Origin of the sequence: Nonomuraea sp. NPDC052129, assembly GCF_040680095.1 — a bacterium.
Lineage (GTDB): Bacteria > Actinomycetota > Actinomycetes > Streptosporangiales > Streptosporangiaceae > Nonomuraea.
This window is the reverse complement of the sequence record NZ_JBFAVX010000043.1, coordinates 1-57671: the sequence shown is the minus strand read 5'-3', so window position 1 is coordinate 57671 and position 57671 is coordinate 1. Positions and strand designations below refer to the sequence as shown.

The following is a 57671-nucleotide window of genomic DNA, read 5'->3' as shown; positions in this document are numbered from 1 at the left end:
GGCCGGAATGGGCTGGCTCGGCTGCTGCCCGAGCTCGGCGAGCTGGAGGAGCACCCGGAGCTGGGGCGGGCCCGGCTGTTCGAGGAGGTGCTGTTGCTGGTCGAGCGGGCGGCCGAGCGGCGGCCCGTCGTCCTCGTACTGGAAGATCTGCACTGGGCCGACCAGGCCAGCCGCGACCTGCTGGTGTTCCTGCTGCGCAACCTGACGCGGCCCGGCGTGCTGGTGATCGCGACCTCGCGGGAGCCGCTGCGCCTGCCCATGGCCGAGGTGCTCAAGGTCCCGCCGCTGGGCCGTGACGAGGTGGCGCGCATGCTCGGCGGCACCGATGGTGAGCAGGACGCGCCGCTCGGGCGTACTGACGGCGAGCGGGTCGTGCCGCTTGGACGTGCCGACATCGACCGGATCGTGGCGCGTAGTGAGGGCAACCCGCTGTTCGTGGAGGCGCTGGCCGACGCGGGCACCGCCACCACGCCCGCGTCGCTGCGCGAGCTGCTGCTCGCCGGTGCCGAGCGGCTCGGCCGGGCCAGTCTGGACGTGCTGCGGATCGCCGCCGTGTCGTCGTCGGTGTCGCCCTCGTACGGGGGGAGCCGGACGCCGCACGAGGTGCTGCGGTCTGTGGCGGGACTGGACGACCTGGCGCTCGACGAGGCGCTGCGGCCGGTCGTCCGGGCTCGGCTGCTGCTGGTGGATGGGGACGGCTACGTGTTCAGGCACACGTTGATCCGGGACGCCGTTTACGACGACCTGCTGCCGGGGGAGCGCATCCGGCTGCATACCCGCTGCGCCGAGGCGCGGCCCGAGCCGGCCGCCGACCACTGGTACGCGGCGGGCGACCGGCGCCGCGCCTTCGAAGCGGCCTGGCGGGCGGGCCGGTGGGAGCGCGTACTGGAACTGTGGGATCAGTCCGACTCACCTGATGACGGTTCCGACGGCGGTATGGATCACGCGGCGGTGCTGGAGCTGGCCGCCAAGGACGCGCTGCACGCGGGCGACGCCGAGCGGGCCGAGGAGCTCGCGAGCCGGGCGCTGGACGAGGTTCGCGACCCGCTGCGGGCCGCCCACCTGCTGGAGCTGCGGGTGGCGATCCGCGACCTGCTCGGTGAGGAGGGGCTGGCGGACCTGCGTGAGGCGATCCGGCTGGCGCCGCGCGAGGCCCGGCTGATCGGCGCCCTGGCCAACACGCTGGCCTGGAACGGCCAGGACGCCGAGGCCCGTGCCCATGCCGAGGACGCGCTGGCGCTCGGCGACTCCAGATCCCTGGTCACGCTGGCCGCGCTCACCGCGCTCGAAGGCGACCTGGCGGCCGCGTCGCGACTGCACGCCGAGGCGCGTGCCGCCGCTCCCGATGACGACACGGTGCTGGCCGCGTACGCCGGCGAGGCCGACGTGCTGGAGGCGGCGGGCGAGCACGCCAAGGCGGAGGCGGTCGCGCGCCGGGGCATGGCGCAGGCCAGGCGCCTGGGCATGGCCCGCTCGCGCGGCGCCCACATCGCCGCGAACCTGGCCGAACCCCTGGCCTCCCTCGGCCGCTGGAAGGAGGCGCGCGAGGTCATCGACGCGGCCCTGGCGCTCGATCCGCCGCCGATCCACCGGGCCTGGCTGCTGATGGTGCTCGGCACGGTCGCGGTGTGGGAGGGGTCGCTGGGGGAAGCGGCCGACGTTCTGGATCGGGCCAGGCCGCTGATGCGCGGGCGCTCGCGCGGCTACGACTCGTGCCTGGAGCCCGACCTGCTCGAAGGCAGGCTCGCCGTCGCCGCCGGCGACGTGGAGCGGGCCGGGCGGCTGGCCGACCACGTGCTGTCCGCGCATGATCTGACGCTCAGCCGCCGCTACGCCTGGCCGTTGCTCGTGATCGCCGCGCGTACGGGCCGGGTGCGCCAGGCGCCCGCGGGCATGGAGACGACGGGGCGGGTCCAGGAGGCGTACCGGGCGACGTTCGAGGCCGAGTGCGGGGGCTCGTGGGCAGCCGCCGTGGCCGCCTGGCGGATGGTCGGCCAGCCGTACGCGCTGGGGCAGGCCCTGGTCAGGGCGGCCGAGCAGGATCCGGAGTCGGCACGCGAGCTGCTGCGTGAGGCCGCCGCCATCGCCGAGCGGCTGGGCTCGGCGCCGTTGCGGCAGGAGGTCGAGGCGGCCGCGGCCAGCGGCAGGGTGCGCCTGACGGCCGAGCCGGGGCTGTCGGCGCGGGAGCTGGAGGTGCTGGAGCTGGTGGCCGAGGGGCTGAGCAACAGGCAGATCGCCGAGCGGCTGTTCATCTCGGCCAGGACCTCGGGCGTCCATGTGTCCAACATCATGGCCAAGCTCGGCGTGGCCTCCCGGGTCGAGGCGGCGGCACTGGCCCGCCGTACCGGGCTCCTGTAAGGCGCTGTCGTCGGCGTCCGATCGTGGCTAGCCGCCGCGCTCCGGGCCACGTCACAGTGGGTCGGGTGATGGATGCGGACAATCTGTACGCGGTGCTCAGGAGCCGCGATCGGCGCTTCGACGGGCGGTTCTTCGTCGGGGTCGTCACCACGGGCGTCTACTGCCGGCCGAGCTGCCCGGCGGCCATGCCCAAGCCGGAGAACCTGCGGCTCTACCCCTCAGCCGCGGCCGCCCAGCAGGCGGGCCACCGGGCCTGCAAGCGCTGCCGGCCCGACGGGGCGCCCGGCTCGCCCGACTGGAACCTGCGGGCCGACGTGGCCGGCCGGGCGATACGGCTGATCGCCGACGGGCTGGTGGACCGGGAGGGCGTCTCTGGGCTGGCCGCCCGGCTCGGCTACAGCGAGCGGCAGCTGCACCGGCTCCTGCTGGCCGAGCTGGGCGCCGGGCCGCAGGCGCTGGCCAGAGCGCAGCGGGCGCAGACCGCGCGGGTCCTGCTGGAGTCGACGGGGTTGGGGGCGGGGGAGGTGGCGTTCGCGGCGGGGTTCGCGAGCATCAGGCAGTTCAACCAGACGATCAGGCAGCTGTACGGGCTGACGCCGACCGAGCTGCGGTCCCGCACTGTTGGGCACCCCGCGACCGAGCGCGGCTCCGGGGAAGGGTCGCGGGCTGTCCGGGTCGAGGTGCGGCTGGCCTACCGGCCGCCGCTGGACGCGGCGGCGCTGTTCGCCTACCTGGCAGCGCGGGCCGTGCCCGGCGTCGAGGAGGGCGGGGCCGGGTTCTACCGAAGATCGCTGCGCCTGCCGTACGGGACAGCAGTGGTGAGCGTGACGGACGGCGGCGATCACATGCGGTGCGAGCTGCTGCTGGAAGACGTCAGGGACCTGGCCGTCGCCGTGCGGCGGTGCCGGGTGCTGCTCGACCTCGACGCCGACCCGCGCGAGATCGAGGAGGTGCTCGGTGCGGACCCGGTGCTCGCCCCGCTGGTCACGGCCCGTCCAGGGCTGCGCGCGCCGGGCCACGTGGACCCGGCCGAGCTGGCCGTACGCGCGATGTGCGGGCAGGGGGAGGAGCTGGCGGAACTGGTCGAGCGCTTCGGCGAGCCGCTGGGCAGCCCGGCCGGAGCCGTGACCCACCTGTTCCCGCCGATGGCGGCGCTGGCCGAGGTCGTCCCGATCGCCGAGGCACTGGTCACCGGGCGGCTCACGCTCGATCCGGGCGCCGATCGGGACGAGGCCGAGCGGCAACTGCGCGCCGTACCCGGCGTGGACGAGCGGACCGCCGCCTACATCCGCATGCGCGCGCTCGCCGACCCCGACGTCTTCCTGCCCACCCAGCGGGTACGGCAGGCGCCCGCGAGCTGGCGCCCCTGGCGCTCCTACGCCCTGCATCACCTGTGGGCCGCGGCATGATGCTCACCGTTCTGGCCACGCGGGACTTCCGCCGGCTGTGGATCGGCTCGTCCATCTCGCTGGCCGGCGACGGCATGACGCTGGTGGCCCTGTCCTGGCTGGTGCTCAACGGCCCCGGCGGCGTCGCCGGGCTCAGCCTGCTGGCCGCCTGCTACACCGTTCCGGTGCTGGCCGGTGGGCTGGCGGTGGGCCCGCTGCTCGACCGCTTCGACAAGCGGCACGTGCTGGCCGCCGACAGCCTGATCAGGGGTGTCGCGGTGGCCACCGTGCCGCTGACGGCCGCGCTGGGCGGCGTGCCGGGCTGGCTGCCGTTCGTCGTGGCGGCCCTGCACGGCCTGCTCAAGATGGTGCCCATGGCCGGTGTGCCCGCCGCCATCCCGGACCTCGTCGAGCCGGACGCGCTCGACCAGGCCAACGCGCTCGAGTCCCTGGCGTACGCCGTGTCCGGAATCGTGGGCTACGCCCTGGCCGGAACGTTGATCGACGCCATCGGCGCGGTGAACGTCCTCGCCCTCGACGCGGTGAGCTATCTGTGCTTCACCGTGGCCGCACTGCTGGTCCGCACGCCGCTGCGGCCGCACGTGACGGCGGAGAGGGGCCGGCCGCGCCTCGGCCACCTGCTGCGGGATCGGGCGCTGGTACGCACGACGTTGGCGTTCATGGCGTTCAACATCGCCGAGGGTGCCCTGGTGCTGGTCGCCGGGCCTTGGCTGGCCAAGGACCAGGTGCCCGGCGGCCCGGCCACGCTGGCGCTGCTGCTGAGCGCCCTGTCGGTGGGCGAGCTGGTGGGCGGGTTCCTGGCCGGATCGTGGAAGCCGAACGTCAGCCGGATGCGGGCGATCGGGCTGGCGCAGCTCGTGGCGGCGGCCGGATTCCTGGCGCTGCTTGCCGTACCCGACCGGTGGGTGCTCGCGGCCGGGTTCCTGCTGATCGGGGCGGCGGGCGTGGTGATGACCATCTGGGCCCAGTCGCTGCGCATGGAGCTGATCCCGCCCGCCCTGCGCGGCCGCGCGTTCAGCGTGCTCCGTACGCTCATGCAGGCCACACCGCCGGTCGGCGCCGCCGCCGTCGCCCCGCTCCTGGCCGGCGGGAACCTCACGCTGACCGCCGTCCTCATGGCCGCTCTGGCCGGGCTGCCCGCCCTCCTCCTGCTCCTGCCGCGCGGCTGAGCCGGGGCACGCTGTCGAGGAGCTTGCGCGTGTACGGGTGGGCGGGGGAGCCGAGTACGGCCAGGGTGGGGCCCTGCTCGACGACGCGTCCGCGTTCGAGCACGGCCGTGTCCCGGCAGAGGGCCGCCACCACGGTCAGGTCGTGCGAGACCATCACCACTGCCATGCCCCGGCTCTCGCCCAGCTCGGCCAGCAGTTCGACGACACGTACCCGGGTCGAGACGTCGAGCGCGCTGACCGGCTCGTCGGCGAGCAGCACCTTCGGCTCGCAGACGATGGCCCTGGCGATCGCGATGCGCTGCCGCTGCCCGCCCGAGAACTCGTGCGGGTAGCGGCGCGCCGCGTCGGCGGGCAGCCCGACCGCCCGCAGCGCCTCGGCCACCCGATCCCCCGCCTCGTCGCGCGAGCCGAGCAGTCTCAGCGAGCGCAGCGGCTCGGAGACGATCCGGCCCACGCGCTGCCGGGGATCGAGGGAGGAGTACGGGTCCTGGAACACGGGCTGCACGTTCCGCCGGAACTCGCGGCCACTGGGCTCCCCGCCGTCGAACAGGATCCGGCCACTGCTCGGCCTGGCCAGGCCGAGCAGCAGCCGCAGCAGCGTCGTCTTGCCCGCGCCGGACTCGCCGACCAGGGCCAGGCTGCGCCCAGGGGAGACGGCGACCGACACGCCGGTGAGCACGGGGGCCGCCTTCCGGTAGGCGAATCCCACGTCGCGAGCCTCCAGCACCACGTTGCCCCCGGATCCTGCGCGGGCGGGGTTCGCGGCGTCATCCGGTCCGGCTCCAGCGGGGTTCATGGCGCCATCCGATCCAGCTCGCCTTCCAGCTCCCACGCGCTGTTCACCAGCGAGCGGGTGTACGCGTGGCGGGGCTCGTACACGATGTCGCGCACGCTGCCCGACTCGACCGCCACCCCCTCCTTCAGCACCACGATCCGGTCCGTGACCCCCGCCACGACGGCCAGGTCGTGACTGATGAACAACAACGCCATCCCCCTGCTCGCGACCAGCCCGTCGAGCAGCGTCAGCACCTCGGCCTGGACGGTGACGTCCAAGGCCGTGGTCGGCTCGTCGGCGATCAGCAGCTTCGGCCGGCAGGCCAGGGCCATGGCGATGGCCACCCGTTGCCGCTGGCCGCCGGAGATCTCGTGCGGGTACGCCCGCGCCACGCGCTCGTCGAGCCGCACCTCGGCCAAGGCCGCCATGACCGCGGCGCGCAGCGGGCCGCCGCGTAGCCGCTGGTGGCGGCGGAGCGGCTCGGCGAGCTGGTGGCCGACGCGCATCAGCGGGTCGAGCGCCGTGAGCGGCTCCTGGAAGACGACGGCCGCCGCCCGGCCGCGCACCCCGTCGAGCTTGCCGTCCCGCGCGCCGACGATCTCCGTGCCGTCCAGTACGGCACTGCCGTGCGCGGTCATGCCGACCGGGAGCAGGCCCATGACGGCCAGCGCGGTCAGCGACTTGCCGGAGCCGGACTCGCCGATCAGGCCGAGCCGGTCACCGGTGCCCACGGTGAAGGAGACGTCGGTGACCAGCTCGCGGCCGTCCGCCCGCCGTACCGTGAGGTCATTGACGTCCAGCAGGCTCATCGGCTCCTCCGGCGGGTCGGATCGGCCAGCTCTCTGAAGCCGTCGGCGACCAGGTTCACGCCCAGGACGAGCACAACGAGCAGCACGCCCGGCGCGATGGCGCCGGTCGGCGCGGTGAGCACGGTGGCCTGGGCCTCCTGCAGCAGCCGTCCCCATGAGGCGTTCGGCGGCGGGGGGCCGAGGCCGAGGTAGGACAGGGACGCCTCGGCCAATACGGCCAGACCGAGCTGCAGGGCCAGGTTGACCAGCAGCGTCGGCCAGATGTTCGGCAGCACATGCTCGGTCACGACGCGCGGCCACGAGGTGCCCGAGGTACGGGAGGCTGTGATGTAGTCCTGGGCCAGCACCCGCTTGACCAGCACCCGCGTCAGCCGCGCGACGATCGCCGACATCGCCAGCCCGATCGCCAGCACGGCCGAGCCCAGCGACGCCTGTCGTACCGCGACCACCAGCATGGCCAGCAGCAGCGTGGGGAAGGCGATGAGGATGTCGAGCACGGCGGAGATCGTGTCGTCCAGCCACCGGGTCGCGAACCCGGCCAGCAGCCCGGCGGCCACCCCGAGCACGCCGCCGACCAGCACGGAGCCGAAGCCGACCGTCAAAGCGATGCGCGCGCCGACCATGAGCCGGCTGAGCAGGTCGCGGCCGAGCTTGTCGGTGCCGAGCCAGTGCGCGCCGCCGGGCGGGACGAGCCGCCCGCCCGAGCTGTCGGACGGGTCGTACGGCAGCCAGAGCAGCGAGACCACGGCGACCGCGCACACCAGCGCCACCAGCGCACAGCCGATCAGGAACGTCGGCGATCTCCTCACGGCCCGCCCCCGCTTCTCACGGCCGGTCTCCGCTTCTCACGGCCGGTCTCCCGCTCCTCACGGCCGGTCTCTCGTTCCTCATGGCCTGCCTCCGGACAGGTGGGCGCGGAGTCGCGGATCGACGAGCCGCTGCACCAGGTCGGCGGCGAACCCGATCACCAGCACCGCGAAGGTGCTGACCACCAGAACGCCCTGGATGACCGGATAGTCGTGCTCGGCGATCCCCTTCACCAACATCCCGCCCAGCCCCGGCAGCGCGAACACGCTCTCCACCACCACCGCGCCGAGGAACGTGGTGGCCAGCTCGATGCCGAGGATCGAGATGACCGGGACAGCCGCGTTGCGCAGCCCGTGCCGCCACATCGCGCCGACGAAGGACGAGCCGAGCGCTCTGGCCGTACGCAGATAGTCGGCGCCGAGCACGTCCACCGTGGCCGAGCGGACGTAGCGGATCAGCGAGGCCGACATGACCAGCGCGATCGTCACCACGGGCAGGGCCAGTGAGGTCAGCGCGGCGGCCGGGTCTTCCCACTCGTGCCGGGGGAACCCACCGGCCGGCAGCACCCGCAGCCGCAGCGCGAACACCGTGACCAGCAGCATCCCGATCCAGAAGACCGGCACCGCGATGCCGAGCTGCGACACCCCGTTCAGCAGCGGCCCGTACCAGCGGTCCGCCCGGTAGGCGGCCAGAAAGCCGACCGGCACCGCGACCACCACCGCCAGCAGGAACGACAGCAGCGTCAGCGGCACCGTCACCACCAGCCGGGAGGCGATCTCCTGCCCCACGGGCAGCGTGCTGACGAACGAGGTGCCCAGGTCGAACCGGGCCAGCCCGCCCAGCCAGGAGCCGAACTGCTCGGGCAACGGCCGGTCCGACCCGATCTGGTGCCGGGCCGCCGCGATCTGCTCCGGCGTGGCCCCGACCGACAGCAGCGAGTTCGCCGGATCACCGGGCAGCAGCCGGAGCAGCAGGAACAGCAGCGTCGCCGCCAGCAGCAGCGAGCCCAGCAGGAAGGCCGTCCGGCGCAGCAGGTAGCGCGCCATCAGCCCTTCTTGATGCCGTAGACGTAGAACTGCGAGTTCAGGCCGTTGATCGGGTAGCCCGACAGGTCCGACGACGCCACCACGATCTGCGGATAGAGGTAGAGCCAGTCGCTCGCCGCGTCCTCGGCGATCTGCCGGTTGACCTTCTTCAGCAGTTCGGTCTGCGCCTCGGTGGTCTCGGCCTGCTCGGCCTCGGCGACCCACTTGGTGACCTGCGGGTTGTCGTAGCCCCAGTAGAAGTCCGGGTCGCCGTACCAGACCACATCCCTGTCGTTGACGTGCTCCTGGAGGGTGGCGGCGAAGTCGCGGTTCTTGTACACCTTCGAGTACCACTCGTCGGCGGTGATGACGTTGATGGTGACGGTGATGCCGACCTTGGCCAGCTCGCTCTTGATGAACGCCGCCGCCGTGGGGTGCGGGTCGTAGTTGGGCGTGTCGAGCGTGAAGGCGAAGCCCTTGGCGTAGCCGGCCTCTGCGAGTTCCTTCTTCGCCAGGTTCACGTCATACGGATTGACCTTGGTCAGGTCCTCGTACCATGGGTCGGTCGGCGGCACCATCGAGCCGATCAGGCTGCCGTAACCTGCCCAGATCGACTCCAGCAGCTTGGCGTTGTCGATGGCCGAGGTGACGGCCTTGCGCACCAGCGGCTTATCGAACGGCGCCTTCCGGTCGTTGAAGGCCAGCAGTAGCTTGGTCGTGGAATGACCGTCACTGACCCGGTAATCCTTGTTGTCCTTGAACTGCGCGAGGGCGTCAGGGCTCTGCTCACTGGTGACGATGTCGACGGCGTTGGTGAGCAGCGCGTTGTTCAGCGCGGTCGCGTCGGTGAAGTAGTGGAACACGACGCCCTTGTTCGTGGGCTTGGCGCCCCAGTAGCCGTCGAACCGGTCGAGGCTCAGCGTGGAGCCGCGCTTCCATGCGCCCAGCTTGTACGGGCCGGTGCCGTCCTCGGTGGTCGTGAGGTTCTTCGCCGCCGAATTGATGATCCACACGTAGCTGAGGTTGTAGACCAGCGAGATCGACCGGCTCGCCAGCTTCACCACCACGGTCGCGTCGTCCGGGGTCTCGATGCTCTTGACCGGCTTGAAGCCGCTCTTGCGCGCCGACTGCGAGTCCTTCGCCGTCACCTTCTCGATGCTGTACTTCACATCGGCCGAGGTCAGCGGCTTGCCGGAGTGGAACTTCACACCCTTGCGCAGCGTGAAGGTATAGGTGAGGCCGTCGGGGCTCACCTTGTGGCTCTCGGCGAGCAGGTTCTCGACCTTGCCGGCGTCGGTCAGCTTGAACAGGCCCTCGTAGACGTTGCCGTTGAACGCCTCCGTGACGCCCTGGCCGCCGCCGGCGGTGTTGTCGAGGTTCTGCGGCTCGTAGAGGGAGCCGATCTCGATGGTCGCGGCGGTTGGTGGAGCGGTGCTGGTGGTGCCGCCCGACCCGGTGCCGCAGGCGGCGAGAGCTAGGCTGAGGACGAGGGCCGCACCGACGATCTTGCTGGTCACGAGGATCCCTGACATTTGGGTACTAAAGCGGTAGGTTTAGTAGAGTATAGCTGGGCTCGTGGGCCGGCGCCGGACGGGGTGTGACCTCGCCTTTCTCCACATTTATGGCCTGTAATGGGGCGCCAATTCACTACTGCACAAAGCGGCTTATCTGAGTACTCTGGAGCTTTCAGCTTGTGCGGGGGCACACAACTCCTTGACTCTCGAAGGAGTGTCTCTATGGACGCGTCCGACAGCCGCGTTGTCGTCTTATTCATCATCGTCGCGCTCGCCCTGTTCGTCGCGGGACGCCGCTTCCAGTCCATGGTCTCGGCCCGGCAGGCCTGGCGGCACTCCATGCGGGCCGTACCGATCAGGCGACAGTCCACAGGGAGTGCGGTCAAGGTGATGCTCGGGGTCGGCGTGATCGTGATGATCGCGTTCTGGTTCGTCACGAACCTGCAGAGCCTGACGTAGACCTTTAGGGGCTTTCAGGGGTGGCGGCGGAGGCCCCAGGCGGCCAGCACCGCGATTGCGGCGGCGGTCAGGCTCACCGCGCGAGTGAGGCGTACCGCGCGCCGGACGTCCGCAGGCTCGGGCTTGGGGCCGTCGCCCATGGTCGGCCGGTGCTCGGTTCTGCCGCCGTAGACGTTCGTGCCGCCCAGCGTGACGTCGAGCGCTCCGGCGAACGCGGCCTCGCACCTGCCCGCGTTGGGGCTGGGATGGCGGTGCCCGTCCCTTCGCAGTACGGCCAGCGCCCGAGCCCGGTTCGGGGCGACGAGTACGGTGATCAACCCCGTGAGCCGGGCCGGCAGGTAGTTGGCCACGTCGTCGAGCCTGGCCGCCGCCCACCCGAAACGTTCGTAGCGGGAGGAGTGGTGGCCGATCATCGCGTCCAGCGTGTTGATCGCCCGATAGGCCAGCAGCCCCGGGACGCCCGCCACGGCGCCCCAGAAGAGTGGGGCCACGACGGCGTCGGAGGCGTTCTCGGCCAGCGACTCGACGGTGGCCCTGGCGATCTCGGGCGCCTCAAGCGCGGCGGGGTCGCGGCCGCACAGGTGGGGGAGGCGGGCGCGAGCCCTGGTCAGATCGTCGTCCTCCAGCGCCGCGGCCAGGTAGGCGCCCTCGCGGGCCAGCGTGGTGCCGCCGAGCACCGCCCAGGTGGCGACGGCCGTCAACGCCGTACGGGCGACGGGGTTCGCCACGCGTTCGGCGAGCACGCCCAGGCCCGTGGCCGCGCCCGCGCAGAGGGCGACGTGTACGACGCCGTTCGGCCTGGCGTCGCCGTAGAGGGCCCGCTCCAGCCTGGTGGCGGCGCGGCCGAACAGCGCGACGGGGTGGGCCGCGCGCGGGTCACCGATGACGGCGTCGAGCGCCACTCCCAACGCGATGCCCACCGGCCTGGAGGTGTCTTTAGTTGGGCGGGACTTAACTGACCAAATGCGCATGGAGCCCATCTTCGTGCTTGTCCAGCCAGGCGGCCGCCCGGCGGATGCGCTCGCCCGCGCCGCCCGCCCACATCCTGGCCCAGCTCCCGCCGGTCGCCGCCCGGTCGCGCATGACCGTGTACGAGCGCTGGAACCGGAGCCTGGCCAGCTCCAGCAGCCGTCGGCGATCACGCGGCGGCACCCCGTACGCGTCACAGAACAGGCGCAGTCGCGCCCCCACGTCCAGCCCGCGCTGGAGCGGCGCCAGGTCGACCGGGTCGCCGATGGGTGCCCAGTGCCTGAGGGTCGTGACGACGTCGAACAGCCGGGTCGTCGGCCGGGCCAGATCGAAGTCGATCAGAGCCCGGGGCCTTCCGTCGCGAAATATCACGTTTTGAAGGGTTAAATCGCAGTGACCGATGACCTCCGGGGCGGCGTCGTCGTTCGAACCGCCCTTCCATCCGCCGCGTGTCAGCGGGAAGCCCCGCGTCGCGTCGTGGAAGTCGCGCAGCAGCTCGGCCAGCCGTACCAGAGCCTCGTCGGTGACCGTCACCAGGCCAAGCCCGGTCGTACCCGGAATATAGGTGAGAATCTCGCGCCCGAGCCCGTCCATGCCCACGACGCGCGGCGCGCCCTCGAACCCGGCGGCTTCCAGGTGGCGGAGCAGGGCGTGCACGGCGGGCGTCGACGGGCTCGCCGGTCTGCGGACGGTGTCACCGACCCGGACCACCCCGTCCGTCACGTCCCCGCCCTGCAAGGGGATCTCGTGCAGGAGCGTCGCGACCATGCCCAGAGAGCTTAGACCCTTTTGCACCCCTCCCGCCTGGCGTTTTAGCGTGTCGCGACTCTGTGACGCGCACGCGCCCCCTAGCCTGGAGCCTCATGCCGATCATGCTGTCGTTCGCGGCATTCCTGATGACGCTGCTCGGCGGGCTGGTCGCGCATCGGGTCAAGGAACGCCGTCACCTCGTCCTCGGCGCCGCCGCCGGCGTCATGCTCGGTGTGGTGGCGTTCGACCTGCTGCCGGAGGCGCTCTCCCGCGACCCGGCTCAGCTGGGCGGGGTGCCGGTGCCGATGCTGATGTTCGCGCTGGCGTTCCTGGGCATCCACAGCGTCGAACGCTCCATGGGCATGCACGACGCCCACGAAGGCGACTACGCCTCACACCGCCACTCGCACGCGGGCGTCGGCCTCGTCGCCGGCGCCGCGCTCGTCGTCCACAGCTTCCTCGACGGAGCCGCGATCGGCGCCGCCTTCCAGACCGACACCACGCTCGCGGTCGCGGTCGCGATCGGGGTCATCGCACACGACTTCACGGACGGGTTCAACACGTACACGATCACTTCCCTGTACGGGAACGCGCGCCGCCGGGCGCTGATTCTGCTGGGTCTGGATGCTCTGGCTCCGGTGACGGGGGCTACGTTGACGTCACTGATCGCGATTCCGGCGGGGGTGCTGGGGGCGTATCTGGGGATGTTCGCCGGGTTTCTGCTGTACTTGGCGACGTCGGACATCTTGCCGGAGGCCCACACTACGAGCCGCGCGGCGGGTCCGACGCTGCTGGCCACGGTGGCGGGGGCGGCGTTCATGTGGCTGGTGATCGCCCTGACGGACTGACGTGCTGCTGTTCGTAGTCCGTTACTGGCAGTCGGCGTTGGCGGCGCTGAGGTTTAGTGACGTTCGGCGGCGGCGCTGAGGTATCGGCGTACCATCTCCACGCTCTTCCACCCGGTGATCCGCATCAGATCGAGCGGATCGCCGCCCTTCTCCAGATAGTCGTCGGCCATCGTCTGCCGGAACCGGTGCGGATGCAGCCGCCCCGGGATCCCCGCCTCCCGACCTCGCCGTTCCAGCATCTGCTGTATGCCCGTGGCGGTCAGCCGCCGCTGCCCACCCTCGGCCGTGATGCCGCGTACCGGAAGCCAGAGCCAGGGCGAGGCCGCGTGCGGATGCCGCGTACGGGCCCGCAGATACCGATCGATCGCCGCGGCGGTCTTCGGCCCGATCGGCACCAGCTGCGCGTCGTCGCCCTTACGGACGATCCGCAGCAGCCGCCGATCCAACCACACATCCCCGACCCGCCCGGCTTGAGCATTGTCCCGCTGATCACCGGTAGGACCGTGCCGGAGCCCGGCCAGCCAGGACAGCCGCATCCCGTTGTCCATGAGCACCCGCACGATCGCGGTATCCCGACGATCCACCCAAGACCCCCCGGAACACACCTCCAGCAGTGCCTCAAGCTCCCGATCAGCCAGCAACTCGACCGTCCGACCGGCCCCCTTCGGCGGATCGATCCCGTCCATGGGCGTCCCCGAGATCCGCTCCTCTTCCGCGATCAGCCAGTTGAAGAACACCCGCAGGTTGCGAAAATGCTTGCGCGCGTTCCCGGAACTGGTCGCGGCCGTACTGGCATCGAGAAACGCGCGTACGTTCGCGGCGTCGACCGCCTCCACCTCCACGGGCAACCCGCGCTCGGAGAGAAACCGGGCCAGGACGCGTACGCTGTCGAGGTAGCTGCGGATCGTTCCGGGTGACTTGTCAGCCGCCTGAAGGGACAATTCCCAGGAGGGCACCATGTCGAGCAGGGGAGGCGAAGGGGGCGTCTGTCTTCGGGATCGCGCCATGGCCCCTCCAAATCCGATACTGTTCGATCGGCGTATGATTATGCTACCGTCTCTCCTGGTCGGCGGACATGCTGGTCAGAGGCCGAATTCGAGCGCCCTTAGCTCAGCTGGATAGAGCACCGGACTTCTAATCCGACGGTCGCAGGTTCGAATCCTGCAGGGCGCGCTTCTCCACCTGCGGAAACCCGCGCGGCGATCGCGATCTATGGCGATGTGGGGCAGATGTGAGGCAAAGCTGAGTCACGCAGGGAGTTCACCCTTGAGCGAGGCTGCGGCGGTCAGCACCAGCCGGGCCGTCTCCTGTGCCGCCTGCTGGGCGACTACCGGCAGCACGGAAACGTAGGTGTCGGCGGTGAGCACGATGCTGGCGTGCTCCAGCATGGCCTGCACCACCTTCAGATCCGTGTGCGCGGCCAGCGCCAGGGTTGCGGCGCCGTGTCGCAGATCATGCAGCCGGACTGGCGGCAAGCCCGAGGCAGCCACCAGCTGGCGGAATCGTTCGGTGAGATAGTCCGGCCGTAGTGGCGCCCTGTCCGCGGTGGTGAACACATACCCCGAGTCGCGCCAGCGCGACCTCGCGCGTGCATGCAGTCGCTCGTGGCGCTCGCGGTGCCGAGTGAGCATCCGTACCGTCACGGAGTCCAGGGCCACCACTCGGCAGCTGGCGGCACTTTTCGGCGGGTCGACTGCCACGTGACCGTCGGAGTGCACTCGTGCCGGGGCTGTGGTTGGTCATGTCGAGTCCTCTCGCGGTCGGACTTCGAGCCCGAAGGACTAGGTCGGGTAGCGTGCGTGGCGGGGCTATCGGCTCGCGTACGGTGGCTTCTTTGCCCAGACGGGAGGCTCTGGACGCGCCCCGCTCTCCTGAGCCTGATCCGGCGTGGCTACGCTCTGGTTCGATCAAGCAGAGGAAAGGCGGCCATGACCGGAACCTGTACATTCTGCGGCATCGTAGCTGGAGAGATCCCCGCGGAGATCGTCTACTCAGACGAGCACGTGGTCGCCTTCCTTGACATCTCGCAGGCGACTCGCGGTCACACCCTGGTTGTCCCCCGCGAGCACTGTCGCGACCTGACCGACATCGGCCCGGACCGCGCAGGCCTGCTGATGCAGGGTGCTGTGCACACTGCCGCCCTGCTGCGGCGCGCGCTGGAACCGGGCGGGATGAACATCTGGCACGCCACCGGCCCTACGGCCTGGCAGACCATGTTCCACTTCCACCTTCACCTGCTTCCCCGCTACACCCCCGAGGATCTCAGGCGAGCATGGACGCATCGGGAACTGCCGCTGTCGTCGCTGTCGCCACTGGCCGATCACATCAGAACCGCCGCGGCGTCCTGAACGCGCGCCGCTTCCGGCGCCGTCTGTCTGGTTTGCCCCACGCGGACAGCGCAGGGGGGACAAGTCGACCTCGCCGCACACCAAGTCCACCGCCGGACCATCCTTGGCAGCCTCATCAACGAGTACCGGACCGCCGGCTGACACCATCAAGAAGCCGCAGGTCGAGTGCGGGAAGCCTTCATCGCGGACTGCGTGGCCGCCGATGTCGTCGGACTCTGGCCGAACACGTGCGCCGAGATGGCGGAGCGGGTGGCGGAGACGTTCTCGACCTGCCGGTCCGCGGGGAAGACATTGCTGCAGTGCGAGAACGTCGCCGTTCACGAGGCGTGCGTCTATCGTGGCGGCGGAGCGATCTGCGGAGATTCCGAGCCTGTCTATCAGGCCTGTCGCACTCGTGGTGACACTGACATCGCACGTAGTTTCTGCATAGAGGGCAACATCGAATACCGGAGCGTCTGGCCGTCCGGCGAGGCTCCGGCTTTCTGGGCACGCGTGTCGCGGACCTCGCCCGTCGGCGCTGAGAAACCTTGCGTTTCGACCTACGAGAACAACCTGCTGCAGCACGAAGACGTCCGAGCCGGAGAACGCGACGCCGTCCGGGAGCAGTTCGGCGTCCGGCTGGTCGGCCGCGAACATCGCCGCGCCGGTCGCGGCGTCGTAGAGCGTGAGGTCGGTGCTGCCCCACTGGCGTCCCGCGGCGACGTAGGCGCCGCCCGAGCTGAGCGCCACGGCCGACGGATACCCGTCCCAGCCGTCGCCGTAGGTGCCGGTCGCCGCCAGGGTCCTGGTGTCGTACCTGGTGAAGTGACCGGGGGTGTCGGCCGCGGAGAGCAGGGTGGTGCCGTCGGAGGTCAGGGCGAGGTCGCGCAGGTAGTCCATGCGCCACTCCTCACCGTCGATCGTGCCGCGCAGCTCCGGGGTGCCGCCGCCGACGTCGTAGACCAGCATGTCGGCATGGTGCAGGCTGGTCCGGCCGACCACGAGCGTGTCGCCGGCGGCCGCGAGCTCGGGAGCGCGCAGGTGCTCGCCCCCGACCGCAGCCGGCGCCGGTGTGGCCGCGCTCAGATCCAGGCCGACGACGCCGCCAGGGCCGTTGTCGCACCCGTGCCCCACCCACAGCCGCTCACCCAGCGTTGCGTAGCGCGCTGGAGTGGCGATCACCTTCGGTGCGTCGATGGTCGTGTGGGCTCTGGGCCCTGGCGCTTGGAGGGAGGCGAAGGCCCAGGGCAAGTCATGGTTCCTGGGTAGCGGCTCCTCGGTGACCGTCACGGTGGCCTTGTACGAGCCGACGCTCACCGTAACCGGACCGGCGACGGCCAACGTTGGCGAGCGACTCGAATTCAGCGGCACCTTCGGCGCCGACACCGTCCATTGACGAGATAGCGGCCGCCGACGACGTGTCCCGCCACACGGTGCACATGTACTTTCCGAGCCTGGACCATCTGCTGATCGACGCGACCGCCGGCGTTAGGCCTCGGCTTCCTCCTGGGAGCGCCCATCAGCCTCAGCGGCGCGTGCGGTTCAGCATGACCAGCCCGGCGATGAACGACCCGAGCAGGGCCGGTGACAGGACCGCGAGGGCACCCCACGCAAAGAGGCCGAGATAGCCGAGCGCGGACGAACCGTACGTCGGGTCGGCGTCAGCGGCCGCGAACAGCCCCAGGCCGAGAACGACACCGGCCACCGTGAGCGCGATCGGCGTCCACAGGAGCACGTGGGCCCACACACGATACGTCCGACTGTAGACACGCCGGGCCGACGGCACGTTCGGCTGCGGGGGATAGCCGACGGATTCCCTCATGCCGCATTTGTATCAGCCCGCGTGGCCCCGCTCGTGTTTCTTGGCCACCGGTCACCCGCACCGGCGTCGGCGAGTGCGGTACTTGCTAGGCGAAGGGCTCCATGTCGCGCTCGGACCAGGACCGGCGGCGGCTGCGCTGCCACGCCTGGTAAGCCGGCATCGCCTCCGCCTGCTCCCGGTACGCCGCGGCGAGCACGTCACGGATACCTGGTACGTGCTCGGCGACTGGCGAGCCCGCCGACCACAGGAGCCGCTCCCGTACCCACATCGGGTCGCCGGCCAGTGGCCTGACCACCACGTTCTCGCGCTCGGCTGTGATCGCCCTGCACAGGGACACTCCGTGCCCCTGGCTGATCAGGGAGAACACCAGGCTGGCGTCGGTGCGCTGGATGCGTTGCGGCACGAACCCCGCGCGGCGGCAGGTGTCCCGGAACATCGCCCGCATCCTGATGTCCTTGCCGACGCCCGGCAGCCAGCGCTCGCCGGCCAGCGCGGCCAGCGGCACCTCGGGTTCGGCCGCGAGCGGGTGGTCCCTCGACAGGACGACGAAGACGGGCTCGACGCCCAGTACCGCTTCGCTCAGCCCTTCGGGCACCGGCAGTTCGTAGCCCGGATAGTCGACGCTCAGCCCGATCTCCAGCCGGGATTCGGCGAGCAGTTCGACCAGTTCCTCGTCCGCGTCGCTCACATGCAGGGACACCTCGGCCTCCGGCAGCAACCGGCGGCTGACCGTCATCAGGCCGGCGGCCATCGGCCCGGCCGTGGCGCCGATCCTGAGCGTCGCCAGGTCGCCGCCGGCGTCACGGCGTTGCACGTCGCGCACCAGATCGTCGTGCAACGCGATGATGCCCTGGGCATGGGACAGGACCATGGCACCCAACGCCGTGGGCTTGGCGCCGGTGCCGTCGCGGGCGAAGAGCCTTCCGCCAAGCGCGCGCTCGATCCGCTGCAACTGCGCGGTGACGGCCGGCTGGCTGAAGCCGAGCACGGCCGAGGCCCGGCTGATGCTGCCGGACTCGGCGATCGCCGCGACCACCCGGAGGTGGCGGATCTCCAACTGCATAACGCGATGTTATGCCCGATTAGGAGTACCTACGCTCAATGTCTTGATCTCAGAATCTTCCCTGCACCATGAGGAAGGATTTTGATGTCCAGGACGTCTCTGCGCCGGCGCCTGCCCGGTCTCTTGCTCACCACCGCCCTGTTAACCGCGAGTCTGACCTCCACCGCGAGCGCGGAGCCCACGCCGAGCGCCGATCCGGCACCCTCCCGGTGGACCTCCGGCACCCAGTCCACGGCGCCCCGCGGCTCGTGGGTCACCCTGCTGACGGGCGACCGGGTCTATGTCGAGGGGAACCGGGTCTCGATCGACCCCGCTCCCGGCCGCGAAAAGGTTGGTTTCAGCCAGTACGAACGCGACGGGCACCAGTTCGTCGTGCCGAACGACGCCCAGAAGCTGGTGTCGGCCTCCCGGCTCGACCGGCGGCTGTTCGACGTGACCGGGCTCGTCCAGGCCGGATACGACGACGCGCACGTCGACGACGTGCCCATCATCGTGTCGTACGAGGCCAAGGCCGCCGCCCGGGTCAGGTCGGCCGGGAAGGTCACCCGCACGCTGCCCAGCATCGGCGCCGCCGCGGTGAAGGTCGGCAAAGCGAAAGCGCACGAGTTCTGGACCGAGGTGACCGCCGGCCCGGCGACCCAGCGCACCGCGGCGTCCGGCATCGGGCGGATCTGGCTCGACGGCAAGCGCGAGGTCTCGCTGGACCAGAGCGTGAAGCAGATCGGCGCGCCGACCGCCTGGGCGGCCGGATACGACGGCAGCGGGATTACCGTCGCCGTCCTGGACACCGGGATCGACAACTCTCACCCGGACCTGGCCGGGAAGATCGTCGAGGAGAAGAACTTCACCGACGCCGCCGACACCGTGGACAATGTCGGTCACGGCACGCACGTCGCATCCACCATCGCCGGCAGCGGTTCGGCATCGGGCGGAAAGTACCGCGGCGTGGCGCCCGGGGCGAACCTGCTGATCGGCAAGGTGTGCAGCACCCGCAACTGCGCCGAGTCGTCGATCCTGGCCGGGATGGAGTGGGCCGCCGAGCGGGCGAAAGTGGTCAACATGAGCCTCGGCGGCACCGACTTCCCGGGCGTCGACGTCCTGGAGGAGGCGGTGAACCGCCTGACCGCGACCACCGGCACACTGTTCGTCGTGGCCGCGGGCAACGAGGGCCGGGACGGCGGTGTGTCCTCGCCGGCCACCGCGGACGCCGCGCTCGCCGTGGGCGCGGTCGACAAGCAGGATACCCTGGCGTCATTCTCCAACCGCGGACCGCGCGTCGACGGCGCGATCAAGCCGGACATCACCGGGCCGGGCGTGGGCATCGTCGCGGCGCTGGCGAAGGGATCCGACTATCCGGAGTACACCCCCGGGTACACCCAGCTGAACGGGACGTCGATGGCCACGCCGCACGTCGCGGGAGCCGCGGCGCTGCTGGCGCAGCAGCACCCGAAGTGGACCGGCCCCGACCTCAAAGCAGCGCTGGTCGCCACGGCCAAGCCGAACCCAAGCCTGAACGCCTTCCAGCAGGGCGCCGGCAGGGTCGACGTCGGCCGCGCGGTCCAGCAGGCCATCCTGCCCGACGTCACCGGCCTCGCGCTCGGGTCGCAACCGTGGCCGGCCGACGACGACGTTCCCGTGACGAAGACGATCACCTACCGGAACGACGGCACAGCTCCCGTCACCCTCGAACTCACGATCACGGCGACCGGCCCGGACGGGGTCGTCGCGCCGGCCGGGATGTTCACGGCCAGTCCGGCGCGGGCCGTCGTGCCGGCCGGTGGGACCGCGGCGGTCACCTTGACCGCCGACACCCGGGTGCCGTCGGCGACAGGCACCTTCACCGGAACGCTGCTGGCCTCGAACGCCGACGGCGTGTCGGTGCGGACCCCACTGACGATCACGAAGGGACACGAGACCCGCACCGTCACCTTCCAGCTCACCGACCGCGCGGGCACGCCGGCGAGTGACTACGACCTGTCGGTGGTCGGTCTCGATCTGGACGTCTTCCAGGTTCCCTACGACGCGTCGGGCACCGTGAAGGCCAAGCTCCGGCCCGGCCGCTACCACGTTCAGGCCACGGTGATCACACCCGACGGGACCTCGACGCTGCTGGTACAGCCGAACCTCACCGTCGGGAACACCGACGACGGAGTCCTCAAGCTCGACGCGCGCCAGGGCACACCGGTGTCGGTGACCGTACCGAAGTCCTCGGCGCGGACCCGGCTGGCCGCGGCCGGCTTCTCCCGCGGCCTGCCGCGCGGATACGGCCTGGCGGCGCGGATCGTCGGCGCCGACTTCGGCAAGCTGTTCACTGCGGACCTGGGTAAGGAGGTGAAGGCCGAGCAGGGCACGCTGGTGTCGGAGGTGCGCAGCTTCTGGGCCGAGCCGGGCGCCGACGGCACTTTCTACGGCTCGCCGTACGAGTATGACCTCGTGCAGTTCGTCCGCGGGCGGTTCCTCACCGGCTACCGCCACACCGTGCGCCCCGGCGAGCTGGCGACCGTGGTCAACCGCAACCACGGCGTGACCCCGGACAAGCAGCAGGGCTACATGCACAACTTCGGTTTCCCGCCCGAGGGCGGCAGCGCGATGTCGGGACCGATCAAGTATGACGTGCCCAGCACCCGGACCATCTACTACAGCGCGAAGGGCGTGGTCTGGGACAACCGGTGGGAGACGAGCGGAGCGCGCCAGACGCAGTTCTGGTACGACGACACCACCTGGCAGCCGGGCAGGAAATTCGTGGTCGACTGGCAACGCGGACCTGCCGGGCCGAAGTTCAACCCGCGCACGTACGTCGCCCGAGCAGGCAACACCATCATGTTGAACATTCCGCCGTTCGGCGACGACTCCGGGCACACCGGCTACTCGCTGCTCGACGGCGGCCGGGTCGGGTTCTACCGCGACGGCGTCCAACTGGCCGAGATACCAAAATACTTCTACGACGCCAGCGGGCCGGTGCCGTCAGCCGAGAGCACCTATCGGCTGGAGTACGACGTCGACCGTACGACCGGCTTCAACGCCTCCACCAAGATCAGCGGTGCGTGGACGTTCAAGTCCGGTGAGGTGGGCACGGACAAGTGGACTTACCTGCCCCTGGCGTCGTTCTCCTTCACACCGCCGGTCGACCTGGCTAACAGCGCACCGGCCGGTCGGCCGCTCATGATGCCGGTGAGTCTGAAGGCGCAGCCGGGTTCGGCCGCCTCGCGGACGCGGTGGGTCAGCGTCGAGGTCTCCTACGACGAGGGCGCGACGTGGCGGAAAGCGGTCCTGATCCCGACGGGAACGGACACGTGGCTGGCCGCGCTGAACCACCCGGACAAGGGGTCGGTGTCCGTGCGCGCGCACGCGGCGCGGGCCGATGGCGGCACTGTCGACTACACCGTCATCCGCGCCTACAACCTGCGATGACGCCCGGCGGGCCTCGGGCACGTTGACCGAGGCCCGCCGTAGTGCGTAAACCATCCGATGTCCTCCACCGCGATGGCCAGCAGAATGAGGGCGTCACCGTTAAATGAGCACTCAAGATAGACGCGGTCGCGAATCTCAGCGAAGCGTCTGCGTGCCGATGACGGACAACACCTGGAGCTTCTCGTAGCTCTCGCTGCCGGGAATGGCGGTGTAGACCATCAGCGAGTGGGCCTGGCCCGGGTCGACCAGCCGCTGGCAGGTGAGCTCCAGCGCGCCGACCTCGGGGTGGACGAAGTGCTTGACCTCGTGAGGACGTATCCCGATCTCGTGGTCGTCCCACACCCGCCGGCACTCCTCGCTATGGGCCGGCAGCAGCTCGGCCAGGTGCGCTGCTCGGGAGTCAGGGCCTCGGAGGGTGACCAGTTCGCGGAGCCCGGCGGCATACATCCGGGTCAGGAACGCATGCTCCTCGGGCGCGTAGATCTGCCGGGCGGCGGGGTCGGTGAACCACCGGTACCCCGCACTGCGGGGCAGGCCCGGCGCACCGCGTCGTGTCGCAGCAGGCCGGGATTGATGTGCTCGTTGAACGTGCCCCTGGGGGGCGGGTTGTGGCCGGCGAGGCGGAACAGTTGGTCTCGCTCGTCGATCGACATGTGCAGGCCCTGGGCGATCGAGGCGAGCATCTGGGGCATGCGGGTCGCCTCCGACCCCGCGCAGGATGACTGGGGCACGGCCTCCTGCGCCGCCACCGACGCGATTCGGTTCCGCCACGCGGATCTTCCGGGCGACGCGCCGCTCGCCGAAGTGCCGCCACTGGTGTTGTCGGAACTGCTGCGCGACGCCGACCTCGCCGTGGGGGTCGGGTCTCTGGGGCTCGACCCGCGGGCGGCGGCCGGGTACGACGGCTACTGGCAGTCGTACGGGTTCGGCGAGCTGAGCGAGACCGCCCGCACGCGGCGTGACGCGCTGGCCCGGCTGCTGCCCCGGCTGAAGATCGCCGACCGGGTGGAGCTGACCGACCGGTTCCTGCGCGTGCGGGGGCAACTGCGCACCTACCGGATTCATCTGGGGTCGGGCAACATCCTGATGGAACCGAACGACGCCTACCTGTGCATCGTCCCCGGCCGCGACCGCTCCGCCTCATCGGTGTTCCTGCCGTTTGAGGAGGACGGCGGAATGTTGTCGGTCATCTTGTCGAAGGCGTTCCTGCTGGCGGACGACACCAGGATCAGTGATCCCAGCATCACCCGCCAGCTCTTCGTTACCTAGGACCGATGCGGTTCCAGTCGCGCAACCACTTCGACCCGGCTAGACGCTCCCGGCCCGCACCGTGACGAATAGGGCGTCCTCTGCGCCGGTAGCGACATCGTCGCCCATGAACATCACGCTGTAGATGTACTCGCCTTCCTGATCGGGCAGATCGCTGATCTTGAAGCCACCGGCTGCAGAGACCTGCACCGTGCTGAGGTCCGTACTGGTGCCGTCTGGGTTCGCGCGAATCACCATCACCGACGGACGGGTGGCCGGCGCCTGGTCACCGAACTTCAAGGTGCCCCAGAAGTCGAATCTCTCCCCGAGGTCCAGGACTGTGCGGCCGGACAGGGTGAGCGACGCCGGCTGACGGGCGACGTCGACGGACACCGACGCCTTGCTGCCGCGAACGGTGGCGGAGCCGTGCCAGCTCACGTCGTAGCCGACCGTTCCGGCCACCGGTGGGGTGTCGGTGATGGAGAACGTGCCGTCCGCCTTCGTCTTCCCGTGGCGGAGCGTCGTGCTGGTCCCGTCCGGGAGACGGCGGGTCACCTCCAGTCTCCGCGGGCTCGGGGTCACGCCTTCGGGCAGGGTGAGCCGGCCGGTCAGCGTGACGGGCTCCAGCGCCGTCGCCTTTTGCGGGGCCGACAGGGTCACGGCCGACGGCAGCAGGGTGGCGTCCTCCAGCCGCCACAGACGCAGGTTGGTGGTGCCGGAGGTGTAAAGGACACTGAAGACGTCGTTGCCGGCGATGGTCATGGTGAGAATTCTGGGGGTCGGCCATCCGCTGGGGATCTTCTGCGAGTACGTAAGCGCTCCCGTGGCCACGTCATACAGTTCGACGCCTCGATCGCCCCACGACCAGCCGCTTGCGAGGTGGCCGCCATTCGGGCTGACGGCGGCGCCGGCCACCGAGCCCCGGACCGCCGGGTTCTTGCCGTAGTCCCGTAGCTTCGTCAGGCTCGCGAGGTCCCAGGACTCCAGCCCGCGCGGGAACGCAAGGACGGCGGTGGAGCCGTCCGGGGTGATGTCGAGGCCCGGCTGGGTGCTCGTGGCCGGGTCGTCCCCGTCGATCTCGCCGCGCAGAATGGCGGAACCGGTGCTCACGTCGTACACCCGGACATCGGCGGAGGATGTGTTAGGAGCGGTGGACAGCAGGGTGTTCCCTGCGACGGCGATCGTGGGCGTAGCGGACTGCCCCGTCAGGACCGTGACCGGTTGCGGGGCCTGGGACGACACGTCGAGACGAGTGACGACACCGCCGGTGTACAGGTCACACCCGTGGGCCGTCCACAACGTCTGTCCGGACAGTGCCAGGTCGCTCAGGCACGAGTACGCCGTGAAGTCGAACCGCCGGGTGACCGCCAGGGCGGCGGTGTCGATCTCCACGACCTCGTGCGAGTCGGGCAGCGTCGCGTACGCGTGGGCGCCGTCTGGTGTCGCAACGACATCTTCCACGCCGGCGAGGCCGGTGACCGAGCCGATCAGTACGCCTTTGGTGTTGGTGACCACGACGCGGTCCCCGGCGGTCACGAAGACCTTGCCTCCTCCCGCGGCCACCTCACTGTGGTCGGCGCCACTGGGGCTAACGCCGAGGTCGGTCATCGAGTCGGCGGCCCAGACCGTGGGCGTCGCGGCGACGATGAGCCCGGCCGTCATGGTTATGGAGCCCATGAGGGCGATTAATCGGCGGGCCGACCGGCTGACGTCCGGCCGTTTCGAGGGTGAGAAGCGCACGTGTACTCCGCTCTGAGCAGGAACAACACATAAGGGAACGTCATGATCAAGCCAGAGATCCGGCATCCGGTCAAGATCCTTGGCGGTCACCACGTGATCACGTGACACAGCGTCGCTGCCCACCCTGTTTTCGAGCGGGACCGGGTCGTTGGTAGCGCACGCCGCACCGTTCGACCCGCACTTTCTGGATTAGTCAGCCTGGAACGACGACAGATTTTGGTCCCTACCAGGGCTTGTCGGTATGCCCGAGAATGTCCGCCATGGGCTCCCCATTGATCTTGGCCAGTCTGCCTTTCGCCATCGGCATCGTCATGCTCGGCCTGGGCCTCAGCCTGACCCTGGACGACTTCCGGCGGGTGGGCCAGTATCCGAAGGCGGCCGCGGTCGCGTTGCTGTGCCAAATCGTGCTGCTGCCGGCGATCTGCTTCGGCCTGGTGCTCGCCTTCGGGCTTCCGCCGGAACTGGCGGTCGGGATGCTGCTGGTCGCGGCGTCGCCCGGTGGCCCCACGGCCAATCTGTTCAGCCACCTGTTCGGCGGGAACGTCGCGCTGAATGTCACGCTCACCGCGATCAACTCGGTGCTGGCCGTGGTCGCCCTGCCGATCGTGGTGAACCTCTCGGCCGGGTATTTCTTAACCGACTCCGGCGGGGCCGCCCTCGGGCTGCAGTTCGACAAGATGTCGCAGGTCTTCTTGATGGTGCTCGTACCGGTCGCGATCGGGATGGTCCTGCGCGCGCGGGCGCCGGAGGTGGCGCGGCGGCTCAACCTCCCCGTCCGAGTGCTGTCGGTCGTGGTCCTGGTCGGGGTCATCTACGCCGTGTTGTACGCGGAGCGGGCGAACCTCTTCGACTATTTCGTCTCGGTCGGGTTGGCCGCGTTGGGTTTCAACATGGTGAGCCTGCTGATCGGCTACGGTGTGCCGCGCCTGGCGGGCGTCGATCACCGCGCGGCGACCGCGGCCGGGTTTGAGATCGGCATCCACAACACCGGGCTCGCCATCACGGTCGCGCTGAGCCCGACGCTGCTGAACAGTGCCGAGATCGCCATCCCGGGCGCGGTGTACGGCATTGTCATGTTCTTCACGGCGACCGGGTTTGGCTGGTTGATCAGCCGTCGAGCTCGAAGGTCGGTCGGCCCTTCTGCGGCCAATCCCGGGCCCATATAATCGGTGCACGCTGCGGTGCGAAACGGGTCGTAAGCTGACAAATTTGTCATGTCCATCCGGGAGTCGACGTGACCGGGCCAGCCCACCCCGTCCGGCACGACGGCGAAGGCCCGCCGACCGGTGCTGGTTCGCTGCGACTGCAGATCCTCGGTTCGTTGCGGCTGTGGCGCGATGGCGCCGAACTGGACACCGGCCCCCGACAGCAGGCGCAGCTGCTGGCCCTGCTCCTGGCGCGCGTGGGCCATCCGGTCAGTACGAGAGAATTGATCGACCTGATGTGGGCCGATGACGCCCCCGCCAGCGCGCTCAATCTCATCCAGAAGTACATCGGGGCGTTGCGGCGGGTGCTCGAGCCCGCGGTCCCCGCCCGGGCAGCCGGTACGTACCTGCACCGCCGCGGCAACGCGTACGTGTTCAGCGCCGGCTCCGGCACGCTGGATCTCGTCACGTTCCGGGAACTCCTCAACGGCGCCCAGGCCGCCCTCGCCCAGCAAGCTCGTGAGAGGGCGCTCGACGACTACGTCAAGGCGCTCGGTCTCTGGCGTGGCCCCGCGGGGGATGGATTGTCCTATGGATCGACCGCGATGCCGATCTTCGCCGCCCTCGACGACGAGTTCTACGCCGCCTGCGTGGCAGCGGCCGAACTGGCGGTGTCGTTACGCCGACCGGAGCGGGTGATCCCGCCGTTGCAGCTGGCCGCGTCGATGGCACCGTTTCACGAACCCGTACATGCCGCCCTCGTCGCCACCCTCGGCGCCGCTGGGCGGCAGGCGGAGGCGCTGTCAGCGTTCCACGCGGTCCGTGACCGCCTCGCCGAGGAACTCGGCATCGACCCTGGTTCGGCGTTGCAGGCCGCGCACCTGCGCGTGCTGACGCAGAGTCCGACGTCGCCGGTGGTGACGAGCACGGAGAGCGAGGGCGACCGCGCACCGGCGAGGCAGTCGGCCGGCCTGGTCGGCCGGGACGAGGAACTCGGCGTGCTGCGGCATGCCATCGAGGCGGCGCTCACCGGCCGCACCGGGCTCGTCATCGTCGAGGGCGAACCGGGCTCGGGTAAGACGCGCCTGCTGGAAGAGGCCGCCGCCGGCGCGGACCGGCGTGGCGCGCTCGTCGTCAGGGCTTCCTGTTTGGAAGGCGACGGAACACCATCGATGTGGCCATGGGAGCAGGCGCTCTCCGTCGTCCTCGACAGCCTGCCCGTGTTGGCGCGCGAGAAGTGGCTGGCCAGTGAACTCGGGCGCCTCCTCGAATTTCGAGACGATGACGCCGCGCCGCCGGTTTCCGGCGGCCGCGCCCAGTTCCGCCTGTACGAGCAGGTCGTCACCTTTATCGGCCAGGCCTCGGCGGAACGGCCGATGCTGCTCGTCATGGACGATCTTCAATGGATCGACGCCACCTCGCTCCAGTTGTTCAGCCATCTCTCGGCCCGGCTACCCACCGGCACCGCGATCATCTGCGCCCTTCGCGACCGCGCACCCACACCCGGCCCCGACCTTTCGCGGGCACTGGCCGCCGCCAGCCGGCTGCCCAGCCACCGCAGGATCCAACTCGGCCCGCTCAGCCTGACCGACGTGGCCGAACTCATCCGCCGCGAGACCGGCCACGAACCCGGCGCGGACATCGCCCGCAACATCCACGTTCGCACCGCCGGCAATCCCTTCTTCGTCCGCGAACTCTCGCGGCTCCTCAGCGACCGCGGCGCGCTCAGCGACGGCGACGCATCGGTCCGGGCCGGGGTGCCGTCCACCGTACGAGAAGTCGTCCGCGATCGGATGGCGAGTCTCGACGACGGCGCTCGCCACCTGCTGCGCGTCGCCGCGCTGATCGGCCGCGACGTCGACCTCGGTCTCCTCACCCGCGCCGCCGGTGTCGACGTCGCTGACTGCCTCGAACGCCTCGAACCGCTGCGCGCGCTCGGCCTGCTCGAAACGGGGCCGGAGAACCCGTTCTCATGGCGCTTCGCGCACGACCTGGTTCGCGAATCGATCACGGAGACAACGGAGCAACTGCGGGCCGTCCGGCTGCACCTGCGTGTCGCGGACGCGCTCGAAGAAAGCCAGGCGGAGGACGAGTCCATCACCGAACGCCTCGCCTTCCACCTGTCGGCCGCCGGCCCCCTCGCCGACCCGGTTCGTACCGTGGAGGCGCTGAAGCGCGCCGGTCGTCGCGCGGCGACCAAGCTCGCGTTCGCCGCCGCCGATCGGCACCTGGAATCGGCCGCCCAGATCGCGCGGACCGCCAAGCTCCCGGAACTCGAGCTCTCCGCCCTCTCGCTACTCGCCATCGCCCCGCGCCGGCAAGCCGGGTTCGGCGGCACGACGTTCGATCTGCTGGAGCGTGCGGAACACCTGGCCCGCCAACTCGGCCGGGAGGTGGACGCCGCCGGCCTCCTCTTCGCCCGCCTGTTCGGGGCCTACACCTTCCTGGAGTGGGACCGCGTTCGTCTGGTCCGTCGGCTGTACGAGCAAGGGGAGGCGTCCGCCGATCCGGTCATCCGCGTGTACGGCCGGCAAGCCTGGGGCCTGCACCAGTGGGACATCGGCGACATCGGCGCGGCGTACCGATGCTTCAGCGAGAACAACCCCGCCCCCCTCGACGGGGTCGTCTCCGCGCACAGCGAGACCCCGATCCGGCGTGACGTCTCGGGTGAGTGGCCCGGTTGGCATGCCGTCGTGACGGCACTGCACGGTGACGTCGGGACGGCGGAGACCATCATCGACAAGTGGAACGGCCCCGACGACTCGTACGCGGTCGCGACCTGGGCCTACTACACCACGATCATCGCTTCGATAGCCGGTGACGCGGGCTGGGTGATGCGCACCATCGAGCGGTGGATGGCCGTGGGCACCGGCCGCGCGGCCATCCAGCAGGAGCACTACATACGGCTGAACTGGTACTGGGCCCGTGCCCTCACCGGCGATGACCCGGCCGTCATCGCGGCGGAGGCCGACCAGCTCCTGGCCGGGACGATGGTCGACCCGCCGCGGTGGGGCGTCGCCTACCATCACGCACTGATCGCCGAGATGTGGCTGGCCGCGGGGATGCCGGACGAGGCGGGCATCGCCCTCGACCGAGCGGACCAGGCCCTTGACGCCTACGGTCAACGCTACGCCGAAGGACTTGTCCTGCTGCTGCGGGCGCGCCTGCTCCACGCCCGCGGCGAACCCGCGGACGTCGTACGAGCCGCTGCGGAAAAGGCCCGCGACCGGTCCCATGAACGCGGGTCTCACCTGTTCGCCCGCCGTGCCGAGAAGTTCCTCGCGGTATTCGGTCGGGGCGGCGAGTAGACGCTCCAGATGTGAAAGGCCAGCCCGATGCCCCAAAAGACTATCGACCACACAGGCCAGAAGTGCCTTCCCGAGTTGTAGCGAAACCACACCACGACCTGGGTCAGATTGGACAGGGCATAAAGAACCAGGTGAATCCGTAGACCCCACTTCCTGGCCGTCTCGCTCTTCTGTGTGTTCATGCCCGCAGGCTAGATCGACGTACTTGCCAAAGACTGAGGCGTACTTCCCGAAGACTGACTTACTGGGTTCAGCGATCGTCAACTATTCGAGATCTACTCTGACCTGCAATCGAGGTGCCAATCACAAACCTTTGAAAGGACCACGCTATGACGACGACCCGCCGAGCGGTGCTGGCCGGATCCGCCGCGGTCGCGACCGGTGCCCTGCTGGGAACGTCCGAGGCGCAGGCGGAAGCCAAGCCCAAACCCACTGTGGTGCTCGTGCACGGAGCGTTCGCCGATTCCTCCGGCTGGAACGACGTCAGCGCCAGGCTCATCCGCGAGAACTATCCGGTGATCGCCCCGGCGAACCCGCTGCGCGGCGTGGCGGCCGACTCCGCCTACCTGGCCTCCCTTCTCGCCACGCTCAGCGGCCCGATCGTCCTGGCCGCGCACTCTTATGGCGGAATCGTCATCACGAACGCCGCGACTGGTAACCCGAACGTGAAAGCGCTGGTCTACGTGGCCGCATTCGCCCCTGAGCAGGGTGAATCGCTGCTGGATCTGCAGAACAAGTATCCGGGGAGCAAGCTCAATGAGGCGGCGCTGGACTTTCGTCCTTATGGTGATGGGCTCGTCGAGGGATACATCAAGAAGGAGGTATTCCACGGCGTCTTCGCCGGGGACGTGCCGAGGGCGACCACCGACCTGATGCAGGCCGGCCAGCGGCCCGCTGACACGCGCACGCTCGGAGAGTCGTCCGGCGCCCCGGCGTGGAAGACCATTCCCTCCTATTACCTGATCGCCAGGAACGATCAAGTGCTCCCCGTCGCGGCGCAACGGTTCATGGCGCGGCGGGCCGGGTCACGGGTCCACGAGGTCGGCGCCTCGCACGTCGCGATGATCTCGCAGCCCTCCATGGCCGCCGACCTCATCAAGAGCGCCGCGCGCTGACGTCTCAAGGGGACGGCGACGTTCGAGCCGGCGGCCGGTCCCAGTGATTTGGCGCGTCCTACTGTTCCGGCCCGGTACGACGGAGGAACTACATGAACGACGGTGCGGCGCAGCGCGGGCCGGTCCTGAACGACGAGCAGTTCCGCCGGCTCGCCGCGTACGGGGAGGTGGAACACGCCGAGGCCGGTCGCGATCTGTACGTGACCGGCGACGACGCCTACGACTTTTTCCTGCTCCTGACGGCGACCGTGGACATCGTCCGGGACGCGACGGCGATCGAGCCGAAACGTCTGATCTTCCACGGTGGCCCCGGCGACTTTCTCGGCGAGCTCAACCTGCTGACCGGTCAGCACGTCTACCTGACCGCTCGGGTGGTGTCCGCCGGGACAGTCGTGCGAATCGGGGCGGCGAAGCTGCGCCGTGCCCTCGCCGAACAGGATGACATCGCCGACCTCGTGCTGGCGGCGTTCCGGGAACGGCGCGAGGTCATCCGCTCGGCCGCCGGCGAGGTCCTGGAGATCGTCGGTCAGCCGGAAACAGCGGCGACTTTGGAACTGCGCACCTACGTGACGCAGATGCTCCTGCCCCACACCTGGCGCAGCGCGACGTCCCACCCAGGACGTTCGCTGATGACAGCGGCCGGGCTCACGGCAGACGACCTTCCGGCGGCGATCGTTGGTGGTTCGGTGTTGCGGCGCGCGACGTCGAGAACGGTCGCGGAGCTGCTCGGCCTCATCTACCGGGCCAACGCATCTCCGGTCGATCTCGTCGTGGTGGGCGCCGGCCCGGCGGGGCTGGCGGCCGCCGTGTACGGGGCGTCCGAAGGCCTCGCCACCGTGCTGCTGGATCGCAGCGGGCTCGGCGGCCAAGCCGCCAAGAGCGCCCGGATCGAGAACTACCTGGGCTTCCCTCACGGTGTCAGCGGTGCGAACCTGACCCGCCTGGCGATGATTCAGGCACTCAAGTCCGGCGTACGGATCCACTCGCCGTGCGCGGTGACAGGTCTCGATCTCTCCGACGATCGACGGCCGACCGTCCTGCTGGAGGACGGCGTACGCATTCCGTGCCGCGCGGTGATCGCGGCAACCGGAGCCCATTACCGCCGTCTCGACATTCCGCAGTGGGCGACGTTCGAGAAGTCCGGCTGCATCCGGTATGCGGCGACCGAGCTGGACGTCCGCGAGTACGAGCATCAGCCGGTGGCCGTCATCGGGGGCAACTGGCCGGAGATGACACCCTCACGTCGATTGTCGTCGAGAGGCCGGGCGAGCGGCCGGAACGGCTGGCTTGTCACGCATTGTTCTGCTTCATCGGAGCCGACCCCGTGTCGGGCTGGCTGTCCGGCGTCGCCAAGGCCGACGACGGCTTCGTCCTCATCGACAGTCGGCTCCCCACCGGCTCGTCCGGCCCGCGCCTTCCGTTCCAGACGAGCGTTCCCCGGGTCTTCGCGGTCGGCGACCTCCGCTCGGGCTCGACGAAACGAGTGGCCACGGCCGTCGGCGATGGCGCGAGCGCGGTCTCCTCCGTACACGTGGCGCTCACCGGCGACTGACATGTCCATCGCCCGTCCTGACCTCCATTGAACCGACGACCGGCCCATGCGCAACCGCGCCCTTAAGGAGCATCAAATGCCAACTCGGGTGAACCGGCAGACCGTCGATCTGTCCGCCTATCCAGACCTCATCGTCCTGTACCTCGGCATGCGAGTGAATCGCCTGTACGGGATCCGGACCTTCTTCAGCTTCGGCCGGAAGATCAGTGGCTCGGTCGCGGGCAAGCCGGACGGGTTGCTGCTGCACGAGCCCGTGTACTACTCGTTCTTCCCGATGAACATGGGGATGCGCCAGTACTGGCGGGACCTGCCGTCGCTGCTCGCCTTCGCCCGGTCCGAGCCTCATCGGGAGTGGTGGCTGGAGTTCCTGCGGGATTCGGGCGGCACCGGTTTCTGGCACGAGACGTACTCGGTCAGGGGCGGCATGGAGGCCGTCTACGACGACGTTCCCAAGCCGCTCGGGTTTGGCCGGTTCGCTGGAATCCAGCGCGCTCGTGGACCCATGTTCGGTTCCGCGGCCCGCTTGGGGCGCTCCTACGACGGCAGCCCGGTCCTGAGCGAGACGGATCTCTACGAGTCCTAGCCGGCTCGAACTACAGCAGCGACGAGTTCGCCAGATCGGCGAGCACTCCCTCCGGACGGCTCGGCTCGATCGGATGCCACAGCCGCCAAGGCTCCGCTCGGTCATGATCACGCTCAACGTAGGCGGGCAACGCTGACAGGCCGACAGCGCCGGGGCCGATGGCGCGGTGCACGTCCAGGTCGAAGCGGAACGGATCGGTCACCTGTCCCCGTCTCGTGCACCCGCCGGAGGATCCGTCACCGCCGTCTCCCTCGACACCCTGTTCAGCGGCCATCCTGCCCGGTGGACAGCCGTTTTGGACGCGACCCTTCCGACGCGCGCTCGAGGCAACTGTGCAGGCGCTTCCCCCTCTTTTGGCGTCGATTGGTGGTGCAACTCCCTCCGGACGGCCGTGTGGACAGGCAGTTTCGAAGTGTCCGCACAGCCGAGTGCGCGGTGCCGTCGGCCACGGTCGGCGGCTGACGCTCACGCGACACGGGAGGCCCGGAAACCTCACATTCATCTACAAACACGATGATGAGCTTGAAACCCGCAAACAACACAATGTCGGACGATCGGCAACAAAACCTCCCAAGACTCGCCTCCAGCAAATCTTGGAGGTATGTGTTGGGCTACAGCAGACGCGATTTCCTGTCCGCCATCGGTGTTTCCGGCGGTGCAGGCGCGCTCTTCGCGACCATGGGCGCACTCGGCCTCGCGCCGACCGCGGAGGCATCCGCGAAGGAAACTTTCGACCCGCCGCAGCAGTCTGACTTCTCCCTCACCGGGCGGTCGGCGAAGAAGGTGGTGATCCTCGGCGCGGGGATAGCCGGTCTTGCCACGGCGTACGAGCTGGGCAAGGCGGGCTACGACTGCACGATCTTGGAGGCGCTCGACCGGGTGGGCGGCCGGAACTGGACCATCCGCGGCGGTGACCGCGTGACCGAGCTGGACGGCTCCTCACAGGTCGCGAAGTTCAGTGACGGCGTCTATCTCAATGCGGGACCGGCCCGGCTGGCGCAGTGGATGGTCACCATGGACTACTGCCGCGAGCTCGGCGTGGACCTGGAGGTCTTCACCAACTCCAACGCCCAGGCGTACATCTACCACCAGAACATGCAGGCCCCCGTCCGTTGGCGTACCGCCAAGGCCGACGTGTACGGGTACGTCTCGGAGTTGCTGTCGCGGGCGACCGACGCGGGGGCGCTGGACGCCGCGCTCACCGCGCAGGACAAAGAGCGGCTGATCGCCTTCCTGTCGAGCTTCGGGGCGGTGGGGAACAAGGCGAGCGGATTCAAGTACTCCGGAGGCGACCGCCGCGGCCACAGCGTGAACCCGGGCGCGGGTGAGCAGCCGGGCACGCTGCTCGAGCCGGTGCCGTCGCTGTCGGAGGTGCTGGCGAGTGGCGTCGGGCAGCGGTTCTCGTTCGAGTTCGGCTACGAGCAGGCGATGCTGATGTTCCAGCCGGTGGGCGGCATGGACGCGATCCCGCGGGCCTTCGCCGGCAAGATCGGGCGGCAGCGGATCCGGCTACGCGCCAAAGTTACCAAGATCACCGATCTGCCGGACGGCGTGGAGGTGGAGTACCAGGACCGCCACGGCCGTACCCAGAAGATCAAAGCGGACCTGTGCGTCGCGGCGATGCCCCCGCACATCCTCGCCAAGACCGCGCACAACCTCGGCCCGGACGTCCAGGCCGCCCTTGCCACCCCGACCGCCACGAACGCGGGCAAGATCGGCCTGGAGTACCGCCGTCGCTGGTGGGAGAACGACGAGGACATCTACGGTGGCATCACCGCCACCGACCTCGACCTGTCCACGATCTGGTATCCCTCCTACGGGTACGGCACCTCGCGCGGCATGGTCGTCGGCTACTACAACTTCGGCGCCCAGGCCGACGCGTACGCCGCGCTGAAGCACGCGGACCGCGAGCGCCGCGCGATCGAGCAGGGCATGAAGATCCATGGCGCGAAGTATCGCGACGAGCTGGCCTCGTCGGTGTCCATCGCCTGGAAACTCCAGCCGCACATCGAGGGCGCATGGGTGGGCTGGCCGTCCCGGCAGGGCGCGTACCAGCTCCTCAACAGACCGGCCGGGCACGTGCACTTCGCGGGGGACTGGCTGAGCTACATGATCGCCTGGCAGGCGGGAGCCCTGGAGTCCGCCCGCAAGGTCGTCACCGAGCTGCACCAGCGCGCCTTGAGCACCTCCTGAGAGGACACCTCCGCATGAAGATCCGCACCATCGCCCTCTCCGCGGCCGTCGTCCTCGTGCTCGGCACCGGTACAGCCGCCGCCAACCCCACCTGGTCGCCCCGGCCGCAGGAGGTCAAGCCCTTCCTCCCGGCCGGCACCACCAACCCCGCGATCGCCGACGGCGTGGCGCTCGGCAAGCAGGTGGCCTCCTACACTGCCAGCGGCCTGGGCCCGGCGGCGGCCAACACCGGGGCTCCCGCCGACTCTCCCGAGCGCTACGTCGACTTCCCCGGCGCTACTTTGCCCCCTGGCGTCACCATCACCGAGGCCCAGGCACTCAACGTGCTCAAGCGCATCAAGGCGAACCTCTCCGCCGCTGGGCTGGGCCTGGCCGACGTCGTCTCCATGCGCGCTTACCTGGAGAAGCCTCCCGGAGCCGAGTCGGCCGACTTCACCGGCTGGAACCGCGCCTACCGCCAGTTCTTCGCCAACACGGACCTGGCCACCGGCCAGCCCGTACCCGTCCCTCTCGGCACCGCGCCCCCCGCCTCGCCCATGGAGGTCAACCCGGCCCGCCCGGCCCGCGTGACGATCGAGATCGCCAACCTCCCGGTCGCGGGCTGGCTCGTCGAAGTGGAGGTCGTCGCCGCATACAAGCGCTGACTACAAGCACTGACCGCCGTACAGAGCTGCGGGCGTGTCCGGCTGATGGAGCCGATCCAGCAGCCGGACACGGATGCTGCCCGGCAAGAACCGCACCGGACGTCCCCGGGCGGTCGGCCCGGCCGAGCCGGCCACGCTGCGGCGCCTGGTCAACGGCGTGGGTGAGTAGAGCGGGTGGCGCTCGCCCCAGCCTTTGGCGATGAGTTCTGCTTGACCCTCCTTCGACAGGAAAAGGTGCAGGCTGCCGTCGGGGTGGACGTGGACGAACTCGGCGTTGAGGCGAGGTGGCAGCAGCACCGTTCCGGCGGGCGGACGGGCGTCGTCGAGAAAGAAGGCCAGCGATCCCGGCTCGGAGATCTCGCTGGTCCGGACGACGGCATCGTGCAGGTGGTCGATCATCCAGTGCTTGAGCTGCGCCCGTAGCTGATCGGGGCTGTTCTGGCTGAGCTGGACGTGGGGGACCGATGGGCCGGTCTTGGGGTGGTCACCGGTGCGGATCGGAAGCGCGAACGCGGTCATGATGTTGTTCCTCCCGATCATTCCGGTCGTGGACCTGGTGTTCAGTCGATGGTCGACGCCGAGCGGACGTGGTCTTCATGTGGTTCCCGGCCGCCGGCGAAAGTGTCGCCGCGCCATGGCGAAGATCGGCCGGCCAGCAGCCCGCCCATCCCTCTCTGCCCGGTCAGCCGCCACGTTGTCACGGCAGGTCCAGGATCGACTCCATCGCCGCGGTGTTACTGAACTGCCCGCGCAGTAGGTCTGGCCGTATAGTGACATCACGCGTCGTCCGTATCGATCAAAAGGGAGCTATGGCCAAGGTCGGAATCAGTGACGTCGCCGCTCGTGCCGGGGTCAGCGAAGCGACCGTCAGCCGTGTGCTCAACCGTCGGGGTGTGGTCGCCGCCGGCACGCGCCGTGTCGTGGAGGACGCGATCCGCGAGCTGGGATATGACCGCGGCGGGCAGAGTCAGCTCGTCATCGTCCTGACGCCGGGCCTCGCCCAGCCCTTCTTCGGACGGCTCTGCGAGCTGATCGAATCGGCGTTGGCGCCCCAGGGGTTCAAGGCCGTCGTGTGCTCCACGACGGTGGGCGGGTTGCAGGAGATCGACTTCATCACCTCCACCATGGATCTGGGCATCGCGGGCGCGGTCTTCGCCTCGGCGAGTAACACCCTGATCGGCGTGGACCCGGCACCATACCGGCTGCTGCAGGAACGCCAGATCCCGTTCGTCTCGATGAACGGCGCGATCGAGGGCCTCCCGGCCCCCAGCTTCTCCACGAATGACAAAGTGGCGGCGGCGCTGGCCGTCGAGCACCTGTGGAATCTCGGCCACCGCGACATCGGCATGATCGTCGGCCCGGTGGGCAACCGGCCCAGCGAGCGGCGCCTCGACGGTTTCGTCGAGGCGATGAGCTCACGGGGCGTGGATGACCCGCGGCGACTCGTCGCGCGCCAGGTCTACAGCGTCGAGGGCGGAATGTCGGCCGCCGAGACCCTGCTCGACCAGGGTGCGACCGCGATCGTCGCCGCGAGCGACTACATGGCCCTGGGTGCGATTCGTACGGCGGGGCGCCGCGGTCTGTCCGTGCCGGGCGATGTGTCCGTCGTCGGCTACGACGACTCCCAGATCATGGGATTCGTCGATCCGCCCCTGACGACGGTCCGGCAGCCGATCGAGCGGATCGCGCAGGCGATCTCCGCCACCATGGTGCATCTGGTCAACAGGCGGCCGGTGCCGGCGGGGGAGCTGATGTTCGACCCCGAGCTGATCATTCGCGGCTCGACGGCCGCCCCGCGCGCATAGATAGTCGCCGATCGCGGCTCAGCGGGCTGGTCCGCTGCCGCTCGCTGATCGCCTGATTCACCGGATTCGCCCGATGCCGCCAGTGTGACGGCATCGGCGATCGTACCTGCTCGCGGGGTGTGTCCTCCGCTGATGGCTGCCCAGACCATGGGGGCTGCCTGCCACCATGACGGGCTGCCGAGCCCACGATGGCCCGCCCTGTCCTTCGCGACGCGGGCTCCTTGAGCGTGTGGCCGTCTTGTAACGCACTGCGTTGCCCTACTGTTGACGTGTTTATGACGTGTATGTAACACTCGCTTTTCATGACGAGGCAGTCACCACCTGCGGCGCAGGTCGCACGGTCCGGTCAAAACCACCCACCATGGCATCTTCGAGTTGATTCGAGCATGCACGATCTTGTCGAATCTTTCATTTGGGCGTCACGTCGTTCGCGTGAGTGGGTTCAGACCGGACGGGACCCGAGATATCTCCCGAGTTACTGGGCCGGTTTGACGGACCGGCCGATGTTCTATTCGAGGGACCTCGCCCATCAAATGCTCGGCGCGCATCTGCTGGGACTGGACGCGGAGAACCTTTCGATGCTCCGGCATTTCGCCGGATCGTCGAACGGCGCCCGCGGTTGGTATCCGTTGTGGGCGTTCGAGTTCGACGGCACGCCGGCCGCCATCGACTACCACTCGGATGACGACTTCGTACGAGAGGTCCCGGCGCCATTCGAACTCGTCGAGAAGGCGGTCGAGCAATATCGCTGGACGGCGGACGACCGATTCCTGCTCACTCCGGAGATCGCGGCGTTCGTGCGCAGCACGATGACGTCGTTCGTCGACACCCATGATCCCCTCGGGACGGGTGTGGCGGGCGAAGGCGGCAGCGGGGACATCTTCCGCGGAACGGCGACCTACAACGAGGGGGAGCGGCCACCGCACCTCCTGGTCGCCGCCGACGGGATCGCCAGCCAATGGGCGGCCCACCTGGCGCTCGGCTCCATCACCTTCGACGACGAGTTCGCCGCGTGGAATCGTGCGCGGGCCGAGCAGCTGGACGAGCACTTCTCGACATCGTGGTGGTTGCCCGGCGACGAGCACTACACCGCGGGCTTCACCGCCGACGGACCGACCGGCGGGTTCCGGCTGGAGAGCACCTGGTTCCCCGCGCTCAAGGGGATCATGCGCGACGACCAGCGCTCGAGCGCGCATCTCGACTTCCTGCGATCCGGCCTCGCGGCGACGCCGCCGGCCAACATCGAGGCTTTCACCTACCTTCCGGAGGCGTTCTTCCGGTACGGGTGGGACGACGAGGCGTTGCGCTGGATGCGATACCTCGCGGGCTCCAGGGCGGACTATCCCGAGGTCCCCTTCACGCACGTCGCCCACGTCGCGGTCGGCCTGACCGGGCTGGAGCCGGGCGCCCAGGAGGGCGTCGTCCACACCCGCTCGCATCTGCCGGGCGGGGAGTGGATCGAGGTCGAAGATGTTCCAGTCGGTGGTTCCGTCGTCGGGCTGCGGCACGAGGCCAGGGAAGCCACCGAGTTCGAGGTGACCGGCGGACCAGGCGTGACCTGGAACTCCGTCTGGGACGACGGGCACGTCACCACGGTCGACGTGCCGAACGGTTCGCGCGTACGCGCAGCTGCTGACGGCAGCGTCGCCGTGCTTCGCGGGCAGCGATAGATCACTGACAAAGGAGACCCCCCTTGCACCGAAAGGCACTCGCTGCCGTCACCGCCGCCTCGTTCCTCGCGCTCGCCGCTTGTAGCAGTGAGACCGGTGGTGGAGGAGGCTCGGCCGGGACCACCACGATCAGTTACGCCTTCTGGGGGACCACCGACGAGGCCGCCACCATGAAGGCGATGATCGCGGCGTTCGAGAAGGCCAACCCGACGATCAAGGTCGAGCCCAACTGGATCCAGAGCGACTACGAGCAGAAGCTCCAGACGTCGATCGCCGGCGGCGACGCGCCGACCGTGGCGGAGATCTCCGACACCTCGCTGCCGAGCTTCGCCAACGCCTTCAAGCAGGTCGAGGTCGACAAGAGCGTCTACTACTCCCCGGCCGTCCAGAGGGCGGGGACGTTCGGCGGGGCCGATTACGCGGTGCCCTTCGTCGCGAAGAGCAAGGTCTTGGCCCTCGGCAAGGACGCCTTCGACAAGGCCGGCGTCGCCGTCCCGTCCGGCGCGACGCCGATGACGACCGCGGACTTCGTGTCCGCGGCCAAGAAGCTGACGTCGGGATCGGGCTCGAAGAAGGTCTATGGCTCCGCGCCCCTCTGGTACGACGGCTGGCTGATCGCGGAGGGCGGCTCGTACTACAGCGCGGACGGCAAGCAGTGCACGATGGGCAACCCCGATGGGATCCGCGCCGCACAGACCGTGGTGAACGCCGTGAAGGCCGACGGCTTCGCGCCCAACCAGGCCGACGCCCAGGGGCAGGACATGTTCCAGTGGCTCGCCGACGGCAAGGTCGCGATGCTGCCCGACTTCGGCCCGTGGAACATCGCCAAGATCGCCGCGTTGGACTCCTCGAAGTTCCTCATCGTGCCGTTGCCCGGCAAGGGCGAGCCCATGGAGGTCGACAGCCTGGGCATCGCGAAGGACGCGAGCGATGCGGAGACCGCCGCGGCGAAGACCTTCACGAAGTTCATGAGCTCGACCCCCGACGCGCAGAACCTCCTGGCGACGACGAAGTCCGCGCTCGGCATCCCCGTCATCCAGGGATCGCTCGACGCCTTCAAATCCATCGCCCCGAAGGTGAACCTGCAGGCCTTCATCGACGCCGTCAAGAACGCGGTGACCACGCCCGCCGTCAAGGACAAGGTGCGGATCGAGAGCGCTTTCTCAGGTGACCTGAACTCGCGCACCGCGATCGGCTCCGGCACCGAGGATCCGGCCGTCGTACTGCCGCAGCTTCAGGCCGAGTGCCAGAAGTTGCTGGACGCGGCGCAGTGACGGTCACCGAGCGGATCGCGTAGGGGGGATCGCGGCATGTCAGGCATCGTGGATGGGCTGTCGGGATTCCTCGAACGGCTGCACGTCGACGAGGGGCTCAGGCCCATCCTCTCCCTGGTCATCATCTTGGCCATCGTGTTCGGCCTCATCGGCGCCGGTTTGTGGGGCGCCCTCCGGGCGCGCTGGATCTCGCGGAACACCGCCGCGTTCTGGCTCTTCGTCTCTCCGTGGATCGTCGGCTTCGTGATCTTCACAGGTGGGCCGATGGTGTACTCCCTGGTCCTGTCATTCATGGACTGGGACCTGATCGATCCGGCGAAGTTCACCGGGCTCGCCAACTACAAGGAAGCGCTCTCGGACCCCGCGCTCGGTCAGGCGATCAAGGTCACCCTGACGTACGCCGTCGTGAGCGTTCCCCTGCAGACGTTGCTCTCCCTAGGCGTCGCGCTCCTGATGAACGTACGGGTCCGCGGGGTCAACGTGTTCCGGACCATCTGGTACCTGCCTTCGCTCGTGACGGGAGTGGCCCAGGCGGTGCTGTTCATCTGGGTCTTCCACCCCAGTTACGGCCTCGTCAACGGGGTGCTCCGCCTGTTCGGCGTCGACGGACCCAAGTGGCTCTTCGACGCCGACTGGGCCCTGCCCGCGGTGATTCTCATGAGCCTCTGGACGGTCGGCGGGAACATGATCATCTATCTCGCCGGCCTGCAGGATGTGCCGAAGAGCCTCTATGAGGCGGCCGCGATCGACGGCGCCGGGCGCCGGCACTCGTTGTGGCACATCACGCTTCCCCAGGTGAGCCCCGTCATCTTCTTCAACGTGGTCACGGGTCTCATCGGTGCGATGCAGACCTTCACCCAGGGCTATGTGGTCACGCACAACGGGGGCGGCCCGTCCGACTCGCTCCTTTTCTACGTCCTGTACCTGTACCAGAACGCGTTCTCCTTCTTCCAGATGGGATACGCCTCCGCCCTGGCCTGGATCCTGTTCGCCATGATCATGGTGCTCACGGCGCTGGTGTTCCGGGGGAGCGCCTTCTGGGTCTACTACGAATCGCAACGGCCGAGGGAGCGGAGACGGCGTGTCCATGTCAGCTAGTGCGGAGGGGGCGCGACCCCGGCCGCTCGGGCCCAGGGTCTTCGCGGTCACCCTGCTCGTGGTCGGGTCCGTCGTCTTCGTCTACCCCTTCCTCTGGATGATCGCGACCGCGCTGCGGACGCAGGCGGGCGTGTCGCAGGGAGGGGTGTCGCTCTGGCCCATCCAGTGGCAATGGTCCAACTTCTCCGACGGTCTCGGGTCGTTTCCCTTCTGGACGTACCTGCGCAACTCGGTGCTGAGCACGCTCGTGCCGGTCGTCGCGGTGGTCTTCTCGTCCTCGCTCATCGGGTTCGCGTTCGCACGGATCCGGGTCCGGGGCTCCGGGGTGCTGTTCGCGATCGTGCTGTCGACGATGTTGCTTCCCGGAGAGGTGACGATCGTCCCGCAGTTCATTCTTTTCAAGAATCTCGACATGATCGACACGCTGTGGCCGATCATCGTCCCGACCTTTTTCGGCTCCTCGTTCTTCATCTTCCTCTACCGGCAGTTCTATCTGCGATTGCCGGACGCGCTGACGGATGCCGCCCTCATCGACGGCGCGGGCTGGTTCCGCATCTGGTTCTCGATTTACCTGCCGCTTTCCCGGCCCATCGTCATCGCGACCGCGGTGTTGCAGTTCATGTCCTACTGGAACAACTTCTTCCAGGCCGCGATCTACCTTTCGACGGAGCGGTGGAAGACGCTGCCGCTCGCCCTGGCGGGTTTCCAGTCCGTACACGGCACGAACACTCCACTGCTGATGGCCACCACCCTGGTGGTCACCTTTCCCTGCGTTCTTCTTTTCTTCTTCGCGCAGCGTCACATCATCGGCGGAATATCATTCACGGGGATCAAATGACGGAAATCGAAACGCCTGCCACGGGTGCCTCCTGGCTACCGGGGTGGACCCACTCGGAGCCTGAGTCGCCGGTCCCGCTGGGCGCCGATCACTGCGGCTCCGGGCTCCTGCTGCGGGCGACGCGGCCGGGTGACGTGCGCGAACTGCGGGGCGGAGTCTTCGAGGTCGTGTTCAGCACGCTGGGCGAGCCGCTCAGTCTTACCGTGACGATCCCCGCGACCGACGCGAGCGCGTGGTGGCGCCCGGGCAGCACCGAGCCGCACGCGACGATCCCACCATCGTGGGGGGCGCCGGTCGACGCGACCGCCCTGCGGGGCCTTCCGCTCGGGGCCCTGCTCGGCTCGCGCGACGTCACCCGTCTGGTGTACGCGGTCGACACCGGGCATAGCGAGACACAGGTGCTGGCCGGCCTGGTGGAGGAGACCGCCGACTTCGTGATCAAGATTGCCGTCGGCGGCTCTGGTACGACGGGCGACGTGCGGCTTCTCCTGGACGTGTCCGGCGGCACCTTCGCGCGAGCCGTTCCCGAGGCGGGGCGCTGGCTCCAGGGGGAGGAGGGCCATCGCGTGGCGCCGGGGGCCGAGGACCCGGTCCTGTGCACCTGGTATTTCGCCCACCAGCACGTCACGGCCGCCACCGTACTCGCGCAGGCCGACCGCGCGGCCGCGATGGGGTTCGGCACCGTGATCATCGATGACGGCTGGCAGACGAACTCGCACGGCCGGGGATACGGATCGTGCGGCGACTGGGAGGTCGCGGAGGACAAGTTCCCCGATGCGGCCGGCCTGGTCGAAGCGTTGCGCGCCCGAGGGCTGCGTACCGTGTGGTGGATCGGCACACCGTTCCTGGGCTATCGGGCGAAGGCCCGTGACCTGGGGCTTTCGACGCTGCGCGACAAACCCGAGCTGGAGGCGGAGGTTCTCGACCCGCGAGACCCCTTCACCCGCGCCTACCTGGTCGGGCGGATGGAGGAGATCATCGCGCGGACGGGGGCCGACGGCCTGAAGCTCGACTTCCTGGAGGAGTTCCAGGAGCAGGGGGCGCCGGGGTCCGTGGCCGCGGCCGTCGACACCGTGTCCGAGATCGTCGACAGGCTGCGAGGGCTCGGAGCCGAGCCGTTGATCGAGTTCCGGGAGCCGTACATTCATCCGGAGCCCAGCCGGTACGCCTCGATGATCCGCGTCGGCGACTGCCCGCTGAACGCGGTCCAGAACCGCGTCGGCATCCTCGACCTGCGCCTGAGCCGGCCGGGCATGCCGATCCACAGCGACCCGATCATGTGGGCCGAAGGCGACAGCCCGGAGCGGGTCGCCCATCATCTGATCAACTCACTGCTGGGCGTGCCGCAGGTCTCCGTGGACCTGACGCGGCTTCCCGATGGCCAGTCCGAGGCGCTCACGTTCTGGCTCAGTATCTGGCGGGAGCACCGCGACCTGCTGCTGCACGGTCGGCTGGTGCCCGAGCGCCCCGAACTGATGTACCCGGTGGCCCGCGTTCACGACGGCGGCCGGCACTTCGTCGCGAGGTACGCGCCGCACGCCATCCAGATTCCGGCCGGCGACTGGACGGAACTGCTGGTCGCGAACGCCGACGACAGCTCCCCGATCCTGCTGAACGAGGGGGACGAGGTCAGCGCCGGGCTGGAGATCTGGGACGCCAGGGGGCGGCGGGTCGTCGACGGGGACATCGTTCTGGCCGCCGGGCCCCACGCGCTGGCCATTCCCTCAGGCGGGCTCGCCCGGTTGCGCCGGACCCGTTCGATGCCTTCGACATGACGGAGGCGACCTGCGGGCCAGGAGTCAGACCGCACGCACGGCTTGTGCTCGATTTCGCGGGCGAGGGGGTCTAGCCCGGTGCCGGCGACGCTGGACGTCACCGACTTCGGGGCGGCTCCCGGCAGCCGCTCCGATGCCGGGCCCGCAGTCGCGGCGGCTCTCCGGGCCGCCGGTGCCGTGGCGGGGCCGGTGGTTCTCCGATTCCCTCTGGGCGACTATCACTTCTGGCCGGACGGCGCTCAACGTCGCGAGCTCTACGTCTCCAACACAGTGGGGGACGATCCGCGGTACCGCGAGAAGACGATCGCCGTACTCGTCGAGGCGATGGACGACCTCGTCATCTCGGGGGAGGGCGCCCGCATCCTGCTTCATGGGCTCCAGACGACCTTCGCCGTCATCGACTCGCGGCGGGTGCGCGTCGAGGGACTCGAGTTCGATTTCGCGGTGCCGACGGTCGTCGACGCCACGGTCGTGGACGTGGGCGTCGAGGCGGGGCGGGCGTACCGGGTGATCCGGGTGCCCGAGGTCACGATGTTCTCCGTCGAAGGGCGCTCGATCCGCTGGCACGGTGAGGCGCTCGGCTCGGGCGCCGTCGCCTGGGAGGGCCGTGACGCGCTCGAGTACACGCAGATCCATGATCCGTCCGGCCACGGGACGCGGCGCGGCCCGAACCCGCTCTTCGACGACGTCCGGTCGATCAAGGCGGCGGGGGACCGCGAGATCCGGATCGACTACGACCGCGGCGAGGAACCGGCCGACCTCGGCGTCGTCTATGAGATGCGCCTGACGACACGTGATCATCCCGGCGCGCTCGTGCTCGACAGCTCCGGCGTGAGGTTGTCCGGGCTGCGTTTCCGGTTCCTGCACGGCTTCGGCGTCGTGGCACAGGCGAGCCGTGACGTCACGATCGAGGGCTGCGAGTTCCGAAGCCCACCGGGCAGCGGGCGGCACACGGCGGGTTTCGCCGACTTCGTCCAGTTTTCCGGATGCTCGGGAGTCGCGGCCGTTCGCGACTGCCTCTTTGACGGGCCGCACGACGACCCGATCAATGTGCACGGCACCTACCTTCGTGTCGCCGATCAGCCTGATCGCCGCACGCTGGCGCTCGAGTACGCGCATCCGGAGACGGCCGGACTCCCGCAGTTCTCGCCCGGCGACCTGATCGAGATCGTCGAGCGGGCTACGCTCCAGCCGATCGCGACCGCGACGGTGGAGCGCGTACGGCAGCCGAGCGGGCGGGACCGCGCCCACCCGCTCAGGGTCATCGTCCTGACCGTCGCCTCCGAACTGCCCGGCGACCTCACCGGGCGGGCCGCGGTGGAGAACGTGACCCGGACGCCGGCCGTACACATCGCCCGTAACGTCTTCCGAAACGTGCCCACGCGCGCCGTGCTCGTGACCACGCGGCGTCCGGTGGTCATCGAGGGCAACTGGTTCGAACGCCCGGGAATGGCCGCGATCTACGTCTCAGGCGACGCCGCCGAATGGTGGGAGTCCGGGCCGGTACGCGATCTGATCGTCCGCGGGAACGAGTTCGTCGAACCAGGTGGGCCGGCGATCTTCGTCGATCCGCGGACCGACTCCGCGTACCCGGTTCACCGTGGCGTCGTCGTCGAAGGAAATCGTTTCGTGCTCCGTGACGTCCCGGCACTCGACGCCAAGAGCACCCAGGGCATTCGCTTCAGGGACAACAGCATCGTGCGCTCCGGGCCGGAGGCATCGGACGTCGTCCTCCGGTCGTGCACGGACGCGGACATCGATGAGCCGACGCTGAGGGTCACCGATCTCGGATGAGCGACACCAGTCTTCCGGCCCACCGCCGCCGCTGAGCCGATCAGGCCTCCCGGGTCAGGAACTGGTGGAGGCTCCGGCAGGCCCGTGTCAGTGACGTCGAACCGCGCTTCTTCGCATGGGCGGCCACCTCGGGGATCTCGCCCCGCGCGCCGGCCCACATGGCGATGTCGGTCGCCAGCACGACGGCGTCGGTGTGCGGACGCCGGGCCCGCTCGCCCTCCCCCGGGAGGAAGGAGGCCAGGAAGTGGCGCATGATCGTCCATACCTCGGCGTGCGCGCCCTGCTTGGCGGCCAGTTCCAGTGAGGGCAACGCGGGGCCGGCCTCGTAGCGGGTGCGGCGGCCCAGCAGGCCCAGCAGGCGGCCCGTCTCGGCGGCGGGGAGCGCGCCCTTGGCCGCCAGTTGAAGCAGTGAGGGCACCGCGTCGTCGCCCTCCACGGTGAGGAAGTAGGCCAGCACCAAGGCCGTCGCCGGTCCGGACGCGCCTTCGGCCAGGGTCAGGTCGCGGAGGTCGTCGATCGCGATGTCAGGCGGGTCGAAACGGTCGATCAGGCCGAACGCCAGATGGGCCGCCGCGAGCTCCCGGTGGTGGGGCGTCATGCCGGGCCAGAAGTCACGTGACAGGCGCCGAAAAGGGCGCATCTCGGGCGCGGTCAGCAGGGCGTCGAGGTGGGCGAGACCGGTGGGCTCCACTGGTCGCCAGCTCACGTTGGCGATGCCGCGCTGGTCGAGGACACGGTCGTCGTAGGGCACGACGTGGGAGCCGAGGTCGAGGGTCCAGGTCAGCTCCACTTCCGGGGATGGGGGCGCGCCGCGCTCGAACCAGCGGGCCACCACCGCACCGGCCGCCGAGCCGATGCTCTTCGCGCGTTCGGCCAGGTCAGGGGCGGAATCGGGCGGGAGGCGCAACAGAGCCTGTTCCAGATCGAGCGGGAGCGGTTCGCAGCCGGAGTGCGCGCACATGGCCAGGCGGTTGAGCAAGGTCTCGGGGTCGAGGTGGCCGTCGGCACGGGTGGGGGTGGCCAGCAGGACCGGGGGCAGGGCTCCGGCCTTCGCCGCGCGCAGGAGTTCGTCGAGCCGGGACAGGAGGAAGGCGTGAGGGCGGGCGCACTCCCGCAGGCGGGGGAGGCGGTTCCAGGGGGCGGGCGCGGGCCGCGCCGTCGGGTCGTAGAGGTCGGTCTGGACATCGACCGTCCGCAGCATCTCCTGTACGTAGTCGGGCATCTCGTGGAGCGGGACGACCGTGCGGAGGCCGGGGAACAGCTGGAAGGCCGTGGCCGCGACGGTCGCCATGCCCTCGTACAGGGCCTGTCCGAGACCGCCGGACAGGCCAGGGACGGCCTGCCCCGCGTCGGAGCGCGGGCGCTGCCCCGGCGGACGAGACATGGGCGGCCCAGGATCTTCGCCGGGGTTGACGAGTTCCCTGGCCAGCGCGGTGCACCAGTCACGCGGGGACTGCCACGTCGGCCAGTCGTAGAGCACCGGCCGCAGGTGTTCGCCGAACCGCCGGGCCAGCGTTTCCTTCAGGGGATCCGGGTTCGTATGCGCTTCTCGCGTGACCGCCGCCAGCCACGCCTCAATGTCGATCCAGCCGATCTCCTCCGGCGGACCGCTCTCCAGGCCGGAGGTGGGGAACGGGCCGGGGATGGTGGCCTCGGGCAGGCGGCCGGGGGTGAATTCGCCGGTCCAACCTTCCGAGAAGCGCTCCAAGACCTGCCGGGCTGAGGCCGGGGGCAGCAGTTCGGCCGCCTCCAGGATCGGCACGGGGTCGGTGAGGTGGCCGGCGTGCTTGAGGGTGAGGGTGACCGCGCGGTCGCGTACCTCGTGAGAGGCGTGCGCGTACGCATTGGTCAGCGCGGTGACGTGGTCGGCTACACGTTCCGGGTGGTGACGGAGATGGCGGTCGAGCCAGGTCAGGCCCTTCACCGCGAGCTTGGCCTCCTGGCGGAAGGTCATCGCCTCGATGGCCTCGGCGACGTCCGCCGGGTCGAGCCGTGCTCGGCGTACCTGCTGCCAGGCCAGCTCGGCCACCGGGCCCGGCGCGGCGGGCAGCAGACGCAGGTAGTCGCGTAGCCGCCCGGCCGACTCCTCCGGCGTGGGCGCCACGAGCGTGTGCAGCCGGACGAAGAAGCGCAGGTCCCGCACGTCGCCGCCGAGCAGGAAACGACCCACGCAGCCGGTGATGATCTGCTCGCGCGACAGCGTGCGGGCGGCCAGGGCCAGCCAGCGGGACGGCTTCGGGGTGAGCGTCTCGTTGACCAGTGCCCGGCTCGCGCCGGCCGCCTCGAAGATCTTCGGAAGCAGGTGGGGCGTCAGCGGGTCCTTGGCCACGCCCACCGCCGACAACCAGGCTGCCACCAGGGGCTCGTGGTCGGGTGGGGTGGCCTCGCCGTCGCGCAGCAGTGCCAAGGCCAGCGGTACGATCCGGTCGTCGGAACGGCGGATGCGGCGCGCGAGCCGTACCGCCAGATCGGCACGCCAGGCCACAGGGCGACCGGAGAGCGCCTTCACCAGCCGGTGCGGGCTCGGCGCGCCGGACCAGCGGGGATTGAGGTCGCGCTTCATCAGCCAGGTGGCCGCCCCGGCCGGGCCGGGAATGGTCGCCGCGCCCACCATCATCAGCACTTCGGACCGGCCGGTGACCTGGTCGTTGGCGGTCCAGTCGAAGGCGTCCCAGCTGACGGTGGCGGTCGCCAGCGGGCTCTCGCGGAGCTCGGCGAGCAGGCCCGGCAACTCGGCGGCGACAGTGGCCCGCTCGGCGTCGGTGAGCTTCGGCAACCGCGACGCCAGACCCTCGGCGTCGTGGTGCAGCACGAGATTCCTGATCTCGGTCCGGATGTCGTCAGAAGTCATGACGTGGCTCCGGTGAGCTGGGCGTGCAGGCGCTTGCACTCGTGGACGAAGCGGATCGTCCGGCGGCTGCGCGCGTACTCGGCGACGACCGGGATCTCCCCGCGCGCGCCGGTCCAGCGGGCCACGTCGGCGGCGAAGGCGACGAGTTCGGCGTGGGTCACGGTGATGCGCTGCCCCTCGCCCGGCAGTATTCCGGGCAGCAGGGCGCGCAGGATGCGCCATACCTCGTGGTGGCCGCCGGCGTCGGCCAGCTCGGTCAGGGCCGCGATGGCGGAGCGGGTCTCCAGCCAGGTGCGGCGCAGCACCAGCGCGAGCTGGCGGCCGATCGCCTCGGCGGGCAGTTCGCCCCTGGCGGCCATGCTCAGGGCCAGCGGGATCATACTGGACACGTTGTCGGCCAGGAGGAAGGCGAGGATCACCGCCGTGGACTCGCCCATCGGGCCCTGGGCGATCTCCAGGCCGGTGATCTCCGCCGGAGCCAGCCACATGCCCCAGCGGCCGCGCGGTATGAAGGGCAGGAAGTTGACGGCCACGACCTCGCGGTGCGAGGGCAGCATGGCGGGCCACGCCCTGAGCGTGCCGCCGAACTCGTCGACCGTCCAATCGAACGGTTGGCGCAGCAGCACCTCGTCGATCAGCCGATGGCCGGTCGGGGCCGTCACCCGCAACACCGGCTGCAGCCTGACCTCGGTGAAGTGCTCCGGTTCGCCGTCGCCGAACTCGACCATGGACGCGTCCACCATGTGGCGCCATACGTGGCCGCACTCGGGATCGGCCATGCCGCCACCGGCGAGCCAGCGGGCGGCCGAGCGCGCCGCCTCCGAGTCGACCTTGGCGGCCCGGTCGGCCGCGGCCTGGTGGCTGCCCCGGGGCAACCGCAGCAGCGCCTGCGCCAGGTCAGCCGGGAGCGGCTCCACGCCGGCGGCGGCGCAGGTCTCCAGCCGGTCGATCAGTACGTCGGGATCGAGGTGGCCGCTCATCCAGGTCGGCGTGGCCAGCAGCACCGGCGGCAGGGTGCCGTCGCGGAGGGCCTCGGCGAGTTCCGCGTAGCGGTGCAGCATGAAGTCGTGGGGCGGGGAGACGTGATTGGGGTGGGGCAGGTGGTTGCGCCGCCGCCACTCGTCGTTCTCGGGCAGCGCCTCGGGCATGAAGGAACGCAGCCGGGGCGGGATGAAGACGACGGTCACCTGCACGAGCGGCTCGCTCGGGCCTGGCGGGGGTACCTGCTCCTCCGCCCGCATCGCCGCGATCCGGGCGGGGTCCACGCCGAGTTCGGCCATGCGCTCGTAGACGTCGTCGAGGACGAAGGACGGCATGGCCTCCACCGAGTCGTCGTACATGACACCGGGCCTCGTCCGCACCGGACGGAGGCGATCCGGCGGTCCGTCGACGATGGGAGAATCGTGCAGGTGGATCCGGCCCTTGGCGAAGGGGATCTGCCGGTCGCCCTCGTGGGCCACCGCCCCGTCCGGGCCGTCGTCGCTGGTCCAGGTGATGGAGAAAGCGCGCAGTGGGGCGTCGTCGTCGAGGTAGCGGCCAGGCCGGTAGCCGCCCACCATGATCCCCCGGCGACCGGGCTCCGGGGCGGGCTCCTCGCCACGGGTGAGGGCGCGTACTCCCACGGAGCGGCTCGCGGTGTCCCAGAACTTCTCCGGCCGGATCGGCGGTAGCTCCGGCACGCTGCCGGGGGTCACGAGCTCGGCGGACAGCGCCGACTGCCAGTCGTCGGGGTCGAGGCACACCTTGCTGGACCGCCAGTGGCGCTGGTCCTGCTCGACGTGCGGCTTGAGCTTGCGGCGCAGTTCCGCCCGGTCGTCGGCGATCCCGGCGACGAAGGCCGCCAGCCAGCGCTCCTGGCCGATCCAACGCTCGTGGTAGTCATGGTTGGGGAAGATCGACGGCTCGGGGAACCGCCGCGCCTCCGGCGGCTCGGGCAGCGGCGGGAACTCCTTCCGCTCCAGCACTTCCTCGACCGGGGTCTCTCCGCCGAACCGCTCGGCCAGCTTCGCGCCCAGGTCGGCGGGTAGGTGGCGGACGCCGTCGAAAATCGCCTCAGTGTGGTCGGCGAACAGGCCGGCGTGTTTCAGGGTCAGCTCGGCCGCGCGGTTGCGCACGTCGAAGGACTTGTGCGCGTACGCCGTGGTCAGCGCGGTCACGAAGTCGGCGGCCGCCTCGGGCGTGGCCCGGATCGCCCGGTCGAGCCAGCGCAGGCCCGTGGCGGCGAGCTTGGCCTCGTCCCGGAAGGTGAGCGCGTCGAGCGCCTCGACCAGGTCGGCGTGGTCGAGCGGCATCGCTCCGCGTACCTGCCCGGCGGCCAGCTCGGCGACCGTGCCCGGGGCCGACGGCAACAACCGCAGGTAGTCGCGCAGGCGGGGCGCGGACTCCGCGGGCGTGGGGTCGAGCAGCGTGTGCAGCCGGACGAAGAACCGCAGGTCCTGCGCCTCGCCGCCGCGCAGGAAGCGGCTCACGCAACCGTCGAGCAGCTGCTCCCTGGGCAGCTCGCGGGCGGTGGCGGCCAGCCAGCGGGTCGGCCGGGGCTCCAGCCGCTCGTCGCGGAGGACGCGGCCCGCGCCGTCGGCGTCGAAGACGCGAGGCAGCAGTACGGGGGTCAGCGGGTCATCGGCCACGTTCGGCGCGGCCAGCCAGGCGGCCACCAGCGGGTCGTGGTCGGGTGGCACGGCGCCGGACTCGCGCAGCAGCGCCACGGCCAGCGGCGCGATGCGGTCGGCGGGACGGCGTACCCGCTGGGCCAGCCGGACCGCGACATCGCGGCGCCACTCCAAGGGGCGGGTGGCCGCCACCCGGCACACCTGGGCGACGTTGAGGTCCTCGGCCCAGCGGCGGTTGACGTCGCGGCTGGTCATCCACGTCACGGCGGCCGCCGGGCCGGTGATGACGCCGACACCGGTCAGCAGCAGCGCGCCGGCCAGTTTGTCGAGCAGGTCGCCGACCTCCCAGGAGGCCTCCTCCTCGAAGTCGTCGGGATACTGGGCGCGTACCTGCTCGGTGCGGGCGCGGCGCAGCTCCTTGACGAGGCCGGGCAACCGCCCGCCCAGCTCGGCGCGCTCCTCCTCGGTGAGTGTGACCAGCCGGTCGGTCAGGCGGGTGACCTGGTTGCGAGTGACCAGGTCGCAGATCTCCGTCCAGAGCGTCATCGGGAGACCTCCACGGCGGCGCGGGCGACGATCCGGGCGGCCAGCACGTGTTTGCACGGCCCGCGGGAGCCGCGATGGTCCCACCACCACTCGCAGGTGCAGGAGCCGTCGGTCAGAGAGACCCGGCGCGCGCCGCCCGAGGTGTGGACGGTGGCCAGCTCGCCTTCGAGGCGTACGGCGCCCGCGTCGACGAGCTTGCGCGCCTTGGCCAGCCGTGGGTTGAGCAGGAGCACGTTGTCCTTGTCATAGGGCAGCTCACGGTGGAAGTGGGCGGCCTCCGACAGGTCGTAGCCGACCCGGCCGGCGACGCCGAGCTGCGTCAGCGCGGCCCGCACCCGGTCGGCGGGGATGCCCGCGCGGTCGGCCAGCAGGCCGATCTCGATCTCGGGCTCGAAGTTGAGCAGCATGCCCACCACGTCGGCGTCGTTCTCGGCCTCGTCGGTGGCCAGGTCGTCGAGCACCGCGCCTTCGCCGGAGAAGCCGCGCCAGCGCTCGGGCGAGAGGGTGAGCGTGTAGCGCATGCCCGGCAGCTCCAGCTCCCAGGCGCTGGAGGCGCCCTCGGCCGGGCCGTACACCCGTAGGGACTTCGCGAAGCGCAGCAGTGGCAGGAGGGTGGCGAGCCGGTTGGGGCCGGCGAGCTGGACCGCGCCCGGAACCTGACGGTCGGAGGCCTTCAGCTCACGCCCCGTCTGCGCCACCCATACCGTCTCTCTCTTGGGCAGCCCGCGCAGGAACCGTACCGCCGCCATGCCGGTCAGCTCACCGCGCTGGTCCATGCCCGAGGCGATGACCTGCACCTCGGCGAAGCCGCGTAACCAGCGCTCGGGCAGCGGCACCTTCTTCTCCACCACCGCGCCGTCCATCGTGGTCACGACCAGCTCGTCGAGCCCGACTCCCAGGTGCAGCGGGTCACGCGCGCCGATGCGCGCCAACGCCTCCCGGAGCGGCGCGTTCACGTCGACGTTGGTGGTGCCCCGGTCGAACACCTCGCCGTCGAGCGCGCCGTTCAGCAGGTCAAGCCGGGCGTACACGCCGCCACAGGCCGAGAACGACTCGAACCGCAAGCGGTCTCCGTTGCACGTCACCACCGGGTCGCGCACCCAGCCGGGCCGCGCCTGCGGCTGGTGATAGCGGGCCAGCGCCACGTCGGCGACGCCGAGCAGGGCCGCCGCGGCGGGGGCCGCCTGGGTCACCACGCCGCTGAAGAACCGCGGAGCCACGGCCGGGCCGGACAGGGCCCGCCCGCCGGAGGTCGCCAATCCGAGACGACCGTCGACAAGGGAGGAGGGCGCGGCGTAGGTGTACGCCTGCGTCGTTGAGGTCATGGCCGGGACACTAGATCGCCCCACCGACAAACCGGCGCGGCAGCTGCCGAGGAGATGAAAGCTCCCGCGGACATCCACCCCCTCGCCGGACGAACGGGGCAATTTGTCCTGCGTGACGGAGCTACGAGAAGCACGTCCGCGTTTCCGACGGCGAACGCCTGTGGGATTCCAGGTAAACACTTCGCGAGGATGCGCGGCGCACCCCTCCAGCCGCACCCGAGGTCCTTTTCGGCCGCCACCACGGACCTTTCCGGACGGAAGTTGCTCGCCGCCGGAATTGGTCGCGACTCCATCGCCTGGAGGCCGGCGCAGGCTGATGATCGGCACACTGTGAGAGGACGGGGCCGGGCAGGCAGTGGCGGCTGCGCGGGTGCGTCAGTAGCGGTCGTGGCGCGCCGCAGAAGATCACCGCCTAGATCCACGCGCCAGTATGAAAGCCCGAGGCGCAGCCACGCTACACGATCATCCACCAGCCTCTTCTGCCGGCTCACGGCGAAGTGTAAGCGGTGGTCCCGTGATGAGGCTGAATGATGACGGTGAGCAGATGAAATCTCTGGTCATCGGTGGCGCAGCGCATGCCTTCAGGCAAGCCGTCGACATGAGGTGACGGAGAAGATGCAGGATTTGCACGACCTTATTCGGAAATTAGCCCTTCCTCTGTGATCTCCGTCACAAAGAGTTGTCGGCCTACCTGCGTTGCGGGCACGTGAGCTGCCCGGATCCCTGGAGCGGTTCATTTGCCCGGTCTCGTCACCAACTCTATTGACTTGTCAAGATCTATTCCTGGTTCGTCTTATCTGTGTATATCTGTGACGTTCTTTATGCGGCGCTTATGGGGATGCGCCTGGGGCCCTTGGTGTTTCCGGTCTACGGGGGAGTGTGGGTGGCCATGCGGCGTGCTCAGGCAGGCGCGAGTGTGCTGGGTCGGAGCCGGTTCGGGCTCGGACGGAGTGGACCACCGAGGTGGGTGAGCCGCGTCGCCTTGGCCGTGACCGTGGCTCTCCTGCCGAGTTTTCTCGCGTTGGAGGCGCAGGCAGTTGCCGCAGACCCCTCTCCGACCCGGCTGGCGATCCCCGGTTCTCCATCTTCAGGCTCCGTCAGCGGTGTCCCTGTCCAGGATTCCGGGTCCGCGGAAGGGCTACCGCACCTCGCCGGCCCGGCCGCCACTCAGCCGCAGGGCGAGGGCAAGACTCGTGACGATAGCAAGCGGCCCAAGGGTTCGCTTCCGCTAGAGACACCGCGCGAGATGGTGGACGAGCCGGCCACGAAAGGGCTGAACACTCCGCCGCCGCTGACATGGGAATCCTCCCCGACTGTCACTGGATCAGCACAAGCGGCGAACGACAGCCGGCTCGCTGGTGTTCGCGCAGAGGGCGTAGGTATTCACAAGGGCTCTCCGTGGACGCTTAACAACCAGGGAAGCGCGGAGCAGGGTGACCTGAAGCCGGCTGGGGCATCCGACTCTTGGGCGCAGGCCGTGTCGGCTGTCACGGCTAACGCACTCCCGGTGGTGTCGGGGGTGTCGGCGTATCCGGGTCAGTTGGTGTCGGGGTTGTGGACGTTGTCGTCGTTGCAGCCGATGTTTTCGGGTCAGGGGGCGGATCCGGAGTCGCGGGCGTTGCGGTTGGAGGCGCAGGTTGAGCATGATCCGTCGGCTGCTGGTCAGGGGTCGGGGCTGATCTGGTCCGCCACGGGTGCGGTTTCTGGTGGTGCGTGTTCGCCGTCGTTCGGGTGCCGGGTGGAGTCGCCGGTGGTGTCGTCGGGCAAGTTGAAGGATGGGTGGTTGATCCGCTGGCGGGTGCGGGTGTCGACCGCTGGCGGGGTGGCGGGTTCGTGGTCGGAGTGGCAGGCGGGCCGGGTGGATACCTCTAAGCCGGTGGTGTCGGGGGTGGCGGCGTATCCGGGTCAGTTGGTGTCGGGGTTGTGGATGTTGTCGTCGTTGCAGCCGATGTTCACGGGTCAGGGGGCGGATCCGGAGTCGCGGGCGTTGCGGTTGGAGGCGCAGGTTGAGCATGATCCGTCGGCTGCTGGTCAGGGTTCGGGGCTGATCTGGTCTGATGCTGGTGCCGTGTCGTCTGGTGGGTGTGGCACCTCGTTTGGGTGTTCTTTGGAGTCGCCGGTGGTGGCGTCGGGCAAGTTGAAGGATGGGTGGTTGATCCGCTGGCGGGTGCGGGTGTCGACCGCTGGCGGGGTGGCGGGTTCGTGGTCGGAGTGGCAGGCGGGCCGGGTGGATACCTCTAAGCCGGTGGTGTCGGGGGTGGCGGCGTATCCGGGTCAGCAGGTGTCGGGGTTGTGGATGTTGTCGTCGACGCAGCCGACGTTTTCGGGTCAGGGGGCGGATCCGGAGTCGCGGGCGTTGCGGTTGGAGGCGCAGGTTGAGCATGATCCGTCGGCTGCTGGTCAGGGTTCGGGGCTGATCTGGTCCGCCACGGGTGCGGTTTCTGGTGGTGCGTGTTCGCCGTCGTTCGGGTGCCGGGTGGAGTCGCCGGTGGTGGCGTCGGGCAAGTTGAAGGATGGGTGGTTGATCCGCTGGCGGGTGCGGGTGTCGACCGCTGGCGGGGTGGCGGGTTCGTGGTCGGAGTGGCAGGCGGGCCGGGTGGATACCTCTAAGCCGGTGGTGTCGGGGGTGGCGGCGTATCCGGGTCAGCAGGTGTCGGGGTTGTGGATGTTGTCGTCGTTGCAGCCGATGTTCACGGGTCAGGGGGCGGATCCGGAGTCGCGGGCGTTGCGGTTGGAGGCGCAGGTTGAGCATGATCCGTCGGCTGCTGGTCAGGGTTCGGGGCTGATCTGGTCTGATGCTGGTGCCGTGTCCTCTGGTGGGTGTGGCACCTCCTTTGGGTGTTCTTTGGAGACGCCGGTGGTGGCGTCGGGCAAGTTGAAGGATGGGTGGCTGATCCGCTGGCGGGTGCGGGTATCGACCGCTGGCGGGGTGGCGGGGTCGTGGTCGGAGTGGCAGGCGGCCACGGTTGCGGTGAGCGGGACGGCGGGCAATGGCCTGGGCGCGGTGCCGGCCACGCGTGGCACCGACGCGTGGACGTTGGCCTCGACCACGCCGTGGCTGTATGCGAAGGTGACCGCTGCCGGCGGATCGAAGCTGGTGCTGGGCGCGGAGATCGAGCACGATCCGGCCGCGACAGGGCAGGGCTCGGGGCTGATCTGGTCCGGTAAGGGCACCACCGCGTACGCCTCGGGTGGCAACGCCTGGGTGCAGGTGCCGACCGGGAAGTTGGCCGACGGGATGAAGGTCCGCTGGCGAGTGCGCGGCGTCACCACCGCGGGCGCGGAAGGCGAATGGTCACCCTGGCAAAACGCCACTATCGATGTGACTAAGCCGGCTGCTTCCGATGCGGGGTTGACTCCGGCTACCAAGGGGGCGACGTCGTGGACGGCTTCGTCGGTTACGCCGTGGGTGTATGCCAAGGTCAGTGATCCTGACTCGCGTGCTTCACGGTTGTGGGTGCAGATCGAGCACGATCCGGCCGCGACCGGGCAGGGCACGGGTGTGATCTGGGAGGGCAAGGGGGCCACCGCATACGCCTCTGGCGGTAATGCGTGGGTGCAGGTGCCGGCTGGGAAGCTGACGGATGGGATGAAGGTTCGCTGGCGGGTGCGTGGTGAAACCACCACTGGTGCTCTCGGCCCGTGGACCGACTGGTCCACTACCGGCATCGACCTCCGCAAACCGTCGGTGGCGGGACTGTCAATGACGCCGGCGACCTGGAATGCCGGGGCATGGACAGCGGCGGCAACTTCGCCATGGCTGTATGCGAAGGTGACCGACCCGGAGAACAGAGACTCCCTGCTCGCTGTGGAAGTCGAGTACGACCCGGCAGCGACCGGCCAAGGCGGCGGCTTGATCTGGACTGGGAAGAGTGCTCAGCCGTACCGCTCTGGCGACAATGCGTTGGTGCAGGTTCCGGCTGGGAAGCTGACGGATGGGATGAAGGTTCGCTGGCGGGTGCGCGGTGAGACCACCACTGGTGTTATCGGCCCGTGGTCGGATTGGACCCAAGCACGCATTGATCTCAACAAGCCGTCGGTTGAATCGTTGGGTATGGATCCGGCTTTGCCGGGTTCTGCCTCGTGGACGGCGGCGTCGTTGACGCCGTGGCTGTTTGCGAAGGTGACCGATCCGGAGAACCGGCCGAGCAAACTGAATGTGGAAGTGGAGCACGACCCGGCTGCGGGGGGTCAGGGCACGGGCCTGATCTGGTCGGGGGTTTCTGATAAGGAGTATGCGTCGGGAACCAACGCCTGGGCGGCGGTGCCGGCCGGGAAGCTGGCTGATGGCTGGCAGATTCGCTGGCGGGCGCGGGCGACGACCACGTCTGGGATGTCGGGGCCGTGGTCGGATTGGGTGTCGGCTCGTGTGGATACGAAGGTGTTCAACACGATCCCGCCAGGGCCGGTGGTGAGCGAGGCGTCCGCATCTGGCGGTCAGCTGGTCTCAGGGGTCTGGGTTCTGCCGAGTGCCAGCCCGGTGCTCACCGCTGCGATCTCTGATGTTGATCGGCGGCTCGGTGTGCTGGAGGCGGAGGTTGAGCATGATCCGTCGGCTTCTGGCCAGGGGTCGGGGCTGATCTGGTCGGGGCAGGGCAAGACCTTTGGAGAGACCTGTTTCACGGGGCAGGCGTGCTCGGCCACGCATCAGTCGCCTGCGGTGACGGGGCTGCAGAACGGCTGGTTGATCCGGTGGCGCGTGCGTGCGGTGGTGCAGTCCACGGCGTCTCCCGGCGCGCTGGTGGCGGGTTCGTGGTCGGAGTGGCAGGCCGGTCGGGTGGATATCTCCAAGCCGGTGGTGTCGGGGCTGTCGGCTTATCCGGGTCAGCAGGTGTCGGGGTTGTGGACGTTACCGTCGACGCAGCCGATGTTCACGGGTCAGGGGACGGATCCGGAGTCGCGGCCATTGCGGTTGGAGGCGCAGGTCGAGCATGACCCGTCGGCTGCCGGTCAGGGTTCGGGGCTGATCTGGTCTGATGCTGGTGCCGTGTCCTCTGGTGGGTGTGGCACCTCCTTTGGGTGTTCTTTGCAGACGCCGGTGGT

43 protein-coding genes, 1 tRNA gene and 1 pseudogene (1 of these 45 running past the window's edge) are annotated in these 57671 nt (G+C 69.6%); 25 read left to right on the top strand and 20 right to left on the bottom strand.

Going from position 1 to position 57671, the window contains the following annotated elements; all coding sequences use genetic code 11:
- From AB0L53_RS52100 to AB0L53_RS52090, 3 genes are all read left to right on the top strand, one after another.
- Positions 1–2358 carry the 3' portion of an AAA family ATPase gene (locus AB0L53_RS52100; protein ID WP_364012165.1) on the top strand. Its footprint begins 306 nt before the window's first position, so 2358 of the gene's 2664 nt are visible here — the last part of the coding sequence; the start codon falls outside the window, past its left edge; the stop codon is at positions 2356–2358.
- A 68-nt stretch (positions 2359–2426) separates the two neighbouring features.
- Positions 2427–3767 (top strand): AlkA N-terminal domain-containing protein, encoded by a 1341-nt coding sequence (locus tag AB0L53_RS52095; RefSeq protein ID WP_364012162.1) that lies wholly within the window; start codon positions 2427–2429, stop codon positions 3765–3767.
- Positions 3764–4936: an MFS transporter gene (locus tag AB0L53_RS52090; protein ID WP_364012159.1), complete on the top strand. Its 1173-nt coding sequence runs from the start codon at positions 3764–3766 to the stop codon at positions 4934–4936. Before AB0L53_RS52095 ends, AB0L53_RS52090 begins: the two co-directional genes overlap by 4 nt.
- Here the strand turns inward: AB0L53_RS52090 and AB0L53_RS52085 are convergent.
- From AB0L53_RS52085 to AB0L53_RS52065, 5 genes are all read right to left on the bottom strand, one after another.
- Positions 4881–5732, bottom strand: coding sequence for an ABC transporter ATP-binding protein (locus AB0L53_RS52085; protein WP_364012156.1), 852 nt, complete (start codon positions 5730–5732; stop codon positions 4881–4883). The two genes, AB0L53_RS52090 and AB0L53_RS52085, sit on opposite strands and share 56 nt — an antisense overlap.
- Positions 5729–6520, bottom strand: coding sequence for an ABC transporter ATP-binding protein (locus AB0L53_RS52080; RefSeq protein ID WP_364012154.1), 792 nt, complete (start codon positions 6518–6520; stop codon positions 5729–5731). Before AB0L53_RS52080 ends, AB0L53_RS52085 begins: the two co-directional genes overlap by 4 nt.
- Positions 6517–7329, bottom strand: coding sequence for an ABC transporter permease (locus tag AB0L53_RS52075; protein WP_364012151.1), 813 nt, complete (start codon positions 7327–7329; stop codon positions 6517–6519). The genes AB0L53_RS52080 and AB0L53_RS52075 overlap by 4 nt, the downstream gene beginning before the upstream one ends.
- A gap of 78 nt (positions 7330–7407) precedes the next feature.
- A complete protein-coding gene (locus AB0L53_RS52070) occupies positions 7408–8373 on the bottom strand; it encodes an ABC transporter permease (RefSeq protein ID WP_364012148.1) in 966 nt (321 codons plus the stop codon).
- Positions 8373–9884, bottom strand: coding sequence for an ABC transporter substrate-binding protein (locus AB0L53_RS52065; RefSeq protein ID WP_364012146.1), 1512 nt, complete (start codon positions 9882–9884; stop codon positions 8373–8375). The genes AB0L53_RS52070 and AB0L53_RS52065 overlap by 1 nt, the downstream gene beginning before the upstream one ends.
- 204 nt (positions 9885–10088) lie before the next feature.
- Here AB0L53_RS52065 and AB0L53_RS52060 point away from each other — a divergent pair, with 204 nt between their 5' ends.
- A complete protein-coding gene (locus tag AB0L53_RS52060) occupies positions 10089–10325 on the top strand; it encodes a hypothetical protein (RefSeq protein ID WP_225292401.1) in 237 nt (78 codons plus the stop codon).
- A gap of 14 nt (positions 10326–10339) precedes the next feature.
- Here the strand turns inward: AB0L53_RS52060 and AB0L53_RS52055 are convergent, their stop codons facing one another.
- Entirely contained in the window at positions 10340–11296 is a 957-nt protein-coding gene (locus AB0L53_RS52055) for a cobalamin biosynthesis protein (RefSeq protein WP_364012143.1), read from the bottom strand.
- The gene (locus AB0L53_RS52050; protein ID WP_364012140.1) at positions 11277–12062 is read right to left on the bottom strand and encodes an aminoglycoside phosphotransferase family protein; all 786 of its coding nucleotides are present in this window, start codon (positions 12060–12062) and stop codon (positions 11277–11279) included. The genes AB0L53_RS52055 and AB0L53_RS52050 overlap by 20 nt, the downstream gene beginning before the upstream one ends.
- Positions 12063–12157: 95 nt before the next feature.
- On the opposite strand from AB0L53_RS52050, the gene AB0L53_RS52045 reads away from it, so the two are divergent.
- The gene (locus AB0L53_RS52045) at positions 12158–12892 is read left to right on the top strand and encodes a ZIP family metal transporter (protein WP_358428031.1); all 735 of its coding nucleotides are present in this window, start codon (positions 12158–12160) and stop codon (positions 12890–12892) included.
- A 53-nt stretch (positions 12893–12945) separates the two neighbouring features.
- Here AB0L53_RS52045 and AB0L53_RS52040 read toward each other — a convergent pair whose 3' ends face one another.
- Positions 12946–13899 (bottom strand): tyrosine-type recombinase/integrase, encoded by a 954-nt coding sequence (locus tag AB0L53_RS52040; protein WP_364012137.1) that lies wholly within the window; start codon positions 13897–13899, stop codon positions 12946–12948.
- A 92-nt stretch (positions 13900–13991) separates the two neighbouring features.
- Here AB0L53_RS52040 and AB0L53_RS52035 point away from each other — a divergent pair.
- Positions 13992–14065: transfer RNA gene (locus AB0L53_RS52035), tRNA-Arg, on the top strand.
- A 74-nt stretch (positions 14066–14139) separates the two neighbouring features.
- Here the strand turns inward: AB0L53_RS52035 and AB0L53_RS52030 are convergent.
- On the bottom strand, positions 14140–14550 hold the full coding sequence (locus AB0L53_RS52030; protein ID WP_364012134.1) for a tyrosine-type recombinase/integrase: 411 nt from the start codon (positions 14548–14550) through the stop codon (positions 14140–14142).
- Between AB0L53_RS52030 and AB0L53_RS52025 the strand changes: the two genes are divergently transcribed.
- Complete coding sequence (locus tag AB0L53_RS52025; RefSeq protein WP_364012131.1) at positions 14485–15240, top strand: HIT family protein; 756 nt, start codon at positions 14485–14487, stop codon at positions 15238–15240. The genes AB0L53_RS52030 and AB0L53_RS52025 overlap by 66 nt on opposite strands.
- A 1150-nt stretch (positions 15241–16390) precedes the next feature.
- Complete coding sequence (locus tag AB0L53_RS52020) at positions 16391–16615, top strand: hypothetical protein (RefSeq protein WP_364012128.1); 225 nt, start codon at positions 16391–16393, stop codon at positions 16613–16615.
- A gap of 129 nt (positions 16616–16744) precedes the next feature.
- Here the strand turns inward: AB0L53_RS52020 and AB0L53_RS52015 are convergent, their stop codons facing one another.
- Both AB0L53_RS52015 and AB0L53_RS52010 read right to left on the bottom strand, forming a co-directional pair.
- Entirely contained in the window at positions 16745–17041 is a 297-nt protein-coding gene (locus tag AB0L53_RS52015; RefSeq protein ID WP_358544593.1) for a hypothetical protein, read from the bottom strand.
- 85 nt (positions 17042–17126) lie between these two features.
- Complete coding sequence (locus AB0L53_RS52010) at positions 17127–18104, bottom strand: LysR family transcriptional regulator (RefSeq protein WP_364012125.1); 978 nt, start codon at positions 18102–18104, stop codon at positions 17127–17129.
- 84 nt (positions 18105–18188) lie between these two features.
- On the opposite strand from AB0L53_RS52010, the gene AB0L53_RS52005 reads away from it, so the two are divergent.
- Complete coding sequence (locus tag AB0L53_RS52005) at positions 18189–21515, top strand: S8 family serine peptidase (protein ID WP_364012122.1); 3327 nt, start codon at positions 18189–18191, stop codon at positions 21513–21515.
- A gap of 135 nt (positions 21516–21650) precedes the next feature.
- On the opposite strand, the gene AB0L53_RS52000 is transcribed toward AB0L53_RS52005, so the two are convergent.
- Positions 21651–22049 carry a hypothetical protein gene (locus tag AB0L53_RS52000; RefSeq protein WP_364012297.1) on the bottom strand — a complete coding sequence of 133 codons (399 nt, stop codon included), beginning with the start codon at positions 22047–22049 and terminating at the stop codon, positions 21651–21653.
- Entirely contained in the window at positions 21968–22207 is a 240-nt protein-coding gene (locus AB0L53_RS51995; protein WP_364012309.1) for a hypothetical protein, read from the bottom strand. Before AB0L53_RS51995 ends, AB0L53_RS52000 begins: the two co-directional genes overlap by 82 nt.
- Here AB0L53_RS51995 and AB0L53_RS51990 point away from each other — a divergent pair.
- Positions 22206–22784 (top strand): hypothetical protein, encoded by a 579-nt coding sequence (locus tag AB0L53_RS51990; protein WP_364012306.1) that lies wholly within the window; start codon positions 22206–22208, stop codon positions 22782–22784. The genes AB0L53_RS51995 and AB0L53_RS51990 overlap by 2 nt on opposite strands.
- Positions 22785–22823: 39 nt before the next feature.
- Here AB0L53_RS51990 and AB0L53_RS51985 read toward each other — a convergent pair whose 3' ends face one another.
- Positions 22824–24440 (bottom strand): hypothetical protein, encoded by a 1617-nt coding sequence (locus AB0L53_RS51985; RefSeq protein ID WP_364012119.1) that lies wholly within the window; start codon positions 24438–24440, stop codon positions 22824–22826.
- A 323-nt stretch (positions 24441–24763) separates the two neighbouring features.
- Between AB0L53_RS51985 and AB0L53_RS51980 the strand changes: the two genes are divergently transcribed.
- Together AB0L53_RS51980 and AB0L53_RS51975 are read left to right on the top strand one after the other, a co-directional pair.
- Entirely contained in the window at positions 24764–25669 is a 906-nt protein-coding gene (locus AB0L53_RS51980) for a bile acid:sodium symporter family protein (RefSeq protein ID WP_364012116.1), read from the top strand.
- 68 nt (positions 25670–25737) lie between these two features.
- Positions 25738–28956 carry a BTAD domain-containing putative transcriptional regulator gene (locus AB0L53_RS51975; protein WP_364012113.1) on the top strand — a complete coding sequence of 1073 codons (3219 nt, stop codon included), beginning with the start codon at positions 25738–25740 and terminating at the stop codon, positions 28954–28956.
- Here AB0L53_RS51975 and AB0L53_RS51970 read toward each other — a convergent pair.
- The gene (locus tag AB0L53_RS51970; protein ID WP_364012111.1) at positions 28896–29138 is read right to left on the bottom strand and encodes a 2TM domain-containing protein; all 243 of its coding nucleotides are present in this window, start codon (positions 29136–29138) and stop codon (positions 28896–28898) included. The genes AB0L53_RS51975 and AB0L53_RS51970 overlap by 61 nt on opposite strands.
- Positions 29139–29285: 147 nt before the next feature.
- On the opposite strand from AB0L53_RS51970, the gene AB0L53_RS51965 reads away from it, so the two are divergent.
- The 3 genes from AB0L53_RS51965 (at position 29286) to AB0L53_RS51955 (ending at position 32206) form a co-directional block, all read left to right on the top strand.
- Complete coding sequence (locus AB0L53_RS51965; RefSeq protein ID WP_364012108.1) at positions 29286–30071, top strand: alpha/beta hydrolase; 786 nt, start codon at positions 29286–29288, stop codon at positions 30069–30071.
- Positions 30072–30163: 92 nt separating this feature from the next.
- Complete coding sequence (locus tag AB0L53_RS51960; protein ID WP_364012105.1) at positions 30164–31654, top strand: FAD-dependent oxidoreductase; 1491 nt, start codon at positions 30164–30166, stop codon at positions 31652–31654.
- A 45-nt stretch (positions 31655–31699) separates the two neighbouring features.
- Positions 31700–32206 (top strand): DUF4188 domain-containing protein, encoded by a 507-nt coding sequence (locus tag AB0L53_RS51955; protein WP_358427941.1) that lies wholly within the window; start codon positions 31700–31702, stop codon positions 32204–32206.
- Positions 32207–32216: 10 nt separating this feature from the next.
- Here the strand turns inward: AB0L53_RS51955 and AB0L53_RS51950 are convergent, their stop codons facing one another.
- Positions 32217–32408 (bottom strand): hypothetical protein, encoded by a 192-nt coding sequence (locus AB0L53_RS51950; RefSeq protein ID WP_358427938.1) that lies wholly within the window; start codon positions 32406–32408, stop codon positions 32217–32219.
- Between the two features lie 404 nt (positions 32409–32812).
- Between AB0L53_RS51950 and AB0L53_RS51945 the strand changes: the two genes are divergently transcribed.
- Positions 32813–34399, top strand: a complete 1587-nt coding sequence (locus tag AB0L53_RS51945) for a flavin monoamine oxidase family protein (RefSeq protein WP_364012101.1) — start codon at positions 32813–32815, stop codon at positions 34397–34399.
- A 14-nt stretch (positions 34400–34413) separates the two neighbouring features.
- The gene (locus tag AB0L53_RS51940) at positions 34414–35043 is read left to right on the top strand and encodes a Rid family hydrolase (protein WP_358427932.1); all 630 of its coding nucleotides are present in this window, start codon (positions 34414–34416) and stop codon (positions 35041–35043) included.
- On the opposite strand, the gene AB0L53_RS51935 is transcribed toward AB0L53_RS51940, so the two are convergent.
- Positions 35044–35562 (bottom strand): luciferase family protein, encoded by a 519-nt coding sequence (locus AB0L53_RS51935; RefSeq protein WP_364012097.1) that lies wholly within the window; start codon positions 35560–35562, stop codon positions 35044–35046.
- Between the two features lie 290 nt (positions 35563–35852).
- Between AB0L53_RS51935 and AB0L53_RS51930 the strand changes: the two genes are divergently transcribed.
- From AB0L53_RS51930 to AB0L53_RS51900, 7 genes are all read left to right on the top strand, one after another.
- A complete protein-coding gene (locus AB0L53_RS51930) occupies positions 35853–36848 on the top strand; it encodes a LacI family DNA-binding transcriptional regulator (RefSeq protein WP_357953826.1) in 996 nt (331 codons plus the stop codon).
- 503 nt (positions 36849–37351) lie between these two features.
- Positions 37352–38518, top strand: coding sequence for a hypothetical protein (locus AB0L53_RS51925; protein WP_364012093.1), 1167 nt, complete (start codon positions 37352–37354; stop codon positions 38516–38518).
- 23 nt (positions 38519–38541) lie between these two features.
- Positions 38542–39792 (top strand): extracellular solute-binding protein, encoded by a 1251-nt coding sequence (locus tag AB0L53_RS51920; protein ID WP_364012090.1) that lies wholly within the window; start codon positions 38542–38544, stop codon positions 39790–39792.
- A 36-nt stretch (positions 39793–39828) separates the two neighbouring features.
- Positions 39829–40890: a sugar ABC transporter permease gene (locus tag AB0L53_RS51915; RefSeq protein ID WP_364012087.1), complete on the top strand. Its 1062-nt coding sequence runs from the start codon at positions 39829–39831 to the stop codon at positions 40888–40890.
- A complete protein-coding gene (locus AB0L53_RS51910; RefSeq protein ID WP_364012084.1) occupies positions 40880–41728 on the top strand; it encodes a carbohydrate ABC transporter permease in 849 nt (282 codons plus the stop codon). The genes AB0L53_RS51915 and AB0L53_RS51910 overlap by 11 nt, the downstream gene beginning before the upstream one ends.
- A complete protein-coding gene (locus tag AB0L53_RS51905) occupies positions 41725–43503 on the top strand; it encodes an alpha-galactosidase (protein ID WP_364012081.1) in 1779 nt (592 codons plus the stop codon). Before AB0L53_RS51910 ends, AB0L53_RS51905 begins: the two co-directional genes overlap by 4 nt.
- A 78-nt stretch (positions 43504–43581) precedes the next feature.
- The gene (locus tag AB0L53_RS51900) at positions 43582–45297 is read left to right on the top strand and encodes a right-handed parallel beta-helix repeat-containing protein (RefSeq protein WP_364012078.1); all 1716 of its coding nucleotides are present in this window, start codon (positions 43582–43584) and stop codon (positions 45295–45297) included.
- Positions 45298–45337: 40 nt separating this feature from the next.
- On the opposite strand, the gene AB0L53_RS51895 is transcribed toward AB0L53_RS51900, so the two are convergent.
- From AB0L53_RS51895 to AB0L53_RS51885, 3 genes are read right to left on the bottom strand one after another with little or no spacing between them, the layout of a single operon-like run.
- Positions 45338–48148 carry a hypothetical protein gene (locus tag AB0L53_RS51895; RefSeq protein WP_364012075.1) on the bottom strand — a complete coding sequence of 937 codons (2811 nt, stop codon included), beginning with the start codon at positions 48146–48148 and terminating at the stop codon, positions 45338–45340.
- Complete coding sequence (locus AB0L53_RS51890; RefSeq protein WP_364012072.1) at positions 48145–51303, bottom strand: DUF6493 family protein; 3159 nt, start codon at positions 51301–51303, stop codon at positions 48145–48147. Before AB0L53_RS51890 ends, AB0L53_RS51895 begins: the two co-directional genes overlap by 4 nt.
- Positions 51300–52628, bottom strand: coding sequence for an SWIM zinc finger family protein (locus tag AB0L53_RS51885; protein WP_364012069.1), 1329 nt, complete (start codon positions 52626–52628; stop codon positions 51300–51302). Before AB0L53_RS51885 ends, AB0L53_RS51890 begins: the two co-directional genes overlap by 4 nt.
- 1519 nt (positions 52629–54147) lie before the next feature.
- On the opposite strand from AB0L53_RS51885, the pseudogene AB0L53_RS51880 reads away from it, so the two are divergent.
- Positions 54148–57671, top strand: a pseudogene (locus AB0L53_RS51880) (hypothetical protein); the annotation flags it as partial.

Excerpts from the sequence above, each read along its gene's own strand:
- AB0L53_RS51935 (WP_364012097.1), bottom strand. The coding sequence starts at position 35,562 with ATGACCGCGTTCGCGCTTCCGATCCGCACCGGTGACCACCCCAAGACC.
- AB0L53_RS51955 (WP_358427941.1), top strand. The coding sequence starts at position 31,700 with ATGCCAACTCGGGTGAACCGGCAGACCGTCGATCTGTCCGCCTATCCA.
- AB0L53_RS51930 (WP_357953826.1), top strand. The coding sequence starts at position 35,853 with ATGGCCAAGGTCGGAATCAGTGACGTCGCCGCTCGTGCCGGGGTCAGC.
- AB0L53_RS52015 (WP_358544593.1), bottom strand. The coding sequence starts at position 17,041 with ATGAGGGAATCCGTCGGCTATCCCCCGCAGCCGAACGTGCCGTCGGCC.
- AB0L53_RS51940 (WP_358427932.1), top strand. The coding sequence starts at position 34,414 with ATGAAGATCCGCACCATCGCCCTCTCCGCGGCCGTCGTCCTCGTGCTC.
- AB0L53_RS52070 (WP_364012148.1), bottom strand. The coding sequence starts at position 8,373 with ATGGCGCGCTACCTGCTGCGCCGGACGGCCTTCCTGCTGGGCTCGCTG.
- AB0L53_RS51915 (WP_364012087.1), top strand. The coding sequence starts at position 39,829 with ATGTCAGGCATCGTGGATGGGCTGTCGGGATTCCTCGAACGGCTGCAC.
- AB0L53_RS52065 (WP_364012146.1), bottom strand. The coding sequence starts at position 9,884 with ATGTCAGGGATCCTCGTGACCAGCAAGATCGTCGGTGCGGCCCTCGTC.
- AB0L53_RS52095 (WP_364012162.1), top strand. The coding sequence starts at position 2,427 with ATGGATGCGGACAATCTGTACGCGGTGCTCAGGAGCCGCGATCGGCGC.
- AB0L53_RS51960 (WP_364012105.1), top strand. The coding sequence starts at position 30,164 with ATGAACGACGGTGCGGCGCAGCGCGGGCCGGTCCTGAACGACGAGCAG.
- AB0L53_RS51965 (WP_364012108.1), top strand. The coding sequence starts at position 29,286 with ATGACGACGACCCGCCGAGCGGTGCTGGCCGGATCCGCCGCGGTCGCG.
- AB0L53_RS51890 (WP_364012072.1), bottom strand. The coding sequence starts at position 51,303 with ATGACGCTCTGGACGGAGATCTGCGACCTGGTCACTCGCAACCAGGTC.
- AB0L53_RS51925 (WP_364012093.1), top strand. The coding sequence starts at position 37,352 with ATGTTCTATTCGAGGGACCTCGCCCATCAAATGCTCGGCGCGCATCTG.
- AB0L53_RS52090 (WP_364012159.1), top strand. The coding sequence starts at position 3,764 with ATGATGCTCACCGTTCTGGCCACGCGGGACTTCCGCCGGCTGTGGATC.
- AB0L53_RS52080 (WP_364012154.1), bottom strand. The coding sequence starts at position 6,520 with ATGAGCCTGCTGGACGTCAATGACCTCACGGTACGGCGGGCGGACGGC.
- AB0L53_RS51910 (WP_364012084.1), top strand. The coding sequence starts at position 40,880 with ATGTCAGCTAGTGCGGAGGGGGCGCGACCCCGGCCGCTCGGGCCCAGG.
- AB0L53_RS51990 (WP_364012306.1), top strand. The coding sequence starts at position 22,206 with ATGCGGGTCGCCTCCGACCCCGCGCAGGATGACTGGGGCACGGCCTCC.
- AB0L53_RS52055 (WP_364012143.1), bottom strand. The coding sequence starts at position 11,296 with ATGCGCATTTGGTCAGTTAAGTCCCGCCCAACTAAAGACACCTCCAGG.
- AB0L53_RS52025 (WP_364012131.1), top strand. The coding sequence starts at position 14,485 with ATGCAGTCGCTCGTGGCGCTCGCGGTGCCGAGTGAGCATCCGTACCGT.
- AB0L53_RS51885 (WP_364012069.1), bottom strand. The coding sequence starts at position 52,628 with ATGACCTCAACGACGCAGGCGTACACCTACGCCGCGCCCTCCTCCCTT.
- AB0L53_RS52050 (WP_364012140.1), bottom strand. The coding sequence starts at position 12,062 with ATGGTCGCGACGCTCCTGCACGAGATCCCCTTGCAGGGCGGGGACGTG.
- AB0L53_RS51980 (WP_364012116.1), top strand. The coding sequence starts at position 24,764 with ATGGGCTCCCCATTGATCTTGGCCAGTCTGCCTTTCGCCATCGGCATC.
- AB0L53_RS52040 (WP_364012137.1), bottom strand. The coding sequence starts at position 13,899 with ATGGCGCGATCCCGAAGACAGACGCCCCCTTCGCCTCCCCTGCTCGAC.
- AB0L53_RS52045 (WP_358428031.1), top strand. The coding sequence starts at position 12,158 with ATGCCGATCATGCTGTCGTTCGCGGCATTCCTGATGACGCTGCTCGGC.
- AB0L53_RS52005 (WP_364012122.1), top strand. The coding sequence starts at position 18,189 with ATGTCCAGGACGTCTCTGCGCCGGCGCCTGCCCGGTCTCTTGCTCACC.
- AB0L53_RS51895 (WP_364012075.1), bottom strand. The coding sequence starts at position 48,148 with ATGACTTCTGACGACATCCGGACCGAGATCAGGAATCTCGTGCTGCAC.
- AB0L53_RS51905 (WP_364012081.1), top strand. The coding sequence starts at position 41,725 with ATGACGGAAATCGAAACGCCTGCCACGGGTGCCTCCTGGCTACCGGGG.
- AB0L53_RS51985 (WP_364012119.1), bottom strand. The coding sequence starts at position 24,440 with ATGGGCTCCATAACCATGACGGCCGGGCTCATCGTCGCCGCGACGCCC.
- AB0L53_RS52085 (WP_364012156.1), bottom strand. The coding sequence starts at position 5,732 with ATGAACCCCGCTGGAGCCGGACCGGATGACGCCGCGAACCCCGCCCGC.
- AB0L53_RS52010 (WP_364012125.1), bottom strand. The coding sequence starts at position 18,104 with ATGCAGTTGGAGATCCGCCACCTCCGGGTGGTCGCGGCGATCGCCGAG.
- AB0L53_RS52060 (WP_225292401.1), top strand. The coding sequence starts at position 10,089 with ATGGACGCGTCCGACAGCCGCGTTGTCGTCTTATTCATCATCGTCGCG.
- AB0L53_RS51995 (WP_364012309.1), bottom strand. The coding sequence starts at position 22,207 with ATGCCCCAGATGCTCGCCTCGATCGCCCAGGGCCTGCACATGTCGATC.
- AB0L53_RS51970 (WP_364012111.1), bottom strand. The coding sequence starts at position 29,138 with ATGAACACACAGAAGAGCGAGACGGCCAGGAAGTGGGGTCTACGGATT.